This window comes from Leptolyngbya sp. Heron Island J (assembly GCF_000482245.1).
Taxonomy (GTDB): Bacteria; Cyanobacteriota; Cyanobacteriia; order Phormidesmidales; family Phormidesmidaceae; genus Leptothoe.
Window position 1 is genome coordinate 57,672 of the sequence record NZ_AWNH01000095.1, and the last position, 49,223, is coordinate 106,894.

Consider the following 49,223-nt stretch of genomic DNA (forward strand, 5'->3'; position numbering starts at 1 on the left):
GGTGTAGTTCTTTTAGGATCATATGATGATTTTTGATTTTGCTAAACTTGGTAAATTTAGCGGTTTGATTATTCTGTCTATGTCTAACCAGAGTTAGCAGGGAGAACAGCTTCGCTTGAGAATTTAGCTAAAGAATTCAGGACTATAGAGATTGTACAGAAGCTTGTGTAAGCAATTCATCAGCGCTCACTAGTAGGACACTCTTATTAAGTCATCATAATGGCTCTTGTCATCGCTGTTTCTACGAGGAGAGTGCAACACTAGAGTCATTAATTTTCTAGAACTTTAGCTTCCGTAAAATAAAGAGGGTAATTTCTAAGTCTGGAGTTGCTGATGCCAGCACTCTCAACAACTTGATATTCAATATAAATGTCTTGTATATCTGTAGTATTAAGAACTACAGAAGAAATTTGTGACTCTTCATACTTGATCTGGTTTGACCATAGAATTTCTCCATCACCAAAAACATTTACTAAATAGGTGAGTGTTGTTGTTCCTGAAGAAAGGTCTGCTAATCCAAACTGTAAGAAAACACCCTCTGCCTTGACACCTGGTAGCTCTAGGTTAAAGCTTACTCTAGTTGGCAAATTTCCATCAGTAATTAGAGAAAAGGTAGAATCATACTTTTTTTTATTAATAAACACTTCTCTAGTCGAGAACGTAGCATATTGTGATCCTAGGCCAACATTCGTAATTAATATGGCATCGTTGAATTGACCAATGTCCGGTGGTGTCTCTACATATCCTTTATTAGGGTCAAAACCTGGAAGGTCTGCGTTACTGTTATAGTTAATTGTTACTGATACAGTTTCTCCACTGATTTCACTGTTTTCGAGATTACTTCCTAATTCATTAGAAGTTCGGTTATTTGAGCTTTCCTGGTTGATTGTCCCATCAATAGCCTGATTTATACCTTCTGAGTTTTGAACCTCACCATCATTTTGTTCAATTTGGCTAGATTCAACGTCTTGTACGTTTGAGTCATCTGTACTGCTTACGGGAGATGCTATTTTACCGAAGCTCTTGTCACCAATAGATACAGAACCTAGTTTAAAGATGTTAAGGAACAAATGTCCTACACCAATTGATGCCAAGAACGTTATCAATAAGCCACTGATAAATCCGACTTTGAAAGTATTAAGATTAGCAAGAAAACCTTGAATTTTGGAATCCTTCTGCTTTTGACCTGTATTTTCTTCCTGATACGCCATATAGAGATTAGAAGCCAATTCTATTGAGTTGAATAGCTCCATACTATCAACTATAGTAACTCTCGCCATGCCTGAGCAAAGATCAGGAGGTATCAAAAAATGAGAATGTTTCCCAGAAAGCTACTAGGGCAGTGCGAGACCAAATCTGCTTAAAGTTGTGCTCAGATGTCCATTTTTACGCACGATTGCTGTGATAATCCACCACCTGATGACTATCCCAACAGTGCTTTACCTTTTCACAAGGTCGTAATTATATCTATAGACTATTCTACTAGAGCCTATCCCACTAGGACCTAACTATGCGTTATCCAGAATTTGTCTATATAAATACCTTCCAGCCGGAGTTATCCCGAAACTTTCTGGATAAAAATCTAATACCGGAGTTATCCAGGCAGCTTCAGCAAGTTTTCAGTATGGGGCCCTTGCCAGATCGCAATACCTGCATGTTAGCCTAATAACAATTTGGCACAATCAATACAGTCAATCTTGATAATAGGGATAGCGATCGCACATTTCACCCCACAGCCACACCCGGCGCTCAAGCAACCAGGTCTTGCCCAAAATCACCCAGACCATCCCACTCCTGGAGCCCCCCTCTAACAAGAACCGCTTTATGATGAAGAAGGACTCTCTGCCGTCAACGCAGCTCGTTTTTATTCCTTCTCCTAACAAAGCATCTATGACCGCTCAATTAACCACCGCTCTCGAAAAGCAATATTGGACCTGGCGGGGGCACCGCATTTGTCACACCGTTCAGGGAGCTGGATTACCAATTGTGCTAGTCCATGGCTTTGGCGCATCGGTCGGGCATTGGCGCAAAAATATCCCTGTCCTGGCTGAAGCTGGCTATCAGGTGCATGCGCTGGATCTCTTAGGCTTTGGTGCATCGGATAAACCGGCCCTCGACTACTCTCTCGAAATTTGGGAATCATTGCTGCAGGACTATTGGCAAGAGCACATTGGACGACCGGCTGTCTTTATTGGCAATTCCATTGGTGGACTCATTACCCTGATGATGCTGGCTAATGCGCCGGACATGGCCCAAGGGGGAGTACTCCTCAACTGCGCCGGGGGCCTTAACCATCGCCCGGATGAACTGAATTTTCCCCTACGAGTTGTTATGGGAACATTTACACAGCTCGTTAGCTCTGACCTGTTTGGTCCCTTTATTTTCAATGAAGTGCGGCGTAAGTTTCGGATTCGGGGTTCCTTAAAGCAGGTTTATCGCAATCGAGACGCCATTACAGACGAACTGGTCGATATGCTATATCGCCCTGCCTGTGACCCAGGAGCCCAAAAAGTATTTGCCTCTGTTGTGACCGCCCCTGCTGGCCCAAAACCCGAAGATCTGTTACCTAAAATTCAGCAGCCCCTCTTAGTGCTTTGGGGGGAAAATGACCCCTGGACTCCGATTCAAGGAGCAGCCGTATATCAGACTCTAAGCGAGTCCCCCAGCGCCCAGCCACCAACGACGTTCCAGGCCATCCCTCAGACTGGACATTGTCCCCATGATGAACGCCCGGAAGTGGTCAATAAATCAATCTTGGACTGGCTGAATGGGCTTTGATTGGTTACGTTAGAGGTCAGTTTTTCCTCCCTAAGGCGTAATGGTCAGAGTGAGTTTCCACCGCTTAAAGAGCTTTATGTAAGCCCATGCTAATCCCCGAAGATCAATAGATTTAGTGGCACAGGCTTTCCGAGCCAGGAAGCATGTTCCGTATGATCTTGAAGATCGTTTCCTGTCAGCCCATGGACAAGCACTGTTAAATCTCCTCGGTTGTTTTCCAGCCATGGGATCAACTGATCAAATTGGGTTTTATCAAATGCCAGTTGACAGCTCCGGCAAGGGTGCGGTCCAATGGGTTTCTGATGGACTCGACCTACTTTCACTCCAAACAGTTCTCCAGCCTTCTGACATAGTGAGGAGGCTGCTGCTAGAGCACTGCCATCGAAATAAACGTGGGCGTGGTATTGGTCGTAAATGTTGGTGGGTCGTTTTATCATCAGTGAGCTGGTTTCTGAATAACAATATCTAAAGTGCCAGTGCGTTAGTCCAATAGTCGTTAGACGACAAGCATTGGGGAATCTGTCCTGTATCGTGCATCCAGCCTTGTAGACGATCGTAGTAATCCGCACTCATGGAAAAGTCGTGGGTAAAACAGGAGATTGTTGCATCGTAGATAGCTTGCCCGGTCTGATCGCCTGCATAGGCTCCGGTACGCTGGTCGTAAATGGCTTGGGCTGCTTGAGGATGCTGGTGAATAAAGTCAATCCCTCGTCGTAATACCTGCAAAAATGCCTGCAGGTCTTGTTGCCGCTGTTGCAACAATTCGGGCGTTGCAATCAGAATAAGCTGGCAAAAATCAGGAACGCCCCAATCTTTGAGTGCAAAAAACTGAGCATCATAACCGCGCTGTTGGGCTTCGATCACTTCAAAGTTGTAGAACACCAGCGTTGCCAGATCGGCCTTGTCCTCAATCAGTGCGTCGGTATGCAAAAAGCCATTATCGACTGAGGTGATGGCATCTTCAGTAAAGTCACCGCCATCTGCCTCAATCATGGTTTTGGCGATGGCTCGCCCCAACGCAGACGGTGCACTGGGGTATTGTAAGCGCTTACCCACCATATCCTTGGGTCGCTCGATACCGCGTCCTGTGAAGTACATGACTCCACCATTGGTATGCAAAAAGCGCGCCCAGCCCACCACGGCATGGCCTTTACCTCGGTCTTCCACCAGATGAACCGGCTCCGTAACCGCGATATCCAGGGTGCCAGCTTGAAGTTCTGCGATCGCATCCACATGCTCTGAGGGTTCAACCAGTTCTAAATCCAAACCAACGTCCGCAAACCATCCTTGCTCAAGACCTACCAACAGAGGCACATGATCTGGATTTAGAAACCACTCTAAGCCCAAACGTAATTTAGACATCAGCCACCCAACAATCAACTTCAGACCATTATTCATCTAAAGTTTGCTTACAGCAAAACATCGCTAAAAAAGCCTAGTAATCTGTCAAGTTCAAAATTTTAGTAGGACTGACACAGGGAGGGGGAGACGCGGAGATCGTCTATTGCTCAAGCTCTCTGCGTTTCTGTGTCCCTTACTCGTTCTATCCAAAAAAATGCGTTTCGGAGCCAAAATGACTAGCCAGAATTACTAGTTTTAATCTAGTGTAGTTGACATTTATTCTCTATTACAGCTTCTAATTCCGGCCCTAGCTCCCTCCCCACTACAATGGTTAATCAGCACTCCATCTTGCATCTCCGGCAGAGACTGACAAAATCTACCCAAAGGCTACTTGATACCCCTTCTCGGTCCTTTAATCGACAACGTCGATTGTTTCTGCTCATGGGAGCGAGTACATTAATTGCCTCTGCCTGTTCTGGCAATGCTCAAACCAACCAGCCATTCGCCGCTGCTCCCTCTGCTGCAACAAAGCCGATACAACATGCCTTCGGTGAAACAGACGTCCCTGTCAATCCGACCCGCATTGCAGTGCTGGGTTATTTCACGGTTGAAGCCTTGATGGCTCTGGGTATACAGCCGATTGCTGCCCCTAAAATAATCATTGATAACCTGCTGCACCTACCGCCAGCGGATACTGAAATCGCTGATATTGGTAACCCGAGAGAACCCAGTCTGGAGAAGCTTGCCACGCTCAAACCGGATCTTATCCTAAGCACCAAGACTTTTATTGAGGCTGACACCTATCCGTTGCTCTCACGAATCGCACCGACGGTTGTGTTTGATAATGATGGCTTCACTGAATGGCAAGAGTTAACTCAGTTGTGTGCTGAATTGTTAGGTAAAGAAGCCAAGGCTAAACAACTCCAGGCTGAGTACGAAGCAAAATTACAAACATTTAAAGCACAACTTTCTCACGACGTTAGTCAAGTTCAAGTCTCAGTGGCCTCTTTCCACAATGAACAAATTTCAGTCTTTGGTAAAGAGACATTTATTGGGACTGTACTTGAGGCAGCCGGAGTATCACGTCCGCCCAAGCAAGCGGAAGGTGCCAATACCCAAATTTCAATGGAGCTGCTAAATGAAATTGATGGCGACGTGTTGTTTGTAATGAAGCCCCAAAGCCAAACCGACATTGCCGCTGATGTGCGAGCGGCCCTGGAAAAAATGAAAGCAAATCCGCTTTGGAATAACCTAAATGTGGTGCAAACAAACCAGGTTTACGAAATGGATACCTATTGGTTTGGGATGGGCTATATTGCTGCCAATTTAGTCTTAGATGATCTGGGCAAGTACATCGTTAAAGCCTCCTGACAATAGGACTGTTTGAACAATCTGTACTCTAGAGGAAATTCTCATGCTGACTCAAGACGCTCTGGCTGACTGTCGATTTTGTTCTCAAGTTTCCAAGGGGAATGGCGAAGACCCCATCGGTACTGCCGGAACCGCCAATCATTGGTTGGTGATGGAACTACCTCAACCCTGGACAGAGCAGATGTTCAAGGAAGATCCTAGAATCACGCCATTAATTGAGTTATTTAAAAAACTCTTTATGAGGCATGGCATCATGATGCAGCCTGTGCTGATTGCCCCAGATCGAGAATATTCTCACCCTGGGAAAACACGAGTCATTTATTACCATCGTCCCCAGAAACAGTTTGCACAGTTTGAAAAACAAGAATTTATTGTGCCAGAGGCCGATTTTCCCAGGTTAGCCACGGCGATTATGAAGCAGCTGATGAAGCAGCCCAACGAATTGGAAGCATTTCAATCTTATCGCCAAGATACCAGTCATATTCGCGAAATGCTCGTCTGCACCCATGGGAATATAGATGCCGCCTGTGCCCGATTTGGCCATCCCATTTATAAACAACTACGAGATAAGTACACCGGTTCTTTCCTCCGTGTCTGGCGCTGTAGCCACTTTGGCGGACATAAATTTGCCCCCACATTGATTGATCTGCCAAGTGGCCAATATTGGGGACATCTGGAGCCTGAGATGCTGGATTTACTCGTCCATCAACAAGGAGATGTGGCCGGGTTGCGATCGCACTATCGTGGCTGGTCTGGTCTCAAGAAATTTGAACAGATAGCTGAGCGTGAGATTTGGATGCAAGCAGGTTGGGATTGGTTATCACATCATAAATCTGGCAAAACTACCTGCAAGGGACTAAAAGGAGTTAAACGATTCCTCTATCCATTCCTGCGGTTAATTCCATTAAAGCAGGTTCAGTTTTTCTTAGAGCAATGGACCAACGATGCCACCTGGGCCGAAGTCAAGATTCAGTTCACCACCCCTGAGCAGACCGCCTCAGGCGTTTACCATGCTCGGGTAGAGCAATATGGAAAAGTGATGACATCCCCCAAGTCTCCTAAATCGGGAGAAGAATTGGAGCTAAAGTCAGCCCCTCAATATCGGGTGATTCGCTTAGTGAAACGGTAGGAAGGTGAGTTATGACTTTATCTTCTCCAACCGCTCCAACCGCAGCTGATGCTCTGAGTTAAACAACACGCGAAAGGCCAACAAAATGATGCCAATACAGGCCAACGCAGTCCCTGCGGCAATGGTGAAATAAATCACAATCTGATAGCGTACAGCGCTGGTGGGCTCTACACCTGCTAACATTTGCCCCGTCATCATGCCTGGTAAGCTTACGAGTCCGAGTACCATCATGGAGTTAATGGTGGGAATCATGCCCGTGCGCAGAGCTTCTTTAATGGTTTCGTTGGCAGCTTCCCAGCGGGTTGCGCCTAGAGCTAACAGCGACTCGATCTGCGATCGCCGACTCACCAAATCTTCCATTAATCGGTCTAAGGCTAGTGAGGTGCCGGTGAGGGCATTACCCAGCACCATGCCCAGCAATGGGATCACATACTGCGGGTCATACCAGGGATTAATGTGAATAATGCCTTCGACCAGTAAACCGGTAACAAACACGCTGGCGGCCAGAATGGAAACGAGGCTGTTCCAGTAGATGGACGGGAAGCGACGGCGGGTACGGTTGACGGATGCATTACCTGCGATCGCACTCATGGTCAGCACCAAACCCAACACCCAAAACGGATTATCCAAGGCGAAAACCCAACCGAGGATATAGCCTACTAACAGGAGCTGGATCACCATGCGCAAGGCTGCAATGCCCAGGCGTCTGGCCAAGCCAAGTTTCAAGCTAAAGGAAAGAATAATGTTGATCAGAATTAGGGCAGCGGCGAGGGCGAGTTGCCAGTTGTTGATGGGGAGGTAGGTGTTGGTCATGTGGGGGAGAGGGAGAGGGGGAGACGCGGAGAGGGGGAGACGCGGAGAGGGGGAGAAAGACTTGCCTATAAATTCCGAATTCTGTAGGGGCTGTGCCTTGTGCCTGCCCCGTGCAGCAGCTGTGCCTTGTGCCTGATGCGGTGCTATCAGCCAGAATTTCACATTATGTTTTATCCAAAGACAGTACTAGTTGTCGTGCGGTCACTCTTTCTATTTGGGCTGGATCATGGCTGGTCCAAATGCAGGCCTTTGGGGGATCGCTCTGTTGCCATTGGGCGATTAAGGCTTCAAGCTGTTCGGTGACTGTGCTGTCTAGGGAAGCGGTGGGTTCGTCTAATAACAGAATTTGGGGAGAGAGCTGTAGCGATCGCAAACAGGCAACAATTTGCTGTTCTCCACCAGAAAGTTGTTCAAGGGAGCGTTCCAAAAATTTTTCAGACCGACCTAAAATCGATAGATAGTCTAGAATCTTAGACCGATCATAGGTCTTGTTGTGATGGACCTTCAGCTGATAAATCTGTTGCAGGTTTGACTCGACTGTTCCTTCTAACAAAGCAGGCTTTTGGTGCAAATACATCACTTGTGCGCGAAATTCAGGCATGCTTAAATTTGACAGTGACTTTTCCTGGAAAGTAATCTCACCCGACTGAATTGGATCTAGTCCAGCTAAAGTTCTGAGTAATAGACTCTTACCAGCCCCTGAGGGACCCACAACCGCCAGACGATCACCAGCAAACAGCTCAAAACTGATATCTTGCCAAATCCAGTTGTCTTGGAGACGTCGTCCAATCTTTGATACAGATAACATTGGATCAGACAGAGTGTCTGAAACTGCGGGCTTGGTCTTTTCTGAGGTATGTTGCACCATTGTTCATTTCAGCTGGTTTTGTTTGCATTTAACGATTCAACACTTACTACCCTAACTTTTTAGGTTGATACCAGTACCCTACAGTACAAACGGCGGTCTATAATGCAAGCTATTCTCATTAATGGCAAGCAGTTGACGCAAGCGCATTATGATAACCCGACTGGCCCTAAATCATTGGGAAGATTGGCTTCTGCCTGGCAGCTCTAGCGATACGCGACTGCTACATGCAGATGCATCGGACCGTGTTTTGGTATGTCCATCTGACCTGGGTCAGGGCTATTTTCAAGAGATCTTGCTACGAGATGATTTAGTCCTTTTTATCCATGACTACACCTTGAACCAGGATTTGGTTATGGATCTGCAAAGTGAGGGTGATCGTCTGGAGTTCGATTTTCCAATAGTTGGTCCCAGCCGTGGATATGGTTTTGTGGTGCCCTACTTTGGGTGGAAAACCTTGATCTTCAAACGTGCACAAAAACGGTTTTTCAAAGTTGAGATTTTTTTCAAGCGACCTACTCTGATCGCGTACTTGCAAGACTTTATGGAGCGTCTGTCTCCCCAGAATCAAAGCACTGCTGAGCAAATTATTCGATTGATGTACCGGTATCACGGTGGTGGCCAAAGCTCCACCCCAGCTGGGATGCTAAACCGAATTTTTGATCGTTCGAACACAAGCGATCCCCATTTTATCTTTGAGCAAGTTGCTAACAAGACCCTTTATGGCGAGATGCTTAACCTGGGTTATGCCACCTGTAGTCCAGTAACGCCTGTCATGGATCAGGTGATTGGGCAGATTCTTAGCTGCCCTTATCAGGGGATAACCCGTCGCACTTATTTGGAGCAAAAAGCTCTGCAGCTTGTGTCCCTGCGTTTAGAAGCGATGGTACAGTTGCACACGACAAAAATTGACCTTTCCTGCATCTATCAGGCAGCCGCCATCTTAAAAGACCAGCTGGTGAATCCGCCCACTGTGGAGGCTCTTGCCCGTCAAGTGGGTACCAATCGGCTTTATTTAAATCAAGGGTTTGCTCAGGTGTACGGTACGACGCCTTATGGTTATCTACGCAGCTGCCGTCTGTGGTATGCTCGCCGACTGTTGATGACCTCGGATCTTTCGATTAGTCATGTGGCTACTGCTGTTGGCTATACCTGCCGCAGCCATTTTGCCACAGCCTTTCGCCAGCTGATGGGCATGAACCCCAAAGCATTTCAGATGAAAGCCTGGCAACGTGCCAGTTAGATACTGGGCGTTGCTGATATTCACAATAAAAAATTGCGTTTGGGCTTCAAAATCCCTAGAACGAGATCGACTTGTCCCGTAGCCTAATTGAGAATTATTTGCTGTGAGCTTAATGTCATGGCGGTTGTGTTTCCAGCTGCCATTTGAGCTTTAGTCGTGGTGTGAGAACATGATGGGAAAGTTGTTACTAAATTGGAATGTTTGTGTGATTTTAGCTGTGGTGGCAGCTTATCTAGCCATACCATACAAGGCATTAGGTCAAGTTACTGAGTTGGAACAAGTTCAGATGTTGGTGCAAACAACAGATGAATTGGATAATAGTGAAGAAGAGTCGAAAGACGAAGAAGTAGACAACACAGAGGGAGACTCTTTGCGGATTGTTGTAACAGGTGAAGAGGGCAGCCGCTATGTGGTACCCAATGCCACCACTGGCACCCGCACAGATACACCTCTGCGTGATATTCCCCAATCAATTCAGGTGATTCCCCGCGAGGTTTTGGAAGATCAGCAGGTGATCCGCCTAGAAGATGCCCTGCGTAACGTCAGTGGTGTCACCCCATCTGGCGGAGATCCTCGGGGGCCACGGTTTAATTTGCGAGGCTTTAATGATGCCACCATCCTGCGAGATGGTTTTCGCCTGAGTGGCACTAACTCCAATCTGGTTCCTCAGGATCTATCCAATATCGAGCAGATTGAGGTGCTCAAAGGGCCTGCGGCAATTGTATTTGGCGCGGTAGAGCCGGGGGGAGCGATTAACCTGGTCACGAAGCAACCGTTGAGTGAACCGTTTTATGAGGTGGGTCTGCGAGTGGGGAATCGGGGGCTGATTGAGCCCAGTGTGGATATCTCTGGGCCACTCACCGAGGATGGACGGGTGCTCTATCGGCTGAATGCGTTGTATCGCACTGAAGACAGCTTCCGCGACTTTGATCCTGATATCGAGCGGTTTTTTATTGCTCCGGTGGTGAGTTGGCAAATTAGCGATCGCACCGACCTCACCATTGATTTTGAATATATTGACCAGCAGAACCCAGGAGACTTTGGTATAGCCGCCATTGGTGATGAAGTCGCGGACATTCCCTTCAATCGCAGCTTGGGTGAACCGGAGGATATTGTCACCACTGAGTATCTTAGATCTGGCTACCGGTTTGAGCATCGCTTTAGCGACAACTGGAAAGTACGCAATGCCTTTAGCTACGCTAATCGTGATGAAAGGCTGACTAATGCCGGGTCCAATTTCCTGGATGAGACCACTGGTGATCTGAGTCGCAACTTTCAACTTTTTGAATTTGAACAGGAGTTTTTCGAATTACAAACCAACGTGGTAGGCAAGTTTGCGACGGGGTCGATCGAGCATACGCTACTGGCTGGGGTTGATCTCAGACGGCGAGACGAATTTACCCTTGCGGGGAATGATTTTTTAACTCCTGCGCCCCTGAATATTTTTAATCCGGTCTATGGTCAGACTCCGCGACCAGATTTCGATACCCTACCTGCATTGTTTGATGGAGACTTTCAACTGGATTTCCTCGGGGTCTACCTACAAGATCAGATTACCTTTGCTGACAATCTCAAGCTGTTAGCCGGCATCCGCTATGAGACCTTTGAGCAGGAAAGGGTGGTTGAGCCTTCCCCCTTTTTTCCTGGCTTGGACTCAACCCAGACGGACGATGCCTTTAGCCCTCGTATAGGTCTGGTCTATCAGCCGATTGAGGAAGTCTCTTTATTTGCCAGTTACAGTCGCTCCTTTAGTCCAAATCCTGCCTCAAGCTTTAGCACTGACTTCCTCGATCCTGAAGAGGGAGAGCAGTATGAAGTAGGGGTAAAAGCCGAATTTCTGGATGGACGCTTGGCTGCTAACCTGGCCTATTTTGACATCACCCTCCAAAATGTATCGACGCCAGATCCAAATAATCCCCTATTTTCTGTGGCTATAGGGGAAGAACGCAGTCAGGGTGTGGAACTCGATGTGGCGGGTGAAATTTTATCGGGATGGAACATCATCGCCAATTACGCCTATATCGATGCCAGAATTACAGAAGACAACTCCGACCTCGAAGACAACCGAAGATTTAATGTGCCTGAGCACAACGTCAACCTGTGGACCACCTACGATATTCAGGATGGACCTTTAGAAGGTCTAGGCTTTGGCCTTGGAGTGAACTATGTGGGAGAGCGCTTTGGCGACAATGCCAACAGTTTTCAATTAGATGATTATTTCTTGACCAATGCAGCGATTTCCTACAAACGCGATAATTGGCAAGCAGGTCTGAATATTCGCAATCTGTTTGATATAGACTATATCGAAAGTACTAGCGGGGGTAGACGAAATATATACCCTGGTGAGGACTTTACCCTGATAGGCTCTTTCTCCATTGAGTTTTGAATCGATGTCAAGGCTAAAACGATTTGCGAATTGGCTACTGCTAAGTGTTTTGACCATAAGTCTCATCGTTGGCTGTGGTCTCTTAGCAAGGAATGATTCAGCCAATGATTCAGCACTTGAAGTTACAACTCAACCAGCCTCAGGCTGTCGAATAGTTCAACATGATCTGGGTGAAACGGAAATCTGCGGACAACCGCAGAAAGTAGTCACCCTGAGTGCTCATATCCTTGATTTATTGCTGTCGCTGGATGTGCAGCCCTTTGCTAGCACTTTACCCCTCAATGCTCATACTGGAGAGGTGTTTAATGATCCAGCCCGGCAAATTCCTTATCTGGGCGAGCGCCTCACTGGCCAACCTATCAATTTGGGCCGCGATCATACCCCTTCTCTCGAAGCCCTCGTGGGCCTCAAGCCAGACCTAATTGTGGGTGAAGGGGGACGTAACGCCGATGAATATGAGCTGTTATCTGAGATTGCCCCTACGCTTTTGTGGAATGATCGAACGGCTTTAGGAAAGTGGCAAGAGAGTCTGCAAGATCTGGCCACAGCTCTGGGTATGGATACAAAGGCAGAAACCGTGATTCAGCAATATGAGGCAGCTATTGCCTCCGCTCGTGCTGATCTAGTTGAGGTGGTAGCTGCCCATCCTAAACTGTTGCTGTTGGGAGCTAACCGCTTGGACGAGGGCTTTGTTGTTATTGCTCCGGATAGCTATTTGGGGGCGCTGCTTGCTGGAATAGGATTTCAGATCATACCACCGCCTGCTGCTGCGATTAATGCCTCTACTCCACTGATGTCAATTGAGGCATTGCCAGAGCTAAATGATGCTGACACCATTATTGTGTTGGGCTGGAATTTTGATACCAGCGAGGGACTGGAAAAATCAGACCCATCTGCTGATACGTCGATGGGAGATTTATTGGAGACGCATCAAGTGAAAACAATTCAGCAAGATTGGCAAACCAATAGCATTGCTCAATCTCTCACCGCCAGTCAAGAAAACCGAGTTTACTTCACCACTTTCTATAAGTGGAATGGACTCAATGGTCCCATCGGTGCAGAGCTCATTCTGGAGCAGCTACGCCAGTTTTTCTTAACCGATAATAGAAGCCAGTAATCTGTCAGAGTGATGTTTTCAGGCTAAAGTCTACTGGGCAATGGGGCAAGGTAATCGCCTTGTGAAACTGACCATGGCATAATAATGCAAATAATTATCATTAAGCCAACTGCTATTTTTGCACTTGGCAGCTGATAGCGCCATGGCGATCCGGTTCTTTAATCAACAATCTGACTATCTCCACTGCGGTAGCCCTGATGACCCCAGGCTATTTCATGCTGATTCGTCTGACCAGATCCAGGTGTGGTCACCCCAGGTGGGCCAGGGCTACACACAGACGATTCCCTTACGGGAAGGGCTGAGTCTGGTCATTCTGGATTACTCAATACACAGCACCTTCTTGTACAAAAACTCACGACGCAGTCCATTTTTGGAGTTTGAATTTCAAATAGAAGGGTCAGCGGCAGGTCAGAGTGCCTTTGTCCCACATCTTGTTCAGCGAGATAGCTTTGGCATTCGGTCAGCACAACCACGTCAGCTAAAGGTGGAGGTGCTTTTTAGTGCCCCCATGTTTGAGACTTGCGCCCATACTGTGGTTGAGTATTTCCCACCCCAGGACCGAGCCATGCTGTATGACTGGGCCAGCTGGGTTTATCGTTCTCGACATGGACTTAATGCCAAATCACCTCAGACCGCATTTGGCCAGATTCTCAGCGGCACAATTGCTTCACCCGAGTTATTTAGTGCAAATGATCCATTTGAAAGCTTGGATTTTTGTGCGTTTGGCCGTTTTTGGCGATCGATGACATCAGAGATGCATCAGATAGTTAATCAGCTCCTTAGCTGTCCCCATGGCGGACAGATACGACGGGCGTATCTAGAAGATAAAGCCCTCGAACTAGTCGCCCTAATGCTGCGAGGAATGAATCACTTAAATGCCATCTCATATCCGCTGGTGGGTGACGATCTAGACCGCATTTACCAAGCTGGAAGAATTTTAGCCCGTAATCTTAACAATCCGCCGTCGATCAAGGCCTTAGCACGGCAGGTCGGGCTAAATCGCTTCAAACTCAACCAGGGCTTTCATCAGGTATATGGCACCACGCCCTTTCGATATCTGAGGTGCTGTCGTCTGGCCCTGGCAGGACATTTATTAATCACATCAGATTTAGCCATTGAAGCGGTCGCCCACAAAGTTGGGTACACCAGCCGTAGCAACTTTGCCACTGCATTTCGTCAACAGTTTGGTTTAAATCCCAAGGCCCTTCAGCTCCATAGCCAGTATGTGCCTCAGTCGAAAAGTCTTGCTAGCTAAAAAAGAAATGCGTTTCGGGTTCAGAATTTTTGGGCCAAACATTTAATCTAATCGAGAATAATTCGCTTCAAATTCGGGGTATGGCATAACGGCCCGTGGGGTTGAGGCAATCGCTTGTGTGAGGAAGATGATGGGAAAGTTGTTACTGGGTTTAAATCTGCTGGCACTGATGACTCTTGCTGGTGGGCAGGTTGCGATCGCTCAAGCGCTGACTGGCCAGTTCGCAGCTGGGAATGTCATAGAAACAGACGCTGAGGCCATAGAGCTATCCTCCTCTTTAAACTCCGCAGAATTGCTCGCTCAAAGTGACCCGGCACAAATCACCAATGTGCGTTTACTAGAAACCGAGACAGGTTTGCAAGTGATTCTAGAAACAGCCGACGGTGAGCTTACCGCAACCACTACGACTGTATCAGGTGATGCCCTTGTTGCTGAGATTCCCAATGCCGTTCTAGCGTTAGCTGAGGGCGATGAATTTCAACAGTTTAACCCTGCTGAGGGTATCGCTGTTGTACAAGTGTCAGCATTACCTGAAAACCGAGTACAAGTAGTTATTACCGGAACGGATGCTGCACCAATTGCAGAGATTAGTACGGCACTAACCGGATTAATCCTAAGGGTAGTGCCTGGAATTGCGCAGGACCAGTCAGATGAGACGCTGAGACTATTAGTGACTGGCGAAGAGGGCAGTCGCTACTTTAAGCCCAATGCCGCCACCGCCACCCGCACGGACACGCCTTTGCGGGATATTCCTCTATCGATTCAGATAATTCCTGAGGAAGTGATCGAAGACCAACAGGTAATTCGCCTAGATGAAGCCCTCCGGAATGCTAGTGGAGTAGTCGTAGAAGAGCGAAATGCTACGGCTGAACGCTTTATCATTCGTGGATTTCCCAGTGCTTCTGTGCTGCGGGATGGGTTTCGCTTATCCTTTGGGGCGGCTGGCAGTCCTAATAATCAAGAACTGGCTAACCTAGAAAGCGTAGAAGTGCTTAAAGGCCCGGCCTCGATCTTGTTTGGGTCTTTGGAGCCTGGGGGCGTGATTAACTTAGTTACCAAGAAGCCCCTGAGCGAGCCTTTTTATGAGCTGAGTTTTCGGGCGGGCAATCAAGAATTTATTGAGCCTAGCCTTGATATTTCCGGACCTTTAACAGAGGATGGTCGTCTACGCTATCGCTTAAATGCCCTCTATCGTACCCAGGAAAGTGTTCAAGATTATAACAACGATATAGAGCGGTTTTTTATTGCTCCCATTGTCAGCTGGCAAATTAGCGATCGCACCGATTTCACCGCCCATTTTGAATACAGCGATACGAGTGGTCCCCTGGAGACAGGGACAGTTGCGTTTGAGGATGGCATCGCCGATATTCCGTTGGATCGGGTTTTGGGTGACCCAGACGATTTGACCGAAAGTGAACGGATTCGAGCTGGCTATGACTTTGAACATCGCTTTAGCGACAACTGGAAAATCCGCAATGCCTTCAGATTTAATCGTTCGGATGTAGACACCGATGTCTTTTTTCCTTTTTTTCCTTTGAACGAGGCCACCGGAGATTTAGGGCGAGCCCTTCTATTTGGGAATCAGGTACAGAATCATTATGAACTACAAACCAATGTCGTAGGCGAATTTAACACCGGTACCATTGAACATACCCTACTCGCCGGAGTAGATTTGTTTCGACGAGAGAATCCCCGCCAAGATCGAATCGGGTTCTTCACACCGCAATTTTTGAATATTTTTGATCCAGTCTATGGCCCCCGTCCCGACCCCACAACGCTACCCTTCTTTGTTAATGGAGAGAGCACCGTTGAAGCTCTGGGTGTTTTTATTCAGGATCAAGTCACGTTGTCGGACAATCTAAAACTCCTACTCGGTCTGCGCTATGAAACCGCTGAGCAAAAATCCTCAAGTGGTCCCACCGCTTTTAACCCCATCGGTTCTGAATCAAGCCAGAATGACGATGCATTTAGTCCTCGAGTTGGACTCGTCTACCAACCCATTGAAGAACTGTCACTGTATGGTAGCTATAGCACCTCATTTGTCCCTAACGGCGACATGACCTTTGAGGGTGACATTCTTGACCCAGAAGAGGGAGAACAATTTGAAATCGGAGCCAAAGCTGAACTCCTGGATGGTCGGCTTAATGCCACTCTCGCCCTATTTCACCTAACCAAACAAAATGTGGCTACGCCCGACCCCAATAACGCTAGGTTCTCAATTGCAACGGGTGAACAACGCAGCCAAGGGATTGAGCTAGATATCACCGGAGAGATTCTGCCCGGTTGGAACATTATCGCCAACTATGCCTACACCGATGCCGATATCACCGACGACAATAGCGGTAATGAAGGCAATCGTTTATTCGGTGTACCGGAAAACAATGCTAACCTGTGGACCACTTACGATATTCAAGAAGGTCTCCTGGAGGGAGTCGGCGTTGGTTTTGGAGTTAACTATGTCGGTGAACGATTTGGCGACAATGCCAACACATTTACATTAGATGACTACTTTCTCACTAATGCTGCCATTTCTTATAAAAAAGACAATTGGCGAGCGGGTCTAAACTTCCGCAATCTGTTTGATGTGGATTACGTTGCCAATGCTCGCAATGGCAGGGCTGGTTTTGTTACCATCGGTGAAGGATTTAGTGTTATCGGTTCATTTTCTATTGAATTTTGATGTCCCTATGACCTGCAAACGTCGATTTTTTTTGCTGATGGGATCTACTGCCTTGATTGCCTCCGCTTGCACCAGGGCAACTCAACCAGACCAGCAAGCAACTACCAATAAAGCCATAAAACGAATCAAACATGCCTTTGGTGAAACGGAGGTGCCCACCAATCCGACTCGGGTGATTGTGCTAGGGTACATAGCCGTGGAGGCGGTGGTGGATCATGGACTGCAGCCCATCGGTGTTCCAGATGGGCTGGTGGACTCATTTTCCCATCTATCGTTAAACAAAGAGATCACGGCCGATGTTGGCAGTCCAGTCCAGCCCAGCTTTGAGAAAATAATCTCTCTCAAACCTGATCTTATCCTTACCAGCAAATACAGACTGGGCAATGGCTATAGCCAGCTAGCACGGATTGCCCCAACGGTCGTATTTGATATAGACAGTAACCATCAATGGAAAGAATTAACTCGCCTCTGTGGGGAAGCCTTAAGCAGACAAGCCGAAACCCAAAAACTTGTTTCAAGCTACAAAGCTAAGCTAGAAACAGTTAAGGCAAAAATGTCTCAAACCGGCAAACGACCCCAGGTTTCTGTTATCACTCTCATCCCAGGTCTGATTAGAGCTTCAGGAACCGAGACATTTGCAGGCAGTGTATTAGCGGATGCTGGGATATCGCGTCCGCCCAGTCAGGCTCAACCCCAGGGGCCACAAAACATTTCCTTAGAAGCCCTTGATTTGGTCGATGGGGATGTCATTTTTATTCCGACGTTGAAAGGTAACGTGGGCTTTGCAACAGGTATGCGAGCGGAGATTGATCGAATGAAGGCGCACCCTCTCTGGTCTCAGCTTAAGGCGGTAAAAAACAATCAGGTTTATGAAGTCAGCTCCCATTGGATGAATGGCAGCTATATTTCAGCCAATCGTATTCTGGATGACTTGTTGACGTACATAGGTAGTTAATACAAACTATTCCTATTAACAGCAAGCATGTGCACTGGGTGTCCCCATGAAAACGCCACTAACGATGAATCGGTTTGATGACTGGTTTTTACCTGGAACCTCAAATGATTCACGGCTGTTTCATGCGGATAACTCTGACCACATTTGGATCTGTTCGCCCCATGCTGGGGAAGGCTATTGTCAAACAATTGCGCTGCAAGATGATTTGACCCTGGCAATACTCGACTATACGCTTAAGCAGGATGGGATTGTTGACAGGCCAGGTAAGGGCAACTGTCTGGAATTTGAGTTTCGGTTAGCGGGGCCTGACGCTGGGTATTGCTCGTTTATTCCCTACTTTGGCTTTAGGGAGTTTGGGATCAAACCATCGCAACAACGATGTTTCAAGGTTGAAATTTGGATCCAACGCCCCACCTTGATCCCCTATTTTCAGGCATTTATAGAGCGCCTGTCTCCTCAAGCTCGACAGACTGCTGAGCGGATTGTGCAGTTGGTATATCGATACCAGGGAGGGGGGACAAGCCTAACCCCCATCGGCATGCTCAACCAGATTTTCCACAACGCCAAGACATCTGGCCATGCTTGCACCTTTGAGCAAATGTCAACTGATAGTCTCTATACCGATGCGATCGCACTCCTTGATGCTGCCCGTAATCCGATCACACCCGCGATGGAACAGATAATTGAGCGAATTCTCAGTTGTTCGTATCAGGGTAAAACCCGTCGCACCTATCTAAAACGCCAAGCAGTTGAGCTGGTAGATCTGTACCTGGAAGCGATGGTACAGCGTCGCACTAGTGAGACTCAACTCGACTATATTTACCAGGCCGGTACCATCTTACGAAAACAGCTGGTAAATCCGCCGTCCATTGAGACATTGGCCAGACAGGTAGAGACCAATCGCTTTTATTTATATCAAGGGTTTCAAGAGATATATGGCACCACGCCCTTTGGCTACTTACGCGATTGCCGCCTGTTGCAGGCCCACCGATTATTGATGACCTCGGACCTATCGATTGGTGATGTTGCCGCTGCCGTCGGCTATACCAGTCGCAGTAACTTTGCCCTGGCATTTCGTCAAAAAATAGGCTTAAATCCTAAGGCTTTTCAGAGAGAAGCCTGGCAAAGTATTGCTTAGTAGACTGTCACGCTTATCTTTCCACCCCCGTATCAGCGAAAAACTGCATCTCGGGTTCAAAATCCCTAGAAAGCCATCAGCCATTCCCATACTCTAGTTGAGAATTATTAGCTGCAAGCGAAGTTTCTGAATCATGGTAGCGACTGCAGAGCCAGCTGCCTGAATTTCAGCTGAGCTTGAGGACTGGTGTGAGGAATCTGATGAAAAAGTCGTTGTCTGGTTTGAGGCTGTTTACCTGTTTGACCATAACTGCGGGACAGATTGCCGCCGCAGAGGCCGTACTCGGGCAACAGCAGTCTGAAGCAGGATCTAGACGCTTCAATTCCCCAGCCCTCAATATCGCTACAGACTGGATAGCTCAACGAGAAGCCTCGCCAGTGCAAATCACAAACGTGCGAGTAGAAGGCACTGAGACAGGCTTGCATGTGGTGTTAGAAACGTTAGACGGTGAGCTAGCCTCGCCCATTACAACTGTGTCAGGCGATGCCTTAATTGCGGAAATTCCCAATGCGGTGCTAGCGCTGGACGAGTTTCAACAGTTTGAGCCGATTGAAGGCATTGCCCTGGTGCAGGTAACAGAGTTATCAGATAACCGAGTGCAGGTGGTGATTACTGGGGCAGATGCGGCCCCAACAGCTGCGGTCAGTACAGCTGCAGACGGGTTGACCTTAAGCATAACGCCAGGTGTAGCCCAGGTGGACGAGGCAGAGGAAACGCTAAGACTTGTGGTGACAGGTGAGGAGGGTAGTCGCTACGTTGAACCGAATACCGCCACCGCCACCCGCACCGATACCCCCCTGCGCGATATTCCCCAGTCGATTCAGGTGGTTCCTCGGGAAGTGATCGAAGACCAACAGGTAATTACCCTGGGAGATGCCCTGCGAAATGTCAGTGGTGTGGTCAGAAGCGAACGCATCTTTAATGGTGAACAATTTATCATTCGCGGGTTTAATGCTTCCACTGCTCTGCGGGATGGATTTCGACTAAATGATGGCGGCAGAGTAGGTTTTTTAGAACTCTCTAACCTTGAAACCATTGAAGTCCTCAAAGGCCCCGCTTCAATTCTGGCGGGCTCCATAAATCCAGGGGGAGCGATTAACCTAGTCACCAAACAACCCCTCAGTGAGCCGTTTTACAATTTAGAATTCCAGGCTGGTAATCGAGGACTGATCTCACCCAGTATTGATCTGTCCGGTCCACTGACCACCGATGGTCGCTTACGCTATCGCTTAAATGCCCTCTACCGAAATCAAGACAGTTTTCGTGGTTTTGACACGGACGATGAGCGATTTTTTGTGGCCCCAACGATGAGCTGGCAAATTGGAGACCGCACCGATTTAACTGTCTATCTTGAATATCTTGACGATGAGCGTCCTGGAGATTTGGGATTGATTGCTCTGGGAGATGAAGTAGCCGATGTTCCCGGTGATTTAGTAGTCGGTGAGCTTGATGATATTGCTCGAGAAGAAACCCTGCGAGTTGCCTACCAATTTGAGCATCGCTTTAGCGATCGCTGGAAACTACGGAACGGCTTTAGTTTTTTCAGAAGCGATGCATCGTCTGAGATTATTACAGCTCTTTCTGTGCTGGATGAAACCACAGGAGATATTCTTTTAGCATCATCTTTTAATGATAGCGTTGAGACGGCGCTGGATTTACAAACGAATGTTGTGGGCGAATTTAACACGGGTTCTATCGAGCATCAAGTATTGCTTGGAGTTGACCTCTTTCGCAATGTCTTAGACGACAATGATATTCGATTTGATTTTTTCTCACCGTTTCCCTTTAATGTTTTCAATCCAGTCTACGGTACGTTTCCTCGTTCCGATAGAGAGGATACTCCCCTTTTGAACCTTCAAGACATTCGCGACGATGGGCTTGGCATTTACCTTCAAGACCAGGTAACCCTACTGGATAATCTCAAGCTTTTGGCCGGGGTTCGCTATGACACCATTGAGCAAGAAGTCACTAGCAGCCCAACTTTCCTTAATCCAACCAGTTCTGAATCCACCATCAATGAAGATGCCTTCACACCACGGATAGGGGTGGTCTATCAGCCCATTGAAGAAGTTTCCCTATATGGCAGTTACAGCACGTCATTTTTGCCGAATACTGCAACCACCGTGGAGGGTGAGTTGATTCAACCCGAACGGGGGAAACAGTTTGAAATTGGTGCTAGGGCTGAACTCTTAGAAGGGAGGCTAACGGCCAACTTAGCCTTGTTTGACATTACTAAAGAGAATGTTGCCACCGCTGACCCAGACAACTTTGGCTCTTCTGTGGCAACTGGCGAGCAACGTAGCCGAGGCATTGAATTAGATATTGCTGGAGAGATTTTACCAGGCTGGAATATCATTGCCAACTATGCCTATACGGATGCCGAAATTACTGATGATGAAGATGGCAATGAAGGGAATCGACTAACCGGCGTGCCAGAGAATAACGTTAACCTATGGACCACCTACGATATTCAAAATGGCCCCTTAGACGGTCTAGGCTTCGGTCTAGGCATTAACTATGTGAGTGAGCGCTTTGGCGACACGGCCAATAGTTTTACCGCTGATGACTATCTTCTGACCAATGCAGCTGTTTCCTACGAACGCGATAATTGGCGGGCAGCGCTCAATATTCGCAATTTGTTTGACATAGACTACATCGAGTCCGCAGGCAGAACTAGAACAATTGGTATTGGACCTGGTGAGCCTTTTACGATTGTTGGCTCATTCTCAATTGAGTTTTGAAGCATAGATGTAGACCAATCGAGTTTATAAAAACAGCTCCCATTGAATGATTGGCAACTACCTGTCAGCCAATCTCATCCTGGATGATTTACTGAAGTATCTGGCCAGTTAGAAAATGCGTTTTGGGCGCAAAAAAAAATGCGTTTCGGAGCCAAAACCTATATATATAAGGTCGCTGGTTAACCTAAGCTGGTTGAGGCAAATAGCTTTGGGGGCCGTGTGCAAACCTTCCTAATTATTTGGCTAGGTCAATTCGCCTCCTTGTTGGGCTCTGAGATGACCAATTTTGCCATTACCATCTGGGCCTGGGAAGTCACCGGGCAAGCTACGCCACTTTCGTTTATTTTGGCTGTTACCCAAATTCCCAGGCTGTTGATTTCACCCTTTGCCGGTGTCTGGGTTGATCGGTTTAATCGCAAACATTTAATGTTTCTAGGGGATACCGTCGCCGGACTCTCCACCATTGCCCTACTGGTGTTATTTCTGACGGATCATCTACAAATCTGGCATCTCTATGTCTCGGGTGCCGTTAATGGTCTCTTCGGCTATATTCAAGGGTTAGCCCACTCGGCTTCCATGTCGCTGATTGTGGCAGAAAAACACTATGCTCGGGCCTCTGCCTTTGAATCATTACAGATGTCTGGCAGCTATGTGATTGCACCGGCCATTGCTGGAGCTATTTATGCGGTGACGGGACTAAGTGGGATTCTCACCATTGATTTGGTGACATTTGGGATTGCGATCGCCACCCTCAGCACCGTCACCATTCCCCAGCCAACAACGTCACCCCAAACCGCTGAACCTGTGTGGCAACAGCTGACATTTGGGCTGCAATACTTATGGCGTCGCCCCAGTCTCAAAGTACTGCTGAGCTTTTTCTTAATTAGTAACTTTATCAACAGTGCTAGTTTTAGCCTGTTGCCCGCCATGGTGCTAGCACGTCTGGGCAATGATTCTACTGTTTTAGGAACACTTTTTTCTTTTTTTGGTGCCGGTGGGCTGCTGGGTGGATTAACCCTCAGCCTTTGGGGTGGCCCTAAACGACGCATCCATGGCGTGTTGATTTTTAGCGCCATTTGGAAAGTGGGGCTGATTGTACTGGCACTGGCTCAAACTGTTGCTACTAAAATTGGCACGGCACTGATCAGCGGATTTTGTTCCCCGTTTCCCGGTAGCTGCAGCCAGGCGATCTGGCGCTCTAAAGTTGAGCCAGACGTGCAAGGGCGAGTGTTTGCCACACGGTTTTTGTTGACGCAGTTGGCCACACCATTGGGGGCTGCGATCGCAGGTCCCCTCGCCGATCATGTTTTTGAACCTGCTATGCAGCCTGGACAACCGCTGGCTCAGTTATTAGGGGATATTTTTGGTGTAGGCCCTGGGGCTGGCATGGCACTACAGATGGCCTTATTTGCCAGCTGTGGGCTGGTAGTGGCCCTGGGCGGATATGGCATACGCAGGTTACGGCAAATAGAGAATGATGATGATTTGGTTACCTAATGTGCCATTCCTGGCGAGATGGATGCTATAGATCGTCTTACTGAGATCCTTGGCAACTAATCCCAGGCCGAGGCCATTGTTGAAATGGCGGGTTAGGGCTGACCCAATCCGCCAGATAACAAAATGTTGCATACAGAGTCGCGGGTCACGCGGCTTTTTGCAATCAATGTCGTTCGTCGCCACCCGGTGAACATTGATGTTAAACAGCAGTTAGACAGCAAAAGCAATTAAGTCCTGTTGATTGGGGAAATGAGAAATGAGCCATCCAATACAGTGTAGATGTGGTTGCCTTAAAGGTACTGTTGATGATGTCACCCATGCAAATCGGGTCATATGCTATTGCCGAGATTGTCAGGCGTTTGCTCACTTTTTAGGCAAAGGGAGTGAAATTCTTGATCGTCATGGTGGGACAGGCATTGTTCAGACGCTACCAAAAAATATTTCCTTTACTCAAGGAACTGAAGTATTAGCATGTATGCGACTTACTGAAACTGGTTTGCTGCGCTGGTATACGACTTGCTGTAATACACCGATCGGGAATACTTTACCAATCTATAAAATGTCTTTTATTGGTCTTATCCATACCTGCTTGGAATCGTCCGAGATCACCCTGGATAATGCCTTTGGGGCTACATGCGTGCATGTTAATACAACATATTCGCAGGGAGAAATAAAAGCGAACCCAGTAGACCTCATCGTTACAATCATCCGTAATGTAACTAGAGTTTTCAGGGCACGTATTGATGGAAGTTATAAACAGACGCCCTTCTTCTTGGCAGACTCCGGAATTCCTATCGTTAGCCCTAAAATACTGAGCCACCAAGAATACGAGGACATTATGAGTGCTGTTTAACACCCGCGCTGTACCGGAACGCTGGAATTCGGTTGGTTGCTTTGCCAAGGTTAACTGTATCCGGTGAATGAAACCGTTAGACACAGAAAAATCATTTAAGTGATTTCTGATGAAAATGAAAATGTTGCAATCATGGGCCAATGAGTTCCAGGGAAGTCAATGGCAAGGTGAGGCTGAGTTATGGCTTGATCCTAACGGTAATGACGTTAATGTTAGTGACTGTATTCTAGCCATTGAGTCCAGAGTGCTTACTTACACATGGGCTTACGCAGGCGAAACAAAAATGGGGTCTTTCATATTCAATGATGACGGTGCAACATGGACAGATAGCTGGCATCAGCCCGAGCCTGTGCGCTGTCAATATCTCACTAATGCTTGGGGGCTGTTCACTGTCGAGCATACATATGCGGCTCCATCAGGTCCTGACTGGGGTTGGCGCAGTCAACTTTCTCAGAGACCAGACGGTAGTCTTGTGCTCCAAATGACCAATATTGCCCCATGGGGGGAAGAAGGCCGAGCGGTAAGGATGATAGTCCAAAGAACAAATTTGAATACCTGACAAAACATCAGCAACTCACTCTGTAAAAAACTGACGTAGCTGTGCTAGAACCAGCTCAGTTCCCATGGGACCATTGAGGCCATTCCACTTGTAGTAGGTGGCAAAGTAAACACGGTTTTCCTGACTGGCGGTGAGAGATTGGGCAATGGCATTTTTTTGCCAGCTTTGTTGAATCGCCTTTACCTGATGCTGTTCTGCAATTTCCTCTATGGACTGATCCCCTAGTGCAATCGACTGCTTGAGGTCTGGATCGTTAATGTCCATGCTGTAGCCCAGAATGATAATGGCATCGGCAGTATCCAACTCTGGTAGTGCCTCCAAGGATACAGGAGCGTTAGGCATATCTCCAGGTGATGGGGGAGCTACGAGTTTAAAGCCAATGTCTTCCAAAAGTTCACCCAAGTAGGTATTAGGCTGAATCACATACACGCCCTCGTCCAGACGATTGGCCCCCAAAAGCAATAAATTAGGATGAGCTGACGTCACCTCTGTAAGGTCAAGACGGGCCTGTTCGACATTTGTCTGATACTGCTGGAACAGTGCCTCAGTCTTTTCAGGTTTGCCCAGCGCAACAGCTAAGGTTTGCAAATGCTCTTGCCACTGACCTTTAACCGTGCGGTTCTCCAACAAGATTGTCGGTGCGATCTGAGAGAGCAACTTATATTCTTCAACATTGCGCGTTTCTCCTAGAATCAAATCGGGCTTTAAAGCAGTCAATCTCTCCATGGACGGACTTTGAGCATTGCCTAAATTGATAGGCTGGGTGGTAATAGCAGACCCTAGATAGGGAATTTGCTGCTCTGGATTATCAAAAATCTCTCCTTTATAAAAGGAGACTGGTGTAACATAACCGACAGGCTGCTGATCTAGGGATAGCAGCAAATCGAGGGCATGGGCACTGAGGGAAACCACCGTTTGCGGCTCTCCACAAATTTCTGCTTCGCCTGCATCATGCTTGATCAAGCGACAGTCGGTGGATACTGAGCTGTCGGAGGTAGGGCTTTGGTTGGCAGCAACACCGCAGCCAACGATCAGTGCCGTTGTTAAACAACCCAGCATTACCCAACGAAAAAGTCGTTTTAACATCACCATGGCTTAAAAATTAACGGCAAATGAGCCGATGAGTGTAAATCCTTCACCGGGATTAATCTCTGCTGTTCTGCTGTTTTCAGCACTCTCAATATAGTCTTGATCAAACAGATTGCGAACATTCAAGCCAATTTCCCAGTTGTCTCGTTGGTAAGAAACTGCCGCATTAGTTAGGAAGTAATCTTCCAAGATAAAGCTATTAGCATTATCACCAAACCGTTCACCTACTACATTGAAGCCGATACCAAATCCGAGTCCTTCTAGGGGGCCGGACTGTACATCGTAAGTGGTCCACAGGTTAACGTTGTTTTCAGGGACACCGAACAGCTCGTTGCCCTCCAATCCAGAATTATCTTCGGTAATTTCAGTATCGGTGTAGGCATAGTTTGCCACGAGGTTCCATCCCGGTAAAAGTTCACCAATTAAATCCACCTCAATACCCTGGCTGCGTTGCTCTCCACTAGCAATGGAAAATGTGGAGAAATTCGGATCAGGGGTTGAGACATTTTGTTTGGTGATATCAAAATAGGCCACACTAGCAACAAATCGCCCATCCAATAATTCTGTTCGCGCCCCAACTTCAAACTGTTCGCCTTCTTCTGGATCAATAATGTCGCCAGCTACCGTTCGGGCTGTATTGGGAATAAATGAGCGGCTGTAGCTGGCAAACAGTGATACCGGTTCTATTGGTTGGTATACCACACCTAAACGGGGGCTAAACGCATCGCCATTAGTATTGGTTTCTGACGCAACAGGCGAAAATAAGGAGGGGCGGCTAATAACTTCTTGATCAAAGGTTTCATAGCGTATCCCTGCTAACAGATTGAGATTATCTGCCAGCTCAATCTGATCCTGAACATAAAAGCCGTAGGAGTTAACATTTGTATCCCCGTCGAAGAATATGGGTTCCTGACTAAAGTCGGGGCGTGGGGTGAGTCCATAAACAGGATTAAAGATATTAATGGGTGCAAACGTAAAGAAATTACCCCGACCAAGGCCATCTTTATCCTCACGGCGATAGAAATCAAACCCTGTCAGTAACGTATGGTCAATGGAACCAGTAGAAAATTCACCAACGATATTGGTTTGAACTTCAAAGGTATTGCTGGGCTGCTCAAGGGAGATAAAGTTGCGCAGTAGGTCGCCTGTGGCTTCATCCAGTCTGGGACGACCGCCAGCGGAGATAAACTCGGATTCATAGCGGGTGTAGTGAAAAGCATTCCGCAGCTTCCAATTATCACTAAAGCGATGTTCGAAGTTGTAACCTGTGCGTAAAAATTTCCCTTCAAAGATATCTTCGAGTTCTCCTAGGGGTCTGTCAAAGGGAATATCGGCCACTTCGTCCCCAATGGCTATTAAGCCAAAGTCAGCTGGGCGTTCGTCGTCGCGATATTCAATGTCGAGGGTAAGGTCGGTGCGATCGCTAATGTCCCAGCTCAGCACTGGTGCAATAAAGAAACGATCAACGTTGGTGGTAAAGTCACGAAAATAGTCCTCATCACGATAGAGCACATTCAGCCGATAGCGGACACGACCATCTTCTGTTAGTGGGCCACCTGCATCCAAGCTGCCTTCAACCAGGCCGCGGTTGCCCACCTGAAAAAGTGCTTCATAGGCGGGCTCGCTCAGAGGCTGCTCGCTCACCAGGTTAATAGCACCACCGGGCTCAATCGCCCCAAACAAAATTGCTGCTGGCCCCTTGAGTACTTCGATTTGCTCAATGTGGGATAGCTCAGGAAAACCACTGTTACCATTTCCTCCATTCGTCAGGCGGAAGCCGTCTCGCAACACTGATGAACTATCAAAGCCTCGAATAGTAAACCGCTGACCTCTAGGATCGTTGGAACTAGCAACCACACCGCTGACGTTACGCAGGGCATCATTAAGGCGAATCACTCGCTGATCTTCGAGAACCTCCTGGGGAATTACCTGAATTGACTGGGGAATATCGCGTAGAGGAGTATCGGTACGAGTTCCAGTCGTGGCATTGGGTTCAACGTAGCGGCTACCCTCTTCACCCGTTACTACAATCCGCAAAGATTCGCTTTCTTCTTCTGACTCCTCTTCTTCGCCTTCAATCTCTTCTGATTCCTCTAACACCTGAGCCAGGGGCGTTGCTTTTTCAGTCTCGCTCTCATCCGTTTGTCCCAGGGCAGTTTGAGGGATTGCTAACCACCCCATCGCTAACAACAGTAGTAAATTTAGACCAGACAATGACCGTTTCATGATTTCCCTCACACCACAGCAGACCAATCGTTGAACCCCGTTGGTCTAAAAGCGAATTAGTGTCAACTAGGCTATGGGAGTCGGAAATTTATTTCTATGATTTTTGCGCCCCAGACGCATTTTTTTTGAGCGCTGGTTAACTGGCACTGCTAACTGGCATAGTGCCATGTTTGCATCTGAAATGTCTTGGGATTAATACCAATTTCCTTGCGGAATGCAGTGGCAAAACGACTGCGACTAGAGTAGCCAACAGCGGTTGCAACCTGGGCAACGGATAGTTCTGACGTCATCAATAATTGCTTAGCTTGCATTAAGCGATAGTCTTTCAAATAGCCAAAGGGTGTGGTGCCATAGACCTGACGAAAGCCTTGATTGATTTTGAGGCGGTTAGTGCCGATGTGTCGGGCTAAGGTCTCAACGGTTGGTGGATTGGTCAAGTTCTCTCGTAGAAATGCAGCTGCTTGATAAATGTGGTTAAGTTCATCCAATGGCAGCCTGGGTCGCGTCATCACCTCTAAACGTAGGTTCACTAGCTCCATCGCTTTTTGCTTGAGATATATACGTCGATCTGGGCCGCAGTATGGGCAGCTAAGGATTTGCCCAATGATCGTTTGCATTGCTACAGTGATTGGACTGCGAGTGGCATACCCCAGAGCGAACACTTCGTTGTAAAGCTGATCGGGCATCAACTGCTCAAATGTGGGGCGATAGTACGACTTGTTTGCTGCAAAAATTCGTTGTAATAGGTCGGTTGATGTGATTGTAGGGCCGCCACCACAGGCAAGATATAGAGACTGCATTATATTGTTTGCTACCTGTTTGTTTTTGGGGGTAAATCGCTCAAAAACGGCTTGAAAGTAGGTACTTAATAATGGTGGCTCAAAGAAAACCTCTACCTTGAAATAACGTTTTCGGGCACGTTTAATCCCCATCTCTTGAAAACCAAAATAGGGAATGAAAAAGCTATAACCGGCCTGAGGGCCTGCCAGTTGAAATTCAAATTCGATGCGATCGCACTCTCCCAGCACATCAAAAACTAGGTCCTGATGTACGCTGTAGTCGAGAATAACCAGTTTGGTATCCTCTTCCAAGAAAATGTGCTGGTAATATCCATCACCTAGCCGGGTAGGACAGACATAGATGCGGTCAGACGGGTCGGCATGGAGCAGTCTCGGATCTCGCCAACTGCCTGAATCAAGCCATTCATCCCAACGACTTAGACTTAGCCGCTCTACCATATCTGCCAGCCCAACCTAGGTTAATAGGAAAACTTCTTATTAAGAGTATGCCATGTCGCCTGGTGGTATAGATTTGCATTGAGCCTCTGCCAAAGTAAATTCTGAGAAACACTGTCAGACGTATTCCGGGTAAGTATCAAAAAACTCCGGCTGGGGCTCCTTTAAAGCACTATCATTCGCTACACTTCCTTGCACTAAGGTACGGACTTGGGAGAGCAGCACTTGGTTAAGCAGGCATCGTATCGCCATTTTTGGGTGATGTATCTCAGACCGCAGCGGCGACGGGTGGTTTGGATGGCTATGGCGTTACTGGCTAGCATTGGTCTGCAGGTGCTCAACCCACAGATACTGCGGTACTTTATCGATACGGCGTTGGCGGGCGGAGCACAGCAGCGGCTGATTATGGTGGCGCTAGGGTTTATGGGGATTTCTCTGGCACGTCAGGGACTTGCGATCGCAGCCACCTACATCGGTGAAACCCTGGCCTGGTCCGCCACCAATCAGTTACGTTTAGACTTGGCCCAGCACTGTCTCAGTCTAGATCTGGCGTTTCATAAAACCCACACTCCTGGCGAACTGGTAGAGCGGGTGGACGGTGATGTAGATGCCCTCTCTCGTTTTTTCTCCCAGTTTGTTTTACAAGTTGTTGGCAATGGTCTGTTGGTCCTGGGTATTTTGAGTGTCCTATGGTTTGAAGACTGGCGAGCTGGACTGGGGCTGAGTTTGTTTGCTCTCGCCTCTTTTGGTCTACTCACCCGCCTACAGGCCATTGCTGTGGCTCCCTGGCGGGTCTATCGCGAAATTAGTGCTGAATTTTATGGCTTTGTAGTCGAACATCTAAGTGGGTTAGAAGATATTCGTGCTAACGGTGCTGTCAGCTATGTGATGAACCGCTGTTATCGCATTTTGCGTCGATGGCTAGCGGCCTTTCACCGGGCTCGTTTAACCAGTACTCTTTTGTGGGGTGGCACAGTGGGGCTATTTACCCTGGGTAATGCCATTTCTCTCTCCCTCGGTGCTTACCTTTGGTATCAAGACGCCATCACCATTGGCACCGTTTATCTGTTGTTTTACTACACGACACAGCTCCAAGAACCCATCGAACGCATTCGAGAAGAACTCGAACAGTTCCAGCAAGCCGCTGCCAGCTTTCAGCGTATTCAAGATCTGCTCAGCTATCGTGGCCAGCAGCATCCTGGTGGACAAGCAGCGTTGCCTCAGGGGGCATTGTCGGTCGAGTTTGAGAACGTTAGGTTTGGCTATGAAGAAAACGAAGCTACACTGCAAAATCTGACTTTTCACCTGCCTGCGGGACAGATTCTCGGGCTTTTGGGGCGTACTGGCAGCGGCAAGAGTACGTTGGCCCGGCTGCTGCTGCGATTTTACGACATTCAGCAAGGCGAAATTTTGCTAGGTGGAGTCAATATTTCTCAGGTGCCATTGCAGGAGCTACCGCACCATGTGGGCTTAGTTACGCAGGATGTACAGATCTTTCAAACAACGGTGCGTAACAACCTGACGTTTTTCAACCCTCATATTTTGGATCAGCAAATTTGGGCAACATTAGATGAGCTGGGGTTGGTTCCCTGGTTAGAGGGACTGCCCCAGGGACTCGATACTAACCTTGGAGCTGACAGCGGTGGTCTCTCGGCAGGGCAGGCACAGCTGCTAGCGTTTGCACGGGTATTTCTTAAAGATCCGGGGCTAGTCATTTTAGATGAAGCTTCCTCACGATTAGATCCGCTAACAGAACAGCTGATTGAACAGGCGGTAGATCGGCTATTGCTCAATCGTACGGGCATTATTATTGCTCACCGGCTGCAGACCGTGGAGCGAGCCGACCAGATTTTGATTTTGGACAATGGTGAACAGGTGGAATATGGCGATCTCAACTCCCTAGCCCACGATCCCCACTCTCGATTTTCGCAGCTAATGCAGATGAATTCAGCTGTACGTTAGCCAGACCTATGCTCTAACAGAGCAACCTCATCATTACGATAGTCAGCCGCTGCTTGACAACTTTTTAAACCTAGTTAAGAGTAATTCTTATTAGCCAGGTATGTTTATGTCTGGTTTATCGTCGATTTGGTTCATTCCATGACCATCACCATTTCCCGTGCAGATTACGATATGCTTTGGCAACAGGCCAATCCGCAACCCCAAGACCTGGGAGGTACCAGCTTCTCTGATATTCGGCGGATTGTTCCAGAACGGTTAGGTCAGGGATATATTCAGTCGATTCAGTGGACTGGCGTTGAGCTCACTCTATTTCACTATCGGTTTCACGAGGATGTACATATCCTTAATAGAGCAAACAATGAGGATGCATGCGTCTGTGAAATCGGTTTTCATCTATCGGGGAATCGACGGGGGAAATGTACGGGGGAAAACTTTATTGAATGGGGTAGCTATGACACCCCAGACAAATGGATTGACGTTACCTATGCCAATGAGCCTATCCTCAAAGCGGATATTCACTTAGAGCCTTCGAGCGGTCTCAGTCAGATTGTTGCAGATACCCTGCCAGACCTGCCAGCCGAAATTCGTCAGTGTCTTGAGGCCTGTGGTGACAGCTGGCTGAGTGAAATCAATATGATTACGCCTGCGATGAGAGTGCCCCTGGAGCAAATTTTTAACTGCCCATTTCATGGAAAAACGCGACAGATCTATCTGGAAAGTAAGTGTTTAGAACTGATTGCGCTGAAATTAGAACAGCTCAAAGAGAACGATAAACGCCCAGGGGTATTCTGTTCACTCAAACCGGATGATATTAATCGTATTTATCGTGCTAGAACAATCCTCAAGGTTAACCTTGACAACCCACCTTCTCTGATGGAGTTGGCTCGTAAAGTTAGCCTAAATGATTACAAGCTCAAAGTTGGATTTCGTCAAATATTTGGTACCACTGTGTTTGGCTACCTGCATCAATATCGGATGGAAACGGCGCGTCAGTTGCTGCAAGAGCAGCGCTTAAATGTGAAAGAAGTGGCGCGATCGGTGGGCTATGTCAGTCAAAGTCGCTTTGCGACTGCTTTTCGTAAAGAATTTGGCATCAACCCCAAAGCCTACCTACTGAGCAAAAAATCCGGCTAGGGCGCAAATTGATCCGGCTAGGTGCGATCGCGGGTGCCTATATCCGTAAATTCTCTAGTATCTTTTTGAGAACAGTTCTTAGCAACAATACGTTGCGACTGATCTTAAACGGTGTCGGAAAAGAAATCTAATGGCTTCATTGAGCAAAGAGCGTCGGTTGACAGCGAAGCAACGCCTGGGTGGATTAACGCTTTGTCTATCCGGTTGTCTACTGATGAATAGTCCCGTTAGCTGGGCGAGCACAAAACCAGATCTCAAAGCTACAGCAGCGCCGCTGCTCGATGCCACCACTGCAGATTCGACAATCCTAGCTTCTCTATTCCCCTACGTCATCACTGCGGCTCCTCTGCTCTCTCATCCCGATCAACCTGTCTATAGGGCGTACATTGCTCAGTCTCAAGTTGTCATTACTAGGGTACGAGTAGAAGAGACAGAGACGGGCGCACAGATCGTATTAGAGACAGCCAATAGCGAATTAGCGACCTCCAGTCGTCAAATCGTAGGTAATGCATTAATTGTTGATATTCAAAATGCGGTGTTAGCGCTGCCGGAGGGAGGTGAGTTTCAGCAGACTAACCCGACAGAGGGTATTACCTCGGTAGCTGTAACTACCAGTGATGAAGGGGTCCGGGTGGAAATGATAGGAATAGAGGCTCCGCCTACGGCTGAAGTGAGCGCCACTGCCGAGAGTTTAACCTTGGACATAGTGGCTGGTCTGGCTGAAGAGTCTGATGAAGGAGTGCTTCAGTTAGTGGTAACTGGAGAGCGGGATGAAGGCTACAACCCCTCTGGTGCCTCCACTGCGACTAGAACCGACACGCCTCTGCGGGATATTCCCCAATCGATTCAGGTGATTCCCCGGCAAGTAATTGAAGACCAGGGCATTACTCGAATTGGCGATGCCCTGCGCAATGTCTCAGGGGTTACGCGCCAACGCGATCGCAGCAACGCCAGCGATCGTTTTACGATTCGTGGGTTCGACCAGTCTAGCATTTTGAGAAATGGGTTTCGAACAGGATCAACACTGGGCGGCACATTAGCTACGGCACCGAATACAGTGGAACAGATTGAAGTGCTCAAAGGTCCGGCCTCTGTGCTGTACGGTCAAGTAGAGCCGGGAGGAGTCGTCAACTTTGTCACCGAGCAGCCTTCACGAGCCCCATTTTATGATTTGGCGTTTACTGCCGGCAGTTTTGGCTATCTTGAACCCTCTCTAGATTTTTCGGGGCCTTTAACAGCTGATGAGAGATTGACCTATCGTTTGAATGCCTCTTATCAAAATAGTGACAGCTTTAGAGATTTTGTTGAGTCAGACAGAATTGTCGTGGCTCCTACGTTGCGCTATGAGTTTAGCGATGTCACCAGTCTGACTTTGGAATATGTGCATTTAGATTCGAGTCAAACTTACGACGAGGGGTTACCAATTGATCCGATTTCGTTTGACCTACCTAGAGATCGATTTTTAAGTGAGCCAGACGATTCTTATGAGAGTACTACCAACAGCTTCTATCTAACCTTAGACCACCGCTTTAACGAGAATATTAGACTGCGCAGCGGTTTTGGGGCGGAACTCTCTGAGATTGACGAAACCGGTTTTCGTTTACTATTCAATGGATTTAATCCAGAGACTGGCGAGAATGGTAGACAATATGTTGAGCGAGAGTTCAGTGCCGACAACCTTGCCTGGCAAACAGATTTAATCAGTGAGTTTAACACCGGCTCAGTGGAACATCAGCTATTAGCAGGATTCGAGCTAGCACGAACTGATGGAGCAGAATCAAGAGCTGATTTTTTTGATCCTGAGAATGAACCTTTAGCAATAAATGTATTCGACCCACAGTATGGTACACCGATTCCTAGCCTTGAGAGTCGTAATTCTGTTGGGAGCTTTGATGAGACGGGACGTACTTTGGGTTTTTATCTACAAAACCAAGTTGCGCTGTTGCCCAATCTCAAACTGTTAGTCGGAGGACGATATGATTTTGCCAGGACTGAAAGTGAATTTGACCTTACCTTTAGTGGTCAACCTTTCGTTGGATCTGATGAATTTGAAAGTGAAGCCTTTTCACCCCGTGTGGGTTTAGTTTATCAGCCCATCGGCCCCATTTCTATTTATGCTAGCTACAGCCGTTCTTTTATCCCCAACAGTGCTACTACGTTTGATGGCGATGTGATCGAGCCAGAACGAGGGACGCAGTACGAAGTTGGAGTTAGAGGAGAGTTTGGTGATGTTTCTGTTAATCTGGCAGCTTATGATATTACTAAAACCAATATCATCCGAACCGATCCTGAAAATCTAGGTTTTTCTATCCCGATTGGGGAAGTTACCAGTCGCGGTATTGAATTAGACGTGGCAGGGGAGATATCAGACAGCTGGAATATTATCGGCTCTCTATTCTTTAATGATGCGTTTATCTCTGAGGGGGATGACAATAATCCTGAAGATGACACCTTAATTAATGCGCCTGACTCAGGTGCAAGTCTGTGGATGACCTACGAAATTCAAACAGGTGATTTACAAGGCTTAGGAGTTGGGGCAGGGCTGTTTTATGTGGGCGATCGTGAAGCCCAAATCCCTAATAATGTTGTTTTGCCTTCCTATGTGCGTGGCGATGCCAGCATTTTCTATAATCGTGATAATTGGCAAGCTCAGCTTAATTTTCAAAACCTGTTTAATACAGACTATTTTGAATCGACTCAAAACACGGGCCTAATTTTCCCTGGCGGACCGTTTACGCTTGTAGGCAGGGTTTCGATCCGATTTTAGGAAAGCTGTTCACCTAATGTTAATTAACTCAGTTTCAATGACAATGGTTTTTCGTCCAATGCGTCCACCATTTCGCTTTCTACTGCTGTTGCTGTTCGTGGCGCTGATCAGCATTGCATGTCAGAGTGCGTCGGTCGAACCACCAACTGCAACAGAGCCCATGCCTGTGACAACAGATTGCCGTATGATAGAACACAAAATGGGAGAAACTGAGATTTGTGGCCAACCCCAGCGGGTCGCGGTGCTCAGTCCTCCCGTGCTTGACCATGTTTTGTCCCTGGGCGTTCAACCATTTGCCTATGCGCAGATGGGCATCGTTAGTTCGCAAACGTTCGATCAGCCAGAGGAGCAAATTCCTTATCTAGGGTCTTATGTGACCACGCAACCGATTAATTTAGGCAGTCGTCGCAGCCCTTCCTTGGAGCGCCTAGCACAGTCGCAGCCCGATATAATTTTAGGCGAAGACTGGTTCCTTGAAGACCAGTACGATTTTTTATCTCAAATTGCGCCAACGCTGCTGTTTAGTGATATTGGGCCAAATGATCACCAGCACTGGCGTTATAGCATCAACGGTATTGCGAAAGCTCTAGACCGAGAAGAGCAAGCCAAAGATCTGTTAGCGCGTTATCCCGAACAGATTGCAGTCGCCCGTGAAAAGTTAGCTCCAGTAGTTGCAGCCCACCCCCGAGTGCTAGTGATTGCGCCTGACGATTTGGCTGGTACCATTTTCTTCTTGGAAGACAGCACAGCATCCAATTTACTTCGAGAGATCGGATTTGAGATTGTTACTTCTGAAGCCTCTTCCCTTTTACCTGATGGCAATTCACCCATTTCTGTTGAGATATTTCCCCAGATTGAAACTGATCTGATCTTCGTGATGGCTTGGTCAGAAAGTTGGTCAGAAAATGAACCGTATCCACAGGACAAAATTCAACAACAATGGGGCAACCATCCGCTTCTTAGTCAAATGCAAGCCTTTAAGGATGGGCACGTATTTTTTCTAGATTATTTTCTTTGGGCTAGCAACACTCGTGGTCCTATCACATACCAGTTAATTCTAGAAGAACTCCCCAAAATGCTGCTGCCGCTGGTTGATGAAGATGAGTAATTACTCTTGGTAGGTGGGTGAAACCTACGTCAAAGTCCGTAGCATACTAGAGGGGGTTGTCACATATTCTGAACTTGACTCTTTTCTTGATTCAGTTGAGAATTAATCTCAACTATAAGTCTGTCCTAAATAGATTGTTGATGTTATGGCCGTTACACTCTCGCAGCAAGAATATTGGGATTTAGTGAAGCAGCCTCAGCATGAAGTTTCTGAGGAGGCAGATACGTTTGAAACGGCCTTCCAATACCCGGCAGAGCTAGGACAGGGGTATAGCCGATCCATCGAGTTGCGTGATGGTTTAGATCTTGGCATTGACCATTATCAGCTGCGTGAAAGGGTGACTACACACGCTCCCGAACGGCCTCATCCCATCGAGTATGTCTTCCGTATTGCAGGTAAAGGGAATCAGTTTGATGCGCTCTCAGCCGGTCAATATGCCCTATATGGCAGTGGTATGGCTCCAGCTGAAACCTCTGAACATACGCCTGATGAAACGGTTTTAGAGATTAATGTTCATATTGAGCCATCCGTATTGAGAACATATCTAGGGGAGTCGTTTGACTTAACCAGTGCGGGTTTAGACTACCTTTTTCAGCCGACTGAGCAACTTTACTTTGAACGTCTTGGTGTGACAACAGTTGCGATGCATACCGCATTGCATCAGCTGCTGCACTGTCCATTTACAGGTATTACAAAAAAAGCTTACTTAGAAAGCAAAGTTTGGGAGCTAATGGCGCTACTGCTCGATCAGGAATTGCAGCGACGAGACGTTCAACCTTCGCCAAGTCAGTTAAAGTCCGATGATATCGACCGTATTCACCATGCTAGAAAGATTCTTCTACAGCAGCTTGATAACCCGCCATCTCTGCTCAGCCTGGCTCGGCAGGTAGGGCTTAACGACTGTACTTTAAAGCGGGGTTTTCGACAGGTCTTTGGCGAGACCACATTTGGTTATTTACATAACCATCGTATGGAAAAAGCTCGTCAGCTATTGATTGAGGGAGAGGTAAACGTATCGGAGGCGGCCCGTCGGGTAGGCTTTACTAATCGCAGCTACTTTGCCGCTGCGTTTCGGAAAAAGTATGGCGTTTCTCCCAGAAAGTATCGTCGCTGGTCCTAAAACCTAGCTAGCGTTCAAACTATTCCGCATAGCATTCAAACTATTCCGCATAGCGTTCATTCGAGCCTATCTCAGTGAAATTACCTTTGATAGGCTCTTAATCAAGAATTAATTGCAACAAAGGCGCTGGACGCTGGGTGTGAGGAAGAATGCTAAATCGACAACAAGTGCTAATGGTGACCGGCGCTTTGCTGGTTGCTCTACCTGCTATTGAGATTAAAGCTGATACCGATGGCGTTGGGACGACGACCCAGGCTACCAACCAGATTGCTCAAGCTGGACTGGTACAGGTTACTGGGGTGCAAGTTGAGAACACTGAAACTGGGTTGCAGGTTGTTTTAGACACTGCCAGCGGTGAGGTCACAACACCCACAACGACTACATCTGGCAACGCGCTGGTGATTACAGTGCCTAGTGCAGTTTTAGCTCTGCCGGATAGCAATGAATTTCTACAGTTTGAACCAGCTGAGGGAATTGCTGTATTGCAGGTGGTGGAACTCTCCGGTGATCGGGTGGAGGTTAGCATTACTGGCGCAGATGCACCTCCTGTTGCAGACGTGAGCGTAGCCGAGGGTAGTTTGACTCTAGTGGTGACACTAGGGATAGCCCAGGCGAGTGAAACCAGTGAGACGCTAAGGATTACAGTAACTGGGGATGAAGACGAAGGCTATAACCCGACCAGCGCGAGTACCGCCACAGGCACCGATACGCCCCTGCGCGATGTACCGTTTTCAATTCAGGTGATTCCTCGGGAGGTGCTAGAAGATCGCAACGTCACTGAGCTAGAAGATGCCTTACAAACTGCCGGAGGCATTGTGTCTGCCGGTGCCCGAGGCACCAGTTCAATCGGGCCAAACCTTCTTATTCGAGGCTTTGAGTCTGCTGACACTATTTTTCGGGATGGTATCTTGGAGTTCTCTTTCGCTCCTTTAAGCACTAATGATGTGGAGAGAGTCGAAGTGTTAAAGGGACCCGCATCGGTTCTGTTTGGCCAAGGTAATCCCGGAGGTATTGTCAATCTGGTGTCTAAACGTCCACTAAGGGAGCCTTTTTATGAAGTTTCAGCCAGTGCAGGCAGTTTTGACACCTATCGTGGGGCCGTAGATCTCTCAGGACCCATCAGTGAATCCGGAGATGTTCGCTATCGCCTCAATGCGTCCTATGAAAACTATGGCAGCTTCCGAGATTTTGTCGATGGCCGACGATTTCAAGTTTCACCCATCGTAGCGTGGGATATCGGTCCAAATACTTCGCTGGATGTACATGGGCAATATACCTACTTCCAAGAAACCATAGATGAGGGTATTCCCTTTTTGAGTGACGAGACACCCGCTGTCTCTCGCGATCGCTTTTTGAATGAGGATTTTAGTAATTTTACGCAGGATCAGTACAGTGTCGGCTATCGCCTAAACCACGACTTTAGTGAGAACTGGTCTGTGCGCCATAACTCACAGTATTTAGAGTTTCAGCCTCTGAGATATTCTCCGTTTGTCGATTCTTTTGATGAAGTCACTGGTGAAGTAGAGCGGATTGAGTACGCTGCAGACGATACCTTCCGAAGATTCTTTACCAATGCTGAAGTACTCGGTCGGTTTAATACGGGGTCTATTCAGCATCAGCTTCTGTTTGGCCTGGAGTATCGATACGATGATGCCGAACAAAATTTCCAATTTAGTGAACCTTTTGCCTCAATTAATGCATTTGCACCGGTATACACTGATGAGCCCTATGATATCGACAGTGAATTTTTCCGTGATGACAATGTGGACACCATCAGCGCCTATATGCAAGACCAGATCGATCTTACTCCCGAGCTAAAACTGCTGGCTGGCATACGATTTGATTATGTTGACCAGTTTCGTACAACGCGAAATGTGGGCGAGTCCAGAGAAGAGTTTGAACTAGCAGACGAGGCATTTACCCCCAGGGTTGGTGTTATTTATCAACCCGTTGAACCCTTATCCCTCTACGCCTCATACACCACTTCATTTAGACCAGCGTTTGGAACAGAGCGTAACGGCGATGGTTCCACATTTGAGCCGGAAGAAGGACGGCAATTTGAGGTGGGTGTTAAAGCCGATCTGACCGAGCAGCTTAGCCTCAATCTGGCCGCCTTTGATATTCGTAGACAGAACGTGATCACTCCAGACCCGGATGATCCCTTATTGTCTGTACAAACGGGAGAAGTAGCGAGCCGCGGGATTGAGCTGAATCTCAATGGTGAAATCTTACCTGGCTGGAATATCACCACAGCCTACACTTACCTAGATGCCTTTGTCAGTGAAGACAATACTGGGATTGAAGATAACCAGTTAGTTAACGTGCCAGAAAACCAGTTTAGTCTATGGACAACCTATGAGATTCAAGCAGGAGATTTAGAAGGATTGGGGGCTGGGCTGGGGTTCTTCTTTGTCGATGAGCGAGCGGGAGACTCAGCCAATACGTTTACACTGCCAGACTATTTCCGCACCGATGCGGCCTTATTCTATAAACGTAACAACTGGCGGGCTCAGCTCAACTTTGAAAACCTGTTCGACATTGACTACTTTACGTCCACAAGTTACGGCTCTCCGCTGTACGTAAATCCAGGGGCTCCCTTTGGTTTAACCGCATCTTTTTCCATTGAATTTTAGTCATGATTTATCTCTGGTTGAAGCCGTTTCGGGTGATTTTACTTTTTGGCTGTGGTATCCTTGGGGCCTGTCTCCTAGCAAGTTGTCATCAGGATGTCAGTCTTAATGATAGTCAGCCATTAACAGCTACTAATTGTCATTGGGTAAACCATGCTGCTGGAAGAACCTGTGTTCCCAACCAAATTGAGCGGCTTGTCACGCTAGATGCAGCATCGTTTGAAAATGCACTCGCCTTAGGACTCAAACCTATGGCAACTGCGAGTTTAGATTGGACTCCCACTTACCATCAAGAGGAATTCACTGATGTGGTTGACCTAGGTCAGTCAGACCAGCCAAATTTGGAACGGTTACCACCCTTGAAGCCCGATCTAATTCTGGGTCTTGGTGGGCAGGAACAAGTGCTTTATGGCCAAGCTTCTCAGATTGCGCCCACTGTACTGATTGACTTTGACTACAGTGGCCAATGGAAAGACGTATTTCTGAGATACAGCCAAGTATTGAATCGAATAGATATTGGGCGGCAGGCCATGGATGCCTATGAGGATCGACTGCAAGTTTTCAAACAACGCTTTAGGGATCAATTTAAAGTTAGTGATTCTGAGCCTTTTGAAGTATCTGTTGTACGAGTCTATCCAGAGGCCATTAATCTCTATTTTCGTGAGTCTTTTATCGGCATTATCTTACAGGATGCAGGGCTATCTCGACCTAGGAGTCAAGACATTGATGCGGCGGCGGCATATCAGCGCTATCGCAATCAGATTCAAGCGCCCATTAGCCTGGAGCGGATCGATCAAGCAGACGGAGATGTCATTTTTGTCTGGACAGCAGAGGAAGAAGCAACGGCTCCAACAGCTCAAAAAAAATTAAAAGAGCTACAGGCTAACCCCCTCTGGCAGAACTTAGAGGCTGTGCAGAATGATCGAGTGTACGTTGTTCCTAAATACTGGATTGGTAGTGGCCCCATAGCGGCGAATGCTGTTGTTGATGATCTATTTAAACATCTTTTGAAGGATAGCTAATTGTCAGGCCAAAACATGTCTTGATTGTCTGTGAAGCCTGTGGTGTGCAGAGTCACTTGACGGCCCGCTTAATTTAGTTGAGAATAAGTCTCAATTGAAAATCTATCTTAGATAGATAGTTGATGCTATGGCCATTACATTCTCGCAGCGTGACTATTGGGACTTGGTCAGGGCGTCTAAAACGCCAAAAACTGCCACCCCTCAGAATCCTTTTGAGATAGTTATGTCCTATCCCGCGCAGCTAGGCCAGGGGACCCTTCGCTTCATTCAGCTACGGGAAGGTGTGGAGCTGCTAATTTCGCAGTTTCAACTCCATACAGATGATGTGGAAATTGTTTTGCCCGAGCGATCTCATCCGCTTGAGTATGGATTTTTTCTTTCCGGTAAGGCATTTCAACCAGATGTCGTTACCACAGGCCAATATTTTTTAACCGGAAGTGGCATGGCTCCAGCTGAAGTCTGTAGAGATTCTGCCGATGAGCTGTTTTTAAGCGTTAATGTTCACATCGAGCCATCTGTATTAAAAACTTTTTTAGGAGAGACGTTTGACTTCACCTGGGTTGGACTGGCGCATCTGATCCGACCTAGCGATCAACTCTATTATCAGCGTTGTGGTGTCACAACAGTGGCGATGCAAACAGCACTACATCAGATTCTCAACTGCCCCTTTGACGGTATTACTCAGAAAGCTTACTTAGAAAGCAAAGTCTGGGAATTAATGTCGTTGCTAATTGACCAAGAATTACGGCAGCAAGATGTCAAATCGGTGCCCAACCAGCTAAAGGCCAGTGACATTGAGCGCATTCACTACGCTAGGGATATCCTTGTACAGCAGTTACATAACCCTCCATCGCTGCTAGGCTTAGCCCGACAAGTAGGTATCAATGACTACGCCCTCAAGCGTGGCTTCCGCCAGGTATTTGGTGACACCACCTTTGGCTACTTGCACAGCTGCCGGATGGAAAAGGCTCGTCAGCTACTGATTGAAGGCGAGGTTAGCGTATCAGAAGCAGCCCGCCGAGTCGGGTTTGCCAGCCGTGGCTACTTTGCTGCCGCCTTTCGTAAAAAGTTTGGCATTTCTCCTGGCAAATACCGTCGCCAGTGAAAAAACTCCGGTTAGTGATCAAAAATAATCCGCGTGGTGCTCATTCTGGGCTATCTCAGTGAAATTACCTTTGATAAACTCTTAATCAAGAAATTATTGCAACAAGGGCGCTGTGCGCTGGGTGTGAGAAAAAATGTTTAATCAACTGCAGCGTTTGCTGGTGACCACCGGCACCCTTTCAGCTGCGACTATATTGGCAATGGCTACCAGGGCAGATGCCAAAGATGCAGTAGCCCCTCGGATTACCACAACAGTTACTGACTGGGTTACTCAAATAGAAGCGGCGATTGTACAGATTATTGATGTGCAGATTGCAGAAACTGAGGCAGGATTGCAGGTTGTTTTAGAAACGACTGACGGGAGGCTGGCTACGCCCGTAACTACAACATCAGGCGATGCTGTGATTTTAGAGATTCCAAATACCAGGCTGTCGCTGTCGGTAGGCGAGACATTTGAACAGTTTGCTCCCGCTGAGGGGATTGCCCTGGTGAGCGTGACCAACCTGCCCGATAACCGCGTGCAGATTTCGATTACTGGCACGGATGCCCCACCCCAGGCTGAGGTCAGCGCCGACGCGGGCTCTCTATTTCTCAGCGTGGTGCCGGGAATAGAAACAGCCACAGATTTAGGCGATGAGACGATTGAGGATGAGGCGATTCGGCTGGTGGTGACCGCAACGCGCACAGAGGAAGACATTCTAGATGTGCCCCGCTCGGTGACGGTGATTACTCGTGAGGAGATTGAGCAACAATCAAGAGTAACGCCAAACTTCTATGACACCCTCGGTACGCTCGTGCCCGGTCTCGGACCGCCCAATCAAGCTGATCGCAGCAATGCCCAAACGCTCAGGGGGCGAGGGACATTATTCTTAATTGATGGGGTGCCGGTCGAATCTAATCTCCTGGGTGGCAATGGTCTGAGAGGGCTTGATCCTGCCATTATCGAGCGGGTCGAAGTCGTCCGGGGGCCGACCGGCCTCTATGGCTCCGGAGCCACTGGTGGGGTCATCAACATCATCACTCGCCGCCCAGAAGAAGCGTCGACAGCATGGGCCGAATTTGGCATCTCTGCTGATTTAGGAGCACTGGAAGACGATAGCTTTGCTTATGATTTGGGCTTCGGCGGCTCTGGCACAGAAGGTCGTCTTGACTACGTACTTAACTTTTCTGCCCAATTCACCGACCAGTTTTACGATGCTGAGGGAGACGTGATTCCCCAAAGCTTTCCGACGTTAGCTGAATCCACCATTTTGAGTGGCTTTGGGCGGTTAGGGTTTGATCTGACTGATGAGCAGCGTATCCAGCTTTCTGTCAATCACATTCGCGATCGCCAAGATGTGGATAACCTTGCAGATCCAATCGTCCGAGACATTCCCGGCAGGCAAAAAGCCCGAGCAGTGGAATTCGCGCTTGACTTTGACGATGTCGAGGAGCCTGGAAGTACTTCAACTAATGTTGACCTCACCTATTCCCACGACAATGTGGGGGGGAGTCGTTTACAAGCACAGGCTTATTACTATGACATTGGTGTAAGAGATCTACCGTTTGATGGTCGAAACGGTATTTTTCTCGATGTTATTAGCTATGGTGAATTTGAATCAGAAGCCTATGGAGGACGGCTGCAAATCGAAACGCCCATCACTCAGTTGCTGGAACTGCTCTGGGGTGCAGACTATCGCAATGAGCGCAACCAAAGGATTTTAGACATTCTCGATCCCGATGCTTTCGATGCAGGAGTGGCGCGTTCTATTGATCAACGGACTCAGAACCCACCCTATGTCATCGATCAGCTGGGGCTATTTGCCCAGCTCCAGTGGGAGCTGAGCCCAAGCTTCACCCTTAGCGGCGGCATTCGTCAAGAGTTTGTGGAACTCAGCGTTGATGACTACACCACTATCTTCGGTGACGATGTTGAAGGGGGAGAGGTTGACTTTGATGCCACCGTATTTAATATCGGGGCGGTCTATCGGGCAACCGATAACCTCAGCCTCTTTACCAGTTTCTCCCAGGGCTTTTCGGCTCCAGGATTTGCCACTGTGCTTGGTAGTCCACCTCCCATCTTTTCAATTGATGAAGGATTTGAGGAGCTTGAGCCCCAAACGGTTGACAACTACGAAATTGGCGTGCGAGGTCAATGGGGAAATGTGCAAGCTTCCCTGGCAGGTTTCTATGCCTACTCCGATCTAGGCTCTTTTGTCCGAGAAATACCTGGGAGTTCACGCGTGAGAGTAGGTCGGGCACCACAGCGTAACTATGGCGTTGAAGCAACTCTAGATTGGCAGCCCGCCGAGCAATGGCGGCTTGGCGGCACATTCACATGGAATGAGGGTGAAAGTGATTTTAATGATGATGGTGAATTTCTAGCCCTCGGTACGTTTAGCGTTCAACCCTGGAAGCTCACGGCATACGTTGAAAATCAAACCACGCCTACTTGGAATAACCGCCTACAACTGCTGTATTCCGGTAATCGAGATCGTGCTTTTGACGATGGAATTGAAACGGTTCCGATGGAAGAGTACATTACCTTCGATCTGATCAGCCAACTTCAGCTGGGAGAAGGGACGCTATCGCTAGCGGTTGAAAATTTACTGGATACTCAATACTTTCCGGTCTTTGCCCAGGTTTTGTCTGGTTTTAATGATGCCAATTATCGAGCTGCGCGGGGACGACGCATCAGTCTCACCTATTCCATCTCGTTTTAATCATCTTGTCGGAAGGAGCCTCGTCGATGAGCGATCTCACATTCATTAGTCGTAGAGTGACGCGCCTACTGCTGCGCCTGCTGTGGGGTCTCCTGGCATTCATCTTAGTAACGGCTTGCGGTGCTGACCACTCCCAAATCACTCCTGGGCGTAGTCCAGAGGCAGCTCAAACGGCTCCTGCAAAATCCGTTCGCCTCGTTCAGCATCTAATGGGGGAAACTCAGGTGCCAGTCAATCCGCAACGCGTGGTCACCCTAGATGGAGTGCATCTGTCTAATGCTCTGGCATTGGGCATTCAACCCGTTGGTTCCGCCGCTTGGATTGCTGTTGATCTCGGCACTGGTTTAGAACCAATTGAGCCGTATCTTCGCGATCGTTCTCAAGAAGTGACGTTTCTTGGGTATATCGAAGCAGATTTGGAAAAAATCCTGCTGTTGAAGCCCGATCTCATTTTGGGGAATCGCATGCATGAAGCAATTTATGACCAGTTATCGCAGATTGCCCCAACCGTCCTCCATGATTTCGATGATTGGAAAGATATTGTGAGATTTTCTGGTGACGTTTTTGGCAAACCACAAGCAGCCGAAAAGCTAGTGAATAACTATTATCAGCGCACCCAAACGTTGAGGCAGAAATTAAGGCAGAAAACGGGCGAACACGCCTCAAATCTTCAAGTCTCGGTAATTCGTCCAGTTTCCAATGGTGCCCGTTTGTTGTACAGGGGTTCATTCAGTGGCACTGTCTTAGAAGATGTGGGTCTATCTCGTCCGTCAGAACAAGATAAAGAGGGCACAAACGTGCCAGTTTCCTTTGAATTGATTCCTCACATGGATGGGGATGTCATTTTTGTCATTACTTATATGAACGATGATGACGCAGATATTGTCAATCAGTTAAAAAATCAGCCCCTCTGGTCGCAGTTAGAGGCGGTTAAACAAGGCAACGTATACCCAGTGGATGGAGTGCATTGGTATGGTTGGGATATTGTGAGAGCTAATATTATCCTGGATGACTTGTTCAAATATTTACTTGAAGAGGAATAGCTCCTGTGTCGGGTTGTATTCTATTTGTATGTAAATCCTCCTATTCTGTTTACCTAGATTATGCTGATTATTGAGCTGTACGGAGATAACAAACTGGTCTAACCTATTCCATCTCTTGGTAAATCAATCTGTTGGAAGGGGCATAGCAAGTGAGTCGACTGCCAAATCTTATTCTTTTGAATAGCTTCGAATCTCTTCAAAGACAAAGCCTAAGATAGTCATTGATGACTGTTGCATATTTCTGGAAAATTAAAAGTCGATAGTCCTATGAATTGATCAAATGAAGGCGTTTCCTGTTGGGGAATACCTTGCTTAACAGAAAAACGCTTAAACACTTCAAAAATCTCCATAGCTGCTGCAAAAGCAGCCTGATAGATCCTTCAAATCTCGATAACCCCTGATCACTCTCCTAACCATTCGTCCAAACTTGCCTTAATATCTCCTTCCAGATAATTCCACCCACTTGCTAGCCATCCACCCTTCTACCCATTCACTCACTTTTCCCATGCTCTCCATCTACCAACGTCTCTGGCAAATGATTCGCTATGCCCGGCGTCTTTACTGCGTAGATACGCTTCTGTGGCTCGGCATCATTGGGTTACCCATCGTTCCGGGTTTACTCATCCAACAATTTTTTAATGGTCTAACCGAGCAAACCCGCGAATCACCTTGGGTCTGGATCGGTCTGCTCTTAGCCATAGGAACAGCGCGAGTTGTTGTCATCTTTCTTGGACGCATTACCAAAACTCAGCACCGGTTTCTCATGAGCGGTCTGGTGCGTCATAATTTGCTATTGGGGCTGCTAAACCGGCCTGGAGCTGAGCTAGCAGCGGGTCGTGCCAGCGGCCAAAAGACATCACCTGGAGAACTGCTTAGCTACTTTCGGGATGATGCTCTACATATTGAAAATACGGTTGTCTATACCAATGAGATTTTTGCAGAGACCGTGTTTGCTCTAGTGTCTATGGGGCTGTTGCTCAGCGTCAATGCCAGAATGACGCTGCTGGTATTTTTGCCCTTGTGCGCGATCGCACTCCTCGTCCATCGAGCCGAACATCGCCTCAAACGCTACCGTCGCACCAGTCGCCAGGCTACCCAGCAAGTCACAGGGCTGATGGGCGAACTGTTTACCGCTGTCCAGGCCGTTAAAGTGGCTGGGGCCGAAGCTGCAATGCTGAACGAGCTAGAGCAGCGGTGCGATCGCAGACGTCAGTTCAAGGTGCGAGAACAAGTCTTTAACGCTCTGCTTGGGGCTAGCTTTGAAACTATTGTCAACCTTGGCACTGGTCTGATTCTGCTGATGGCGGCCCAAAACCTGGGGGAAAGCCTCACCGTGGGTGATTTTGCCCTGTTTGTCTATTATCTTGCTTTTGTTACCTACTTTTTTGCCTTTTTGGGCGGTTTTTTCGCCATTGTTCAGCAAAGTGAAGTCTCGTTTGAGCGTATGGATGAGCTGGTTAATCATCCCATCACCCAGCCCTCTCCCCTTTACCTCAAACCTATCCTGGGGCCTCAATCGCCGCTGCCTCTCCCGACACCGCCTCTAACCGTTCAACCGCTACACACACTACAGCTAAAAGGTCTGACCTATCATTACCCTGAGGGCAATTCTCAACGAGACACGGGGATTACTAACATTTCCATTACCCTGACTCGCGGCAGCTTGACCGTAATTACGGGTCCAGTCGGTGCTGGAAAGACCACCCTGCTCCGCGTCCTCCTGGGTTTACTGCCCCGGCAGTCCGGCAAAATCATTTGGAACGACCAAGAGGTTCACGACCCGGCTAATTTTCTGGTGCCTCCCCATGCGGCCTACACCCCACAAATTCCCCAGCTTTTTAGCACGTCTCTACGAGAAAATCTGCTCCTGGGGATGCCAGACATTTCTTTAGAACAGTCCCTGGAAACGCAGCTCAACCAGGCTCTCTCCATTGCTGCCTTCGCTCCCGATCTAGCCACCATGCCCCAGGGACTAGAAACCCCCATTGGCACTCGCGGGTTACGTCTTTCTGGTGGTCAAAAGCAGCGCCTTGCCGCTGCTCGCATGCTCTTGCGTCAGCCCGAACTGCTGATTTTTGACGATCTTTCCAGTGCCTTGGATGTGGAAACCGAACAACGTTTGTGGGAAGGTCTGCTTAAAAAGCAACCCCTGAAAACAGCTAAATCCGCCGCTACCTACCTAACGGTCTCCCATCGTCCTGCTGTGCTTCAGCGGGCTGACCAAATTATTGTGCTTAAAGCGGGGCAGGTCTTGTTCTCTGGCACCCCCGACGAGTTCTTTACTCGTCAGTCAAGCTGAGGCTGATTTTGCGATGTTTGTCCTATAACCGTCGCTGCAGTTACTATGACCGATCGGCTCCTAAGCATATCGGTAGACCCTTAGGTCAAACGACGGCGAACCATCGGGTGTTCGATCAAAACGGGGCCTTCTGGTAAAAAACGGGGAGAATAGTTAGACTTTTTACCTAATGCCTTCAAATCGCCAATGGGTAAGGGCTTTTTGAGCTTTTCTAAGTCCTTGATTAGCCAAAAAATTGCCCAGGTGGGTTTGTCAGTGGTGGTGGTTTCTGGCCGATGACTTGCCTTGCCAGGATAGCGGCCTCGACGAGAATGAACTTGTTTAATGTAGGTTGCCTTCCAGGTTGCTTGGGGATTTAGTGGGGGATCATCCGTATGGGATGCATAGATATAAACGTCCGCCATGCGCTCCTTGCGTAGGCTATCTGCTTGGCCAAATGCTTCAAATGCATTGCTGCCAAAGGCCAACATTGGATGTGTATCAAGGGAATCATCATCTAGCTGATGGGTGATAGCATCCAGCCCCGAGATGAGATGATGCTCTGGTACGGGGGCCAGAATAGCAAAATTTTTAGTATTAGTTTTTTCCACAGACTGTTTCCGTTGATGCCAGCTGTTTAATTTAACAAGTTCTGGGACGTTTAGTACACTGGAAAGTAAGTTTTCTACCATTTTAGAGAGTCTTATCTTCTCGAATTTTGACATAATGCTTCTGAAATTTATCGCGTGCGGCCTCAACTGAAAATTGCCAATGGATGCGGATACGCTGGTCATGCCGTTCTTGCACCAAGGCGAGCACCGCTTGCTCTAATTGGTCTTGTGTGGGAATGCGCTGATGCAAACAGCCTCTAGCCAGTGCCGAAAACTCGATCTCAATCATATTGAGCCAACTGGCTGACTTTGGGGTGTAGTGAAACTCAAACCGTTGGGCAAGGGCAAAGGCCTCCTCAGCCGTCAGGTATTCATAGAAAGAACTGACATTATGGGTGTTGAGATTATCCTGCACAACCTGGATTTTGTCCGCATTAGGATAGCGCGCAGCTAAGGCTTGAAAAAACAGAG

General features: G+C 47.8%; 36 protein-coding genes (1 of these 36 only partly in view). 26 read left to right on the forward strand and 10 right to left on the reverse strand.

Going from position 1 to position 49,223, the window contains the following annotated elements; translation table 11 throughout:
• Window positions 1-36, forward strand: the 3' end of a protein-coding gene (locus N836_RS64585; RefSeq protein WP_023075445.1) for a leucine-rich repeat domain-containing protein. It extends 948 nt beyond the left edge of the window; only the last 36 of its 984 coding nucleotides appear in the window; its start codon lies off the left edge, out of view; it ends in the stop codon at window positions 34-36.
• A gap of 233 nt (window positions 37-269) precedes the next feature.
• On the opposite strand, the gene N836_RS64590 is transcribed toward N836_RS64585, so the two are convergent.
• Window positions 270-1,280, reverse strand: a complete 1,011-nt coding sequence (locus N836_RS64590) for a hypothetical protein (protein WP_023075446.1) — start codon at window positions 1,278-1,280, stop codon at window positions 270-272.
• A 610-nt stretch (window positions 1,281-1,890) separates the two neighbouring features.
• Here N836_RS64590 and N836_RS64595 point away from each other — a divergent pair.
• Window positions 1,891-2,778 (forward strand): alpha/beta fold hydrolase, encoded by an 888-nt coding sequence (locus N836_RS64595; RefSeq protein ID WP_031293859.1) that lies wholly within the window; start codon window positions 1,891-1,893, stop codon window positions 2,776-2,778.
• Window positions 2,779-2,867: 89 nt separating this feature from the next.
• Here N836_RS64595 and N836_RS64600 read toward each other — a convergent pair whose 3' ends face one another.
• Both N836_RS64600 and N836_RS64605 read right to left on the reverse strand, forming a co-directional pair.
• On the reverse strand, window positions 2,868-3,215 hold the full coding sequence (locus N836_RS64600; RefSeq protein ID WP_023075449.1) for a DOPA 4,5-dioxygenase family protein: 348 nt from the start codon (window positions 3,213-3,215) through the stop codon (window positions 2,868-2,870).
• A 28-nt stretch (window positions 3,216-3,243) separates the two neighbouring features.
• Window positions 3,244-4,140 (reverse strand): ABC transporter substrate-binding protein, encoded by an 897-nt coding sequence (locus N836_RS64605; RefSeq protein ID WP_031293861.1) that lies wholly within the window; start codon window positions 4,138-4,140, stop codon window positions 3,244-3,246.
• Between the two features lie 306 nt (window positions 4,141-4,446).
• Between N836_RS64605 and N836_RS64610 the strand changes: the two genes are divergently transcribed.
• Entirely contained in the window at window positions 4,447-5,490 is a 1,044-nt protein-coding gene (locus N836_RS64610; protein WP_023075451.1) for an ABC transporter substrate-binding protein, read from the forward strand.
• A gap of 43 nt (window positions 5,491-5,533) precedes the next feature.
• Window positions 5,534-6,619 (forward strand): sucrase ferredoxin, encoded by a 1,086-nt coding sequence (locus N836_RS64615; RefSeq protein WP_023075452.1) that lies wholly within the window; start codon window positions 5,534-5,536, stop codon window positions 6,617-6,619.
• Window positions 6,620-6,628: 9 nt separating this feature from the next.
• Here the strand turns inward: N836_RS64615 and N836_RS64620 are convergent, their stop codons facing one another.
• Window positions 6,629-7,432 (reverse strand): ABC transporter permease, encoded by an 804-nt coding sequence (locus N836_RS64620; RefSeq protein ID WP_023075453.1) that lies wholly within the window; start codon window positions 7,430-7,432, stop codon window positions 6,629-6,631.
• A 163-nt stretch (window positions 7,433-7,595) separates the two neighbouring features.
• Window positions 7,596-8,240 carry an ABC transporter ATP-binding protein gene (locus N836_RS64625; protein WP_200867467.1) on the reverse strand — a complete coding sequence of 215 codons (645 nt, stop codon included), beginning with the start codon at window positions 8,238-8,240 and terminating at the stop codon, window positions 7,596-7,598.
• Window positions 8,241-8,448: 208 nt separating this feature from the next.
• Between N836_RS64625 and N836_RS73780 the strand changes: the two genes are divergently transcribed.
• The 11 genes from N836_RS73780 to N836_RS64660 all read left to right on the forward strand — a co-directional run bounded on the left by N836_RS73780 (window position 8,449) and on the right by N836_RS64660 (window position 24,721).
• On the forward strand, window positions 8,449-9,540 hold the full coding sequence (locus N836_RS73780; RefSeq protein WP_023075455.1) for a helix-turn-helix transcriptional regulator: 1,092 nt from the start codon (window positions 8,449-8,451) through the stop codon (window positions 9,538-9,540).
• Window positions 9,541-9,709: 169 nt separating this feature from the next.
• Window positions 9,710-11,926, forward strand: coding sequence for a TonB-dependent siderophore receptor (locus N836_RS64630; RefSeq protein ID WP_023075456.1), 2,217 nt, complete (start codon window positions 9,710-9,712; stop codon window positions 11,924-11,926).
• Between the two features lie 4 nt (window positions 11,927-11,930).
• On the forward strand, window positions 11,931-13,043 hold the full coding sequence (locus N836_RS64635) for an ABC transporter substrate-binding protein (RefSeq protein WP_023075457.1): 1,113 nt from the start codon (window positions 11,931-11,933) through the stop codon (window positions 13,041-13,043).
• A 124-nt stretch (window positions 13,044-13,167) separates the two neighbouring features.
• Window positions 13,168-14,298, forward strand: coding sequence for a helix-turn-helix transcriptional regulator (locus N836_RS73785; protein WP_152532255.1), 1,131 nt, complete (start codon window positions 13,168-13,170; stop codon window positions 14,296-14,298).
• A gap of 169 nt (window positions 14,299-14,467) precedes the next feature.
• A complete protein-coding gene (locus N836_RS64640; protein ID WP_235071159.1) occupies window positions 14,468-16,978 on the forward strand; it encodes a TonB-dependent siderophore receptor in 2,511 nt (836 codons plus the stop codon).
• A 37-nt stretch (window positions 16,979-17,015) separates the two neighbouring features.
• The gene (locus N836_RS64645) at window positions 17,016-17,933 is read left to right on the forward strand and encodes an ABC transporter substrate-binding protein (RefSeq protein WP_161635026.1); all 918 of its coding nucleotides are present in this window, start codon (window positions 17,016-17,018) and stop codon (window positions 17,931-17,933) included.
• 46 nt (window positions 17,934-17,979) lie between these two features.
• Complete coding sequence (locus tag N836_RS73790; RefSeq protein WP_081716970.1) at window positions 17,980-19,071, forward strand: helix-turn-helix transcriptional regulator; 1,092 nt, start codon at window positions 17,980-17,982, stop codon at window positions 19,069-19,071.
• Between the two features lie 200 nt (window positions 19,072-19,271).
• Complete coding sequence (locus N836_RS64650) at window positions 19,272-21,812, forward strand: TonB-dependent receptor (protein ID WP_023075462.1); 2,541 nt, start codon at window positions 19,272-19,274, stop codon at window positions 21,810-21,812.
• Window positions 21,813-22,031: 219 nt separating this feature from the next.
• A complete protein-coding gene (locus N836_RS64655; protein ID WP_023075463.1) occupies window positions 22,032-23,309 on the forward strand; it encodes an MFS transporter in 1,278 nt (425 codons plus the stop codon).
• A 256-nt stretch (window positions 23,310-23,565) separates the two neighbouring features.
• A complete protein-coding gene (locus N836_RS0139200) occupies window positions 23,566-24,162 on the forward strand; it encodes a DUF6151 family protein (protein WP_031293871.1) in 597 nt (198 codons plus the stop codon).
• A 121-nt stretch (window positions 24,163-24,283) separates the two neighbouring features.
• Entirely contained in the window at window positions 24,284-24,721 is a 438-nt protein-coding gene (locus tag N836_RS64660) for a hypothetical protein (RefSeq protein ID WP_161635027.1), read from the forward strand.
• A 15-nt stretch (window positions 24,722-24,736) separates the two neighbouring features.
• On the opposite strand, the gene N836_RS64665 is transcribed toward N836_RS64660, so the two are convergent.
• The 3 genes from N836_RS64665 to N836_RS73795 all read right to left on the reverse strand — a co-directional run bounded on the left by N836_RS64665 (window position 24,737) and on the right by N836_RS73795 (window position 29,274).
• Complete coding sequence (locus tag N836_RS64665; protein WP_023075466.1) at window positions 24,737-25,813, reverse strand: ABC transporter substrate-binding protein; 1,077 nt, start codon at window positions 25,811-25,813, stop codon at window positions 24,737-24,739.
• Between the two features lie 3 nt (window positions 25,814-25,816).
• Window positions 25,817-28,036, reverse strand: a complete 2,220-nt coding sequence (locus tag N836_RS64670) for a TonB-dependent siderophore receptor (RefSeq protein WP_023075467.1) — start codon at window positions 28,034-28,036, stop codon at window positions 25,817-25,819.
• A gap of 149 nt (window positions 28,037-28,185) precedes the next feature.
• On the reverse strand, window positions 28,186-29,274 hold the full coding sequence (locus tag N836_RS73795; protein ID WP_023075468.1) for a helix-turn-helix transcriptional regulator: 1,089 nt from the start codon (window positions 29,272-29,274) through the stop codon (window positions 28,186-28,188).
• A 222-nt stretch (window positions 29,275-29,496) separates the two neighbouring features.
• On the opposite strand from N836_RS73795, the gene N836_RS64675 reads away from it, so the two are divergent.
• The 11 genes from N836_RS64675 to N836_RS64725 all read left to right on the forward strand — a co-directional run bounded on the left by N836_RS64675 (window position 29,497) and on the right by N836_RS64725 (window position 48,162).
• Window positions 29,497-31,233 (forward strand): ABC transporter ATP-binding protein, encoded by a 1,737-nt coding sequence (locus N836_RS64675; RefSeq protein ID WP_031293874.1) that lies wholly within the window; start codon window positions 29,497-29,499, stop codon window positions 31,231-31,233.
• A 138-nt stretch (window positions 31,234-31,371) separates the two neighbouring features.
• Window positions 31,372-32,367 (forward strand): helix-turn-helix transcriptional regulator, encoded by a 996-nt coding sequence (locus N836_RS64680; RefSeq protein WP_023075470.1) that lies wholly within the window; start codon window positions 31,372-31,374, stop codon window positions 32,365-32,367.
• 130 nt (window positions 32,368-32,497) lie between these two features.
• Window positions 32,498-35,134, forward strand: a complete 2,637-nt coding sequence (locus N836_RS64685; RefSeq protein ID WP_051394677.1) for a TonB-dependent siderophore receptor — start codon at window positions 32,498-32,500, stop codon at window positions 35,132-35,134.
• 43 nt (window positions 35,135-35,177) lie between these two features.
• Window positions 35,178-36,242: an ABC transporter substrate-binding protein gene (locus tag N836_RS64690; RefSeq protein ID WP_161635028.1), complete on the forward strand. Its 1,065-nt coding sequence runs from the start codon at window positions 35,178-35,180 to the stop codon at window positions 36,240-36,242.
• A 145-nt stretch (window positions 36,243-36,387) separates the two neighbouring features.
• Window positions 36,388-37,362 carry a helix-turn-helix transcriptional regulator gene (locus tag N836_RS64695; RefSeq protein WP_023075473.1) on the forward strand — a complete coding sequence of 325 codons (975 nt, stop codon included), beginning with the start codon at window positions 36,388-36,390 and terminating at the stop codon, window positions 37,360-37,362.
• Between the two features lie 149 nt (window positions 37,363-37,511).
• Window positions 37,512-39,995, forward strand: a complete 2,484-nt coding sequence (locus tag N836_RS64700; protein WP_023075474.1) for a TonB-dependent siderophore receptor — start codon at window positions 37,512-37,514, stop codon at window positions 39,993-39,995.
• Between the two features lie 2 nt (window positions 39,996-39,997).
• A complete protein-coding gene (locus N836_RS64705; RefSeq protein WP_023075475.1) occupies window positions 39,998-41,014 on the forward strand; it encodes an iron-siderophore ABC transporter substrate-binding protein in 1,017 nt (338 codons plus the stop codon).
• Between the two features lie 223 nt (window positions 41,015-41,237).
• Entirely contained in the window at window positions 41,238-42,119 is an 882-nt protein-coding gene (locus N836_RS64710; protein WP_235071161.1) for a helix-turn-helix transcriptional regulator, read from the forward strand.
• Between the two features lie 133 nt (window positions 42,120-42,252).
• The gene (locus N836_RS64715; RefSeq protein ID WP_023075478.1) at window positions 42,253-44,820 is read left to right on the forward strand and encodes a TonB-dependent receptor domain-containing protein; all 2,568 of its coding nucleotides are present in this window, start codon (window positions 42,253-42,255) and stop codon (window positions 44,818-44,820) included.
• 26 nt (window positions 44,821-44,846) lie between these two features.
• Window positions 44,847-45,863, forward strand: a complete 1,017-nt coding sequence (locus tag N836_RS64720; RefSeq protein WP_023075479.1) for an ABC transporter substrate-binding protein — start codon at window positions 44,847-44,849, stop codon at window positions 45,861-45,863.
• Between the two features lie 505 nt (window positions 45,864-46,368).
• On the forward strand, window positions 46,369-48,162 hold the full coding sequence (locus tag N836_RS64725; protein WP_023075481.1) for an ABC transporter ATP-binding protein: 1,794 nt from the start codon (window positions 46,369-46,371) through the stop codon (window positions 48,160-48,162).
• A gap of 80 nt (window positions 48,163-48,242) precedes the next feature.
• On the opposite strand, the gene N836_RS64730 is transcribed toward N836_RS64725, so the two are convergent.
• Together N836_RS64730 and N836_RS64735 are read right to left on the reverse strand one after the other, a co-directional pair.
• A complete protein-coding gene (locus N836_RS64730; RefSeq protein WP_031293882.1) occupies window positions 48,243-48,752 on the reverse strand; it encodes a hypothetical protein in 510 nt (169 codons plus the stop codon).
• Window positions 48,753-48,834: 82 nt separating this feature from the next.
• Window positions 48,835-49,223, reverse strand: a 389-nt coding sequence (locus tag N836_RS64735; protein ID WP_023071803.1) for a transposase, incomplete at its 5' end; no start/stop codon positions are given.

What these genes read in the sequence shown, in the direction of transcription:
- N836_RS73790 (WP_081716970.1), top strand. Translation starts at nt 17,980, where the DNA reads ATGAAAACGCCACTAACGATGAATCGGTTTGATGACTGGTTTTTACCT.
- N836_RS64690 (WP_161635028.1), top strand. Translation starts at nt 35,178, where the DNA reads ATGGTTTTTCGTCCAATGCGTCCACCATTTCGCTTTCTACTGCTGTTG.
- N836_RS64625 (WP_200867467.1), bottom strand. Translation starts at nt 8,240, where the DNA reads ATGTTATCTGTATCAAAGATTGGACGACGTCTCCAAGACAACTGGATT.
- N836_RS64635 (WP_023075457.1), top strand. Translation starts at nt 11,931, where the DNA reads ATGTCAAGGCTAAAACGATTTGCGAATTGGCTACTGCTAAGTGTTTTG.
- N836_RS64670 (WP_023075467.1), bottom strand. Translation starts at nt 28,036, where the DNA reads ATGAAACGGTCATTGTCTGGTCTAAATTTACTACTGTTGTTAGCGATG.
- N836_RS64590 (WP_023075446.1), bottom strand. Translation starts at nt 1,280, where the DNA reads ATGGCGAGAGTTACTATAGTTGATAGTATGGAGCTATTCAACTCAATA.
- N836_RS64660 (WP_161635027.1), top strand. Translation starts at nt 24,284, where the DNA reads ATGTTGCAATCATGGGCCAATGAGTTCCAGGGAAGTCAATGGCAAGGT.
- N836_RS64685 (WP_051394677.1), top strand. Translation starts at nt 32,498, where the DNA reads ATGGCTTCATTGAGCAAAGAGCGTCGGTTGACAGCGAAGCAACGCCTG.
- N836_RS64605 (WP_031293861.1), bottom strand. Translation starts at nt 4,140, where the DNA reads ATGTCTAAATTACGTTTGGGCTTAGAGTGGTTTCTAAATCCAGATCAT.
- N836_RS64720 (WP_023075479.1), top strand. Translation starts at nt 44,847, where the DNA reads ATGAGCGATCTCACATTCATTAGTCGTAGAGTGACGCGCCTACTGCTG.
- N836_RS64630 (WP_023075456.1), top strand. Translation starts at nt 9,710, where the DNA reads ATGATGGGAAAGTTGTTACTAAATTGGAATGTTTGTGTGATTTTAGCT.
- N836_RS64610 (WP_023075451.1), top strand. Translation starts at nt 4,447, where the DNA reads ATGGTTAATCAGCACTCCATCTTGCATCTCCGGCAGAGACTGACAAAA.
- N836_RS73780 (WP_023075455.1), top strand. Translation starts at nt 8,449, where the DNA reads ATGATAACCCGACTGGCCCTAAATCATTGGGAAGATTGGCTTCTGCCT.
- N836_RS64710 (WP_235071161.1), top strand. Translation starts at nt 41,238, where the DNA reads ATGTCCTATCCCGCGCAGCTAGGCCAGGGGACCCTTCGCTTCATTCAG.
- N836_RS64725 (WP_023075481.1), top strand. Translation starts at nt 46,369, where the DNA reads ATGCTCTCCATCTACCAACGTCTCTGGCAAATGATTCGCTATGCCCGG.
- N836_RS64715 (WP_023075478.1), top strand. Translation starts at nt 42,253, where the DNA reads ATGTTTAATCAACTGCAGCGTTTGCTGGTGACCACCGGCACCCTTTCA.
- N836_RS64680 (WP_023075470.1), top strand. Translation starts at nt 31,372, where the DNA reads ATGACCATCACCATTTCCCGTGCAGATTACGATATGCTTTGGCAACAG.
- N836_RS64695 (WP_023075473.1), top strand. Translation starts at nt 36,388, where the DNA reads ATGGCCGTTACACTCTCGCAGCAAGAATATTGGGATTTAGTGAAGCAG.
- N836_RS64600 (WP_023075449.1), bottom strand. Translation starts at nt 3,215, where the DNA reads ATGATAAAACGACCCACCAACATTTACGACCAATACCACGCCCACGTT.
- N836_RS64645 (WP_161635026.1), top strand. Translation starts at nt 17,016, where the DNA reads ATGGGATCTACTGCCTTGATTGCCTCCGCTTGCACCAGGGCAACTCAA.
- N836_RS64640 (WP_235071159.1), top strand. Translation starts at nt 14,468, where the DNA reads ATGACTCTTGCTGGTGGGCAGGTTGCGATCGCTCAAGCGCTGACTGGC.
- N836_RS64620 (WP_023075453.1), bottom strand. Translation starts at nt 7,432, where the DNA reads ATGACCAACACCTACCTCCCCATCAACAACTGGCAACTCGCCCTCGCC.
- N836_RS64665 (WP_023075466.1), bottom strand. Translation starts at nt 25,813, where the DNA reads ATGGTGATGTTAAAACGACTTTTTCGTTGGGTAATGCTGGGTTGTTTA.
- N836_RS0139200 (WP_031293871.1), top strand. Translation starts at nt 23,566, where the DNA reads ATGAGCCATCCAATACAGTGTAGATGTGGTTGCCTTAAAGGTACTGTT.
- N836_RS73795 (WP_023075468.1), bottom strand. Translation starts at nt 29,274, where the DNA reads ATGGTAGAGCGGCTAAGTCTAAGTCGTTGGGATGAATGGCTTGATTCA.
- N836_RS64700 (WP_023075474.1), top strand. Translation starts at nt 37,512, where the DNA reads ATGCTAAATCGACAACAAGTGCTAATGGTGACCGGCGCTTTGCTGGTT.
- N836_RS64705 (WP_023075475.1), top strand. Translation starts at nt 39,998, where the DNA reads ATGATTTATCTCTGGTTGAAGCCGTTTCGGGTGATTTTACTTTTTGGC.
- N836_RS64595 (WP_031293859.1), top strand. Translation starts at nt 1,891, where the DNA reads ATGACCGCTCAATTAACCACCGCTCTCGAAAAGCAATATTGGACCTGG.
- N836_RS64615 (WP_023075452.1), top strand. Translation starts at nt 5,534, where the DNA reads ATGCTGACTCAAGACGCTCTGGCTGACTGTCGATTTTGTTCTCAAGTT.
- N836_RS64650 (WP_023075462.1), top strand. Translation starts at nt 19,272, where the DNA reads ATGAAAAAGTCGTTGTCTGGTTTGAGGCTGTTTACCTGTTTGACCATA.